Origin of the sequence: Variovorax sucrosi (genome assembly GCF_051216635.1) — a bacterium.
GTDB lineage: Bacteria > Pseudomonadota > Gammaproteobacteria > Burkholderiales > Burkholderiaceae_C > Variovorax.
In genome coordinates, this window is record NZ_JBPJZU010000001.1 from 283,507 (window position 1) to 339,887 (window position 56,381).

General features: G+C 69.0%; 47 protein-coding genes (2 of these 47 only partly in view). 16 read left to right on the plus strand and 31 right to left on the minus strand.

Annotated features, from left to right (window positions below; translation table 11 throughout):
* A protein-coding gene (gene ffh, locus ACSFBE_RS01275; RefSeq protein WP_435488552.1) for a signal recognition particle protein crosses the window boundary here: on the plus strand, window positions 1-1,332 show its 3' portion. It extends 57 nt beyond the left edge of the window; 1,332 of the gene's 1,389 nt are visible here — the last part of the coding sequence; its start codon lies off the left edge, out of view; it ends in the stop codon at window positions 1,330-1,332.
* A 50-nt stretch (window positions 1,333-1,382) separates the two neighbouring features.
* On the opposite strand, the gene ACSFBE_RS01280 is transcribed toward ffh, so the two are convergent.
* Window positions 1,383-1,769, minus strand: coding sequence for a VOC family protein (locus tag ACSFBE_RS01280; RefSeq protein WP_435488553.1), 387 nt, complete (start codon window positions 1,767-1,769; stop codon window positions 1,383-1,385).
* 156 nt (window positions 1,770-1,925) lie between these two features.
* Here ACSFBE_RS01280 and ACSFBE_RS01285 point away from each other — a divergent pair, with 156 nt between their 5' ends.
* Complete coding sequence (locus ACSFBE_RS01285) at window positions 1,926-2,021, plus strand: DUF3024 domain-containing protein (protein WP_435488888.1); 96 nt, start codon at window positions 1,926-1,928, stop codon at window positions 2,019-2,021.
* A 112-nt stretch (window positions 2,022-2,133) separates the two neighbouring features.
* On the opposite strand, the gene mdoH is transcribed toward ACSFBE_RS01285, so the two are convergent.
* The 16 genes from mdoH to ACSFBE_RS01365 form a co-directional block, all read right to left on the minus strand.
* Window positions 2,134-4,146, minus strand: coding sequence for a glucans biosynthesis glucosyltransferase MdoH (gene mdoH / locus ACSFBE_RS01290; protein WP_435488554.1), 2,013 nt, complete (start codon window positions 4,144-4,146; stop codon window positions 2,134-2,136).
* Between the two features lie 395 nt (window positions 4,147-4,541).
* Window positions 4,542-5,966 (minus strand): sigma 54-interacting transcriptional regulator, encoded by a 1,425-nt coding sequence (locus ACSFBE_RS01295; RefSeq protein ID WP_435488555.1) that lies wholly within the window; start codon window positions 5,964-5,966, stop codon window positions 4,542-4,544.
* 21 nt (window positions 5,967-5,987) lie between these two features.
* Complete coding sequence (locus tag ACSFBE_RS01300) at window positions 5,988-6,650, minus strand: hypothetical protein (RefSeq protein ID WP_435488556.1); 663 nt, start codon at window positions 6,648-6,650, stop codon at window positions 5,988-5,990.
* 53 nt (window positions 6,651-6,703) lie between these two features.
* Entirely contained in the window at window positions 6,704-8,131 is a 1,428-nt protein-coding gene (locus ACSFBE_RS01305) for a sensor histidine kinase (RefSeq protein ID WP_435488557.1), read from the minus strand.
* The gene (gene miaB / locus ACSFBE_RS01310; RefSeq protein WP_435488558.1) at window positions 8,131-9,501 is read right to left on the minus strand and encodes a tRNA (N6-isopentenyl adenosine(37)-C2)-methylthiotransferase MiaB; all 1,371 of its coding nucleotides are present in this window, start codon (window positions 9,499-9,501) and stop codon (window positions 8,131-8,133) included. Before miaB ends, ACSFBE_RS01305 begins: the two co-directional genes overlap by 1 nt.
* 111 nt (window positions 9,502-9,612) lie before the next feature.
* Window positions 9,613-10,113 (minus strand): hypothetical protein, encoded by a 501-nt coding sequence (locus tag ACSFBE_RS01315; protein WP_435488559.1) that lies wholly within the window; start codon window positions 10,111-10,113, stop codon window positions 9,613-9,615.
* 106 nt (window positions 10,114-10,219) lie between these two features.
* Entirely contained in the window at window positions 10,220-11,218 is a 999-nt protein-coding gene (locus tag ACSFBE_RS01320) for a serine aminopeptidase domain-containing protein (protein WP_435488560.1), read from the minus strand.
* A complete protein-coding gene (locus tag ACSFBE_RS01325; protein WP_435488561.1) occupies window positions 11,211-12,020 on the minus strand; it encodes a serine aminopeptidase domain-containing protein in 810 nt (269 codons plus the stop codon). Before ACSFBE_RS01325 ends, ACSFBE_RS01320 begins: the two co-directional genes overlap by 8 nt.
* Window positions 12,017-12,748 carry a 4'-phosphopantetheinyl transferase family protein gene (locus ACSFBE_RS01330; protein ID WP_435488562.1) on the minus strand — a complete coding sequence of 244 codons (732 nt, stop codon included), beginning with the start codon at window positions 12,746-12,748 and terminating at the stop codon, window positions 12,017-12,019. Before ACSFBE_RS01330 ends, ACSFBE_RS01325 begins: the two co-directional genes overlap by 4 nt.
* 13 nt (window positions 12,749-12,761) lie before the next feature.
* The gene (locus tag ACSFBE_RS01335) at window positions 12,762-17,768 is read right to left on the minus strand and encodes an amino acid adenylation domain-containing protein (protein ID WP_435488563.1); all 5,007 of its coding nucleotides are present in this window, start codon (window positions 17,766-17,768) and stop codon (window positions 12,762-12,764) included.
* Window positions 17,765-25,045: an amino acid adenylation domain-containing protein gene (locus ACSFBE_RS01340; RefSeq protein WP_435488564.1), complete on the minus strand. Its 7,281-nt coding sequence runs from the start codon at window positions 25,043-25,045 to the stop codon at window positions 17,765-17,767. The genes ACSFBE_RS01335 and ACSFBE_RS01340 overlap by 4 nt, the downstream gene beginning before the upstream one ends.
* A gap of 559 nt (window positions 25,046-25,604) precedes the next feature.
* Window positions 25,605-26,249 carry a histidine phosphatase family protein gene (locus ACSFBE_RS01345; RefSeq protein ID WP_435488565.1) on the minus strand — a complete coding sequence of 215 codons (645 nt, stop codon included), beginning with the start codon at window positions 26,247-26,249 and terminating at the stop codon, window positions 25,605-25,607.
* A 25-nt stretch (window positions 26,250-26,274) separates the two neighbouring features.
* Window positions 26,275-26,928, minus strand: a complete 654-nt coding sequence (locus ACSFBE_RS01350; RefSeq protein WP_435488566.1) for a DUF4136 domain-containing protein — start codon at window positions 26,926-26,928, stop codon at window positions 26,275-26,277.
* Between the two features lie 50 nt (window positions 26,929-26,978).
* Complete coding sequence (gene ttcA / locus ACSFBE_RS01355) at window positions 26,979-27,893, minus strand: tRNA 2-thiocytidine(32) synthetase TtcA (protein WP_435488567.1); 915 nt, start codon at window positions 27,891-27,893, stop codon at window positions 26,979-26,981.
* A 61-nt stretch (window positions 27,894-27,954) separates the two neighbouring features.
* Window positions 27,955-28,326, minus strand: a complete 372-nt coding sequence (locus ACSFBE_RS01360; RefSeq protein ID WP_435488568.1) for a dihydroneopterin aldolase — start codon at window positions 28,324-28,326, stop codon at window positions 27,955-27,957.
* Window positions 28,327-28,333: 7 nt separating this feature from the next.
* On the minus strand, window positions 28,334-29,119 hold the full coding sequence (locus ACSFBE_RS01365; RefSeq protein WP_435488569.1) for an SDR family oxidoreductase: 786 nt from the start codon (window positions 29,117-29,119) through the stop codon (window positions 28,334-28,336).
* Between ACSFBE_RS01365 and ACSFBE_RS01370 the strand changes: the two genes are divergently transcribed.
* Window positions 29,118-30,248, plus strand: coding sequence for a class I SAM-dependent methyltransferase (locus ACSFBE_RS01370; protein ID WP_435488570.1), 1,131 nt, complete (start codon window positions 29,118-29,120; stop codon window positions 30,246-30,248). The two genes, ACSFBE_RS01365 and ACSFBE_RS01370, sit on opposite strands and share 2 nt — an antisense overlap.
* Before the next feature lie 15 nt (window positions 30,249-30,263).
* On the opposite strand, the gene ACSFBE_RS01375 is transcribed toward ACSFBE_RS01370, so the two are convergent.
* On the minus strand, window positions 30,264-30,659 hold the full coding sequence (locus tag ACSFBE_RS01375) for a DUF5329 family protein (protein ID WP_435488571.1): 396 nt from the start codon (window positions 30,657-30,659) through the stop codon (window positions 30,264-30,266).
* A gap of 116 nt (window positions 30,660-30,775) precedes the next feature.
* On the opposite strand from ACSFBE_RS01375, the gene hisN reads away from it, so the two are divergent.
* From hisN to ACSFBE_RS01390, 3 genes are read left to right on the plus strand one after another with little or no spacing between them, the layout of a single operon-like run.
* Window positions 30,776-31,549 (plus strand): histidinol-phosphatase, encoded by a 774-nt coding sequence (gene hisN, locus ACSFBE_RS01380; protein ID WP_435488572.1) that lies wholly within the window; start codon window positions 30,776-30,778, stop codon window positions 31,547-31,549.
* A gap of 29 nt (window positions 31,550-31,578) precedes the next feature.
* Complete coding sequence (locus tag ACSFBE_RS01385) at window positions 31,579-31,773, plus strand: DUF2905 domain-containing protein (RefSeq protein WP_435488573.1); 195 nt, start codon at window positions 31,579-31,581, stop codon at window positions 31,771-31,773.
* Between the two features lie 22 nt (window positions 31,774-31,795).
* On the plus strand, window positions 31,796-32,725 hold the full coding sequence (locus ACSFBE_RS01390) for an ROK family protein (RefSeq protein ID WP_435488574.1): 930 nt from the start codon (window positions 31,796-31,798) through the stop codon (window positions 32,723-32,725).
* A 3-nt stretch (window positions 32,726-32,728) separates the two neighbouring features.
* On the opposite strand, the gene ACSFBE_RS01395 is transcribed toward ACSFBE_RS01390, so the two are convergent.
* Window positions 32,729-33,487, minus strand: coding sequence for an SDR family NAD(P)-dependent oxidoreductase (locus ACSFBE_RS01395; RefSeq protein ID WP_435488575.1), 759 nt, complete (start codon window positions 33,485-33,487; stop codon window positions 32,729-32,731).
* A gap of 110 nt (window positions 33,488-33,597) precedes the next feature.
* On the opposite strand from ACSFBE_RS01395, the gene ACSFBE_RS01400 reads away from it, so the two are divergent.
* A complete protein-coding gene (locus tag ACSFBE_RS01400; RefSeq protein WP_435488576.1) occupies window positions 33,598-34,509 on the plus strand; it encodes a LysR family transcriptional regulator in 912 nt (303 codons plus the stop codon).
* A gap of 9 nt (window positions 34,510-34,518) precedes the next feature.
* On the opposite strand, the gene otsA is transcribed toward ACSFBE_RS01400, so the two are convergent.
* The 3 genes from otsA to ACSFBE_RS01415 form a co-directional block, all read right to left on the minus strand.
* A complete protein-coding gene (gene otsA, locus ACSFBE_RS01405) occupies window positions 34,519-35,907 on the minus strand; it encodes an alpha,alpha-trehalose-phosphate synthase (UDP-forming) (protein ID WP_435488577.1) in 1,389 nt (462 codons plus the stop codon).
* Complete coding sequence (gene otsB / locus ACSFBE_RS01410; protein ID WP_435488578.1) at window positions 35,904-36,659, minus strand: trehalose-phosphatase; 756 nt, start codon at window positions 36,657-36,659, stop codon at window positions 35,904-35,906. The genes otsA and otsB overlap by 4 nt, the downstream gene beginning before the upstream one ends.
* 79 nt (window positions 36,660-36,738) lie before the next feature.
* The gene (locus ACSFBE_RS01415) at window positions 36,739-38,001 is read right to left on the minus strand and encodes a multifunctional CCA addition/repair protein (protein ID WP_435488579.1); all 1,263 of its coding nucleotides are present in this window, start codon (window positions 37,999-38,001) and stop codon (window positions 36,739-36,741) included.
* Between the two features lie 120 nt (window positions 38,002-38,121).
* Between ACSFBE_RS01415 and ACSFBE_RS01420 the strand changes: the two genes are divergently transcribed.
* The gene (locus ACSFBE_RS01420; protein ID WP_435488580.1) at window positions 38,122-38,847 is read left to right on the plus strand and encodes an OmpW/AlkL family protein; all 726 of its coding nucleotides are present in this window, start codon (window positions 38,122-38,124) and stop codon (window positions 38,845-38,847) included.
* A gap of 67 nt (window positions 38,848-38,914) precedes the next feature.
* On the opposite strand, the gene ACSFBE_RS01425 is transcribed toward ACSFBE_RS01420, so the two are convergent.
* The 3 genes from ACSFBE_RS01425 to ACSFBE_RS01435 all read right to left on the minus strand — a co-directional run bounded on the left by ACSFBE_RS01425 (window position 38,915) and on the right by ACSFBE_RS01435 (window position 42,256).
* Entirely contained in the window at window positions 38,915-39,604 is a 690-nt protein-coding gene (locus ACSFBE_RS01425; protein ID WP_435488581.1) for a glutathione S-transferase family protein, read from the minus strand.
* A gap of 85 nt (window positions 39,605-39,689) precedes the next feature.
* Complete coding sequence (locus tag ACSFBE_RS01430) at window positions 39,690-40,259, minus strand: MgtC/SapB family protein (RefSeq protein WP_435488582.1); 570 nt, start codon at window positions 40,257-40,259, stop codon at window positions 39,690-39,692.
* A complete protein-coding gene (locus tag ACSFBE_RS01435; RefSeq protein ID WP_435488583.1) occupies window positions 40,259-42,256 on the minus strand; it encodes a lytic transglycosylase domain-containing protein in 1,998 nt (665 codons plus the stop codon). Before ACSFBE_RS01435 ends, ACSFBE_RS01430 begins: the two co-directional genes overlap by 1 nt.
* Before the next feature lie 10 nt (window positions 42,257-42,266).
* On the opposite strand from ACSFBE_RS01435, the gene ACSFBE_RS01440 reads away from it, so the two are divergent.
* Window positions 42,267-42,896 (plus strand): 5-formyltetrahydrofolate cyclo-ligase, encoded by a 630-nt coding sequence (locus tag ACSFBE_RS01440; protein ID WP_435488584.1) that lies wholly within the window; start codon window positions 42,267-42,269, stop codon window positions 42,894-42,896.
* Here the strand turns inward: ACSFBE_RS01440 and ACSFBE_RS01445 are convergent, their stop codons facing one another.
* Window positions 42,897-43,880 (minus strand): LysR substrate-binding domain-containing protein, encoded by a 984-nt coding sequence (locus ACSFBE_RS01445; protein ID WP_435488585.1) that lies wholly within the window; start codon window positions 43,878-43,880, stop codon window positions 42,897-42,899.
* A 125-nt stretch (window positions 43,881-44,005) separates the two neighbouring features.
* Between ACSFBE_RS01445 and ACSFBE_RS01450 the strand changes: the two genes are divergently transcribed.
* Complete coding sequence (locus ACSFBE_RS01450) at window positions 44,006-44,332, plus strand: DUF2917 domain-containing protein (RefSeq protein WP_435488586.1); 327 nt, start codon at window positions 44,006-44,008, stop codon at window positions 44,330-44,332.
* A gap of 10 nt (window positions 44,333-44,342) precedes the next feature.
* Here ACSFBE_RS01450 and ACSFBE_RS01455 read toward each other — a convergent pair whose 3' ends face one another.
* Window positions 44,343-44,729 (minus strand): BLUF domain-containing protein, encoded by a 387-nt coding sequence (locus ACSFBE_RS01455; protein WP_435488587.1) that lies wholly within the window; start codon window positions 44,727-44,729, stop codon window positions 44,343-44,345.
* A 198-nt stretch (window positions 44,730-44,927) separates the two neighbouring features.
* On the opposite strand from ACSFBE_RS01455, the gene ACSFBE_RS01460 reads away from it, so the two are divergent.
* Both ACSFBE_RS01460 and ACSFBE_RS01465 read left to right on the plus strand, forming a co-directional pair.
* Entirely contained in the window at window positions 44,928-45,602 is a 675-nt protein-coding gene (locus ACSFBE_RS01460) for a Crp/Fnr family transcriptional regulator (protein ID WP_435488889.1), read from the plus strand.
* A gap of 117 nt (window positions 45,603-45,719) precedes the next feature.
* Complete coding sequence (locus ACSFBE_RS01465) at window positions 45,720-47,009, plus strand: hypothetical protein (protein ID WP_435488588.1); 1,290 nt, start codon at window positions 45,720-45,722, stop codon at window positions 47,007-47,009.
* A gap of 9 nt (window positions 47,010-47,018) precedes the next feature.
* Here the strand turns inward: ACSFBE_RS01465 and ACSFBE_RS01470 are convergent, their stop codons facing one another.
* A complete protein-coding gene (locus ACSFBE_RS01470; RefSeq protein WP_435488589.1) occupies window positions 47,019-47,951 on the minus strand; it encodes a hypothetical protein in 933 nt (310 codons plus the stop codon).
* Window positions 47,952-48,125: 174 nt separating this feature from the next.
* Between ACSFBE_RS01470 and glmU the strand changes: the two genes are divergently transcribed.
* Window positions 48,126-49,550, plus strand: coding sequence for a bifunctional UDP-N-acetylglucosamine diphosphorylase/glucosamine-1-phosphate N-acetyltransferase GlmU (gene glmU / locus ACSFBE_RS01475; RefSeq protein ID WP_435488590.1), 1,425 nt, complete (start codon window positions 48,126-48,128; stop codon window positions 49,548-49,550).
* Here the strand turns inward: glmU and ACSFBE_RS01480 are convergent.
* Window positions 49,547-50,044: an Lrp/AsnC family transcriptional regulator gene (locus ACSFBE_RS01480; RefSeq protein ID WP_435488591.1), complete on the minus strand. Its 498-nt coding sequence runs from the start codon at window positions 50,042-50,044 to the stop codon at window positions 49,547-49,549. The two genes, glmU and ACSFBE_RS01480, sit on opposite strands and share 4 nt — an antisense overlap.
* Before the next feature lie 141 nt (window positions 50,045-50,185).
* Between ACSFBE_RS01480 and glmS the strand changes: the two genes are divergently transcribed.
* The 3 genes from glmS to ACSFBE_RS01495 all read left to right on the plus strand — a co-directional run bounded on the left by glmS (window position 50,186) and on the right by ACSFBE_RS01495 (window position 53,391).
* A complete protein-coding gene (gene glmS, locus ACSFBE_RS01485) occupies window positions 50,186-52,066 on the plus strand; it encodes a glutamine--fructose-6-phosphate transaminase (isomerizing) (RefSeq protein WP_435488592.1) in 1,881 nt (626 codons plus the stop codon).
* Between the two features lie 62 nt (window positions 52,067-52,128).
* Window positions 52,129-53,040: a protein NO VEIN domain-containing protein gene (locus tag ACSFBE_RS01490; protein ID WP_435488593.1), complete on the plus strand. Its 912-nt coding sequence runs from the start codon at window positions 52,129-52,131 to the stop codon at window positions 53,038-53,040.
* Window positions 53,041-53,193: 153 nt separating this feature from the next.
* The gene (locus ACSFBE_RS01495) at window positions 53,194-53,391 is read left to right on the plus strand and encodes a hypothetical protein (protein ID WP_435488594.1); all 198 of its coding nucleotides are present in this window, start codon (window positions 53,194-53,196) and stop codon (window positions 53,389-53,391) included.
* Window positions 53,392-53,407: 16 nt separating this feature from the next.
* On the opposite strand, the gene ACSFBE_RS01500 is transcribed toward ACSFBE_RS01495, so the two are convergent.
* Window positions 53,408-53,797 carry a hypothetical protein gene (locus ACSFBE_RS01500; RefSeq protein ID WP_435488595.1) on the minus strand — a complete coding sequence of 130 codons (390 nt, stop codon included), beginning with the start codon at window positions 53,795-53,797 and terminating at the stop codon, window positions 53,408-53,410.
* Between the two features lie 219 nt (window positions 53,798-54,016).
* Window positions 54,017-56,381 carry the 3' portion of a cyanophycin synthetase gene (gene cphA / locus ACSFBE_RS01505; protein ID WP_435488596.1) on the minus strand. Its footprint extends 203 nt past the window's final position, so the window shows 2,365 of its 2,568 coding nt (coding positions 204-2,568); the start codon falls outside the window, past its right edge; its stop codon occupies window positions 54,017-54,019.

Consider the following 56,381-nt stretch of genomic DNA (forward strand, 5'->3'; position numbering starts at 1 on the left):
GCCCGCATCACCGAAGACAACGTGCAGGACATGCTGCGCGAGGTGCGCATGGCGCTGCTCGAGGCCGACGTGGCCCTGCCCGTGGTGCGCGACTTCGTCGCGCGCGTGAAGGAGAAGGCGCTGGGCCAGGAAGTGCTCGGTTCGCTCAAGCCGGGCCAGGCGCTGGTCGGCATCGTGAACCGCGAACTGGCCGCGACCATGGGCGAAGGCGTGTCGGACATCAACCTCGCCGCCCAGCCGCCGGCCGTGATCCTGATGGCCGGCCTGCAGGGTGCCGGCAAGACCACGACCACGGCCAAGCTGGCCAAGCACCTGATCGAGAAGCGCAAGAAGAAGGTGCTGACCGTGTCGGGCGACGTCTACCGCCCCGCCGCCATCGAGCAGCTCAAGACCGTGACCAAGCAGGCCGGTGCCGAGTGGTTCCCGAGCTCGGCCGACCAGAAGCCGATCGACATCGCGCGCGCCGCGATCGACCATGCGCGGCGCCACTTCTTCGACGTGCTGCTGGTCGACACCGCCGGCCGCCTGGCCATCGACGACGTGCTCATGGCCGAGATCAAGGCGCTGCATGCCGAGCTCAACCCCGTCGAAACGCTGTTCGTCGTCGACGCCATGCAGGGCCAGGATGCGATCAACACCGCCAAGGCCTTCAAGGAAGCGCTGCCGCTCACCGGCATCATCCTGACCAAGACCGATGGCGATTCGCGCGGCGGTGCGGCGCTGTCGGTGCGGCAGATCACCGGCGTGCCGATCAAGTTTGCCGGTACGAGCGAGAAGATCGACGGGCTGGAGGTGTTCGACGCCGAACGCCACGCCGGCCGCATCCTGGGCATGGGCGACATCGTCGCGCTGGTCGAGCAGGTCACGGCCGGCGTCGACGTCGCCGCGGCCCAGAAGCTCGCCGCCAAGGTCAAGAGCGGCGCCGGCTTCGACCTCAACGACTTTCTCGGCCAGTTGCAGCAGATGAAGCAGATGGGCGGCCTGTCGAGCCTGATGGACAAGCTGCCGCAGCAGATGGCCGCCAAGGCGACCGAGGCCGACATGACCCGTGCCGAGCGCGACATCCGCCGCAAGGAAGGGATCATCCAGAGCATGACCCCGCTGGAGCGCCGCAAACCCGAACTGCTCAAGGCCACCCGCAAGCGCCGCATCGCCGCCGGCGCTGGCGTGCAGGTTCAGGAGGTCAACCGCATGCTCAACGAGTTCGAGCAGATGCAGACCATGATGAAGAAGATGAAGGGCGGCGGCCTGATGAAGATGATGAAGAAGATGGGTGGCATGAAGGGGATGCCGGGGATGGGTGGGCCGGGGGGGCCGAAGCTGCCGTTCTGAGCTTCGGATGGGTCTTCGTCAAATGGAGTGGCTGCGCCACCCGAGAGCCCTTACGCCTGTGGAATGTCCTCATGAATGCAGAGGTAGTTGCCCTCGGTGTCTTTGAACCAGGCCGCCTTCTCTGCGCCGAGCACACACACATGGTTTACGGTTTTCAGATCAGGGAAGTCGTAGTCCTCGAATACCACCCCAGCGCGCTTCAGCATCTCGATGCTGGCGGCAATGTCCGCGACCCGGAAGCTGATTGCCGTGTGGTCAGCCTTGGTCCCCTCTGGTTTGGGGAACAGCGCCAGAGTGCTACCGCCAACCACGTAGACAAACTTGCCATCAGGGCGCAAGCCACCAGGTTTCAAGCCCAAACACGCTTCGTAGAAGGCACGCGCACGGCCCATGTCCTTGACCGGAAGCAAGGTCGTCACAGACGAGTCGGACAACATAGGAAGTCCTTTCGCTCAATTCCGCCCAGCAGATGCCGCTTGGCGAGCATCCATCCTGCCCGGCCGGAAGCACAGCTTACACGCGCAGTTGCTGCGACGCCAGTACACGTATCCGGACGGTTTTCTTGGCTTTGTCTGGGTCCTGCTCTCGCGTGAATTTGGCATGGCTACGAACCCAACCCAGAGGTGCATTCGCTGGAAGCATTTCTGCACCTGGTTGATCGTGACCATTGCTGCTGCTTCTTTGGCTGAGCGAATGGCCATGCCGGACCTTCGATTTGGCTGGTACGACTCGTCGGCAGCGTTCCAGCCATGAAAAAAGCCGGCGCAATGGCCGGCTTGGTTCGAGAGAGGCGGACGACGCTCAGGCAGTCGCCAGCGCAGGACGCGCCAGCTTCAGCGCATGCATCCAGGCGCGGCGCAGGACGGCCGGCGAACGCGATTCCTCGGGGATCAGCAGGTAGCCGCGGTCGCGCAGCGTGGTGCCCAGCGCGATCTGGCTGGTCAGTACGGTCAGCGGGATCGCCAGCAGCAGCGGCAGGCCCACGGGCATCAGCCAGATCAGCGCGCTCGGGTCGATCAGCGCGATGCCGACGGCCAGGATGGCGATGATCGCGGTCATGGGTGCCAGCTGCGAGAAGGCGATGCGCCACGGCACGGCGGCGGCTTCGCGGGGAGGCGACTTCCAGTTCAGCTTGACGCCGGTGAGGGCGACGACGACGAACAGCGAGTGCGCCAGCATGCGAACCGGGGCTTGCACGATGGCCAGCGCGCTTTCCAGCACCGAGCTCTTGAGCAGGCCACCCAGGCCACCGAACTGGCGCTGCTCGCCGCGCATCAGCACAGCAGCGATGCCCAGCACGCGCGGCAGGAACAGCAGGCTCAGCGTCCAGGCCCACAGGGCGGCCAGCTCGCCCGGCAGCACATGCCAGCTCGAGATCAGGCTCGAACCCGACAGCCACAGGGCGGTGCCCAGCGTCAGGAAGGCCAGCCACAGCGGGGCCGAAACGTAGGCCATGGTGCCGGTCACGAACATCGCGCGGTGCACCGGGTGGATGCCGGGCTCGGCCATCAGGCGGGCGTTCTGCAGGTTGCCCTGGCACCAGCGGCGATCGCGCTGCAGTTCGGACAGCAGGTCCGGCGGTTGCTGCTCGTAGCTGCCGACCAGGTCGGACACCAGCCACACGTGGTAGCCGGCGCGGCGCATCAGCGCGGCTTCGACGAAGTCGTGCGACATGATGCCGCCCGACATGCCGCCGGTGCCGGCGATCGGTGCCAGTGCGCAGTGGTCCATGAAGGGCTTGACGCGGATGATGGCGTTGTGGCCCCAGTAGTGCGATTCGCCCAGTTGCCAGAACTGCATGCCCAGCGTGAACAGGCGGCCCGTCACGCGGGAAGCGAATTGTTGGGCCCGGGCGTGCAGCGTGACGTGGCCGATGGCCTGCGTCGCGGTCTGGATCACGCCGGCCGTCGGGTTGGCTTCCATCAGCTTGACCATGGCGGTCAGGCAGTCGCCGCTCATCACCGAGTCGGCATCGAGCACGACCATGTACTTGTAGTCGTTGCCCCAGCGGCGGCAGAAGTCGGCCACGTTGCCGGCCTTGCGGTGCGTGCGGCGGGTGCGCAGGCGGTAGTACACCTCGACCTGCGGCTGGTTGGGGCTCTCGGCGAGCGCGGCGCGCAGGTCTTCCCAGGCGGCGCGTTCGGCCTTGGCCGTTTCGGCGTCGTAGCTGTCGGACAGCACGAAGACGTCGAACTGCTTCGAATGGCCGGTGGCGGCGACCGATTCGCACGTGGCGCGCAGGCCGGCGAACACCGTGGCCACGTCCTCGTTGCAGATCGGCATGATGATCGCGGTACGCGTTTCCGGGTTCATCGGGTGGTCGGCCACCTGCTTGACGGACAGCGCGTGCTTGTCACCGCGGACGGAAACATAGAAGCCCATCAGCGCGGTCACGAAGCCGGTGACGACCCAGCCGGACAGCAGGCCGTACAGGCCGATCTGGCCGTATTCGAGCCAGACGTTGTCGTAGTCGGGTTGCACGCCGGCGAACAGGATCGACGCGATCACGGTGCTGAACAGGGCCAGCAGCATGAAGGCCAGTCGACGCTGCTTGGCGGCGCGTTGCCACGGCTGTTCCGGGCCGAGTTCGACGGCTTGCTCGCGGGCGGTCTTGCCGCCGGCGCCGAGCTTCACCAGCATGGCCGTGCCGATGCTGTTCCAGAAACCGCGCCAGGGGCGGGGCGCCATGGAGCCGCGGTTGACCGGCGGTGCGGTCACGGCGTTCGGATGACGGTCCTCGCGAAACGCGCTGCGCTTCGGGCCGAGGTCGGCCGGGGTCAGAACCTTCATCTGGGAGAAATCGTTTGGTTTCATGTGCGGCTCACCAACGTTGCTTTTGAAGGGAAGAAGGGGTGTCGCCAATCGCTGGAAAGCGCTTGAAGACGCAGTCGGGGGCGGCGCCGCCCAATCCGTCGGATCCGGCCGCCAACGGGCTGGCGGCACGGGGCCGCGAGAGGGAAACCTGCGCAGAACGCAGGCCATCGCGCCGCGGACGCAGCGTGAAAGAGGGGCTGGAAAGGACGGTCATGCCTCTACAGGGGCAAACCCTGTGCCAGCATGGAAAAGCGCTTTTAAATCAAAGGCTTAGGTGAAATGCAGGCCTGAAAATGCCGGGGAAGCCGATCGGGAAGGCCGAAAACCCCTGATTTTGTCGCCAAAGCCCGACAGCCCTGGCAGCTGCGATGACCAAACCCAATGAAATCAACGGTTTACTTGCGTCGCTCGTCAGCGACAGCTTCGCCAGGTGGCGACGTCGGGCCGTCGGCCTTGAAGTGACCGGGGGTCAGTTCGTGCTTTTGCAGCAGGCGGTAAAACTCGGTCCGATTGCGGTCGGCCAGCCGCGCGGCATCGGCCACATTGCCGTCGGTCAGCTTGAGCAGGCCCACCAGATAGTCGCGTTCGAAACGCTGCTTGGCGTCGGCATAGGTCTGGACCTCCACGGTCGGAACGCGCAGCGCTCGCTGCACCAGCGCCAGCGGGATGAGCGGTGAGCTCGACAGCGCACAGACCTGCTCGACCACGTTGAACAGTTGCCGCACATTGCCCGGCCAGGAGGCCGTGGTGAGCGCCTTGATCGCTTCGGGCGCGAAGCCGGAAAGCCGCTTGCCGTATTTCGTCGACAGGCGCTGCAGGAAGTGGTTGGCCAGCAGCGGGATGTCTTCGCGCCGGGCCGACAGCGGCGGCAGCGTGAGCGTCACCACGTTGAGCCGGTAGTACAGGTCTTCGCGGAACTGGCCCGCCTCCATCGCGGCGTCGAGGTCGCGGTGGGTGGCCGAGACGATGCGCACGTCGACCGCGATCGACTGGGCGGCGCCGACCGGCCGCACCGCGCGCTCCTGCAGCACGCGCAGCAGTTTGACCTGCAGGGCGGGCGGCATGTCGCCGATCTCGTCGAGCAGCAGCGTGCCGCCGTCGGCCTGCTGGAACAGGCCCTTGTGGTTGGCATGGGCGTCGGTGAAGGCGCCCTTCATGTGGCCGAACAGTTCCGATTCGAGCAGCGCCTCGGGGATGGCCCCGCAGTTGACTGCCACGAAGGGCTTCTCGGCCCGCGCGCTGGCCTTGTGGATGGCGCGGGCCAGCAGTTCCTTGCCGGCGCCGCTGTCGCCGCGCAGCAGCACCGACGCGTCGGACTTGGCGACCATGCGCGCCTCGGCCAGCAGTTCGGCCATGCGGTTGCTGCGACTGACGATCTCGGAGCGCCAGCTCTCGTCGCCGCCGGCGCTGGGCGTGGTGGCGGGCGAGCCCATGGCCAGCGCCTGGCTGATCTTCTCGAGCAGCTCGCGCGCGTCGTAGGGCTTGGTCAGGTAGGTGAAGACGCCGCGCGCCGTCGCCTCGACCGCGTCGGGGATGGTGCCGTGCGCGGTGAGTAGGATCACCGGCAGCGTCGGGTGGTCCTTGCGGATCTCGTCGAACAGCGCAAGCCCGTCGCGGCCGGGCAGGCGCACGTCGCTCAGCACCAGCTGCGGATGCTCGATCTCGAGCTGGGTCAGCGCCGATTCCGCCGACGTCACGGCCGTCACCTGGTAGCCGGCGGAATTCAACCGCATCGACAGCAGGCGCAGCATGTCGGGGTCGTCGTCGACCACCAGCAGTCGGGCGCCGGTGGCTTTCGCGGAACTGGGTGCTTCACTCATGGATATTCCTTCGGGCGCCGCTCAGGGCGCGGCGGGCTTGCTGCCGTTGGTCGGCGCCGGTGCATTGGGCCGAGCGAAGCTGCGTTCGATGGCGCGCAGGGCCTCGATCCGATCGTTCAGCTGGTCGATGCGGCGCTGTGCGTCGCGCGCCTGCTGGGCCTGGCGGTCGCGGTCGTCCTCGACCTTGCGCTGTTCGACGAAGCGTGCCGCCAGCAGGCGTGCCAGCGGCTGAAGCGGCTGGGCGTCGGCGGACGGATTGGAAATCACGCGTTGCAGCAGCCCCAACGAGCGCCCCAGATCGGCCGGCACGCGCGTCTGCGCCAGCACCAGGGCCACCTGCATCTGCGCCAACGGCGCATCGCCGGGGTCGCCCAGGCGCGTCAGTTCGGCCGCCAGCTCGTTGGCGCTGAGCGGGCGCAGCCGGTCGGCATAGGTGAGGACGGCTTCGGCCGGGGTGGCGCCGCGCAGCGAGAAGGCCAGTGCCGGCTGGGTCGCCAGAGCGATCGGCTCCGCCTCGACCGGGGTCACGCGGACCACCGGGGGCGGCGGCGGTGCCGGCACGGGGGTCGCAGGCGGGGGCGGCGCCGACGCGGGCGGCGGCGTGGTGCAGGCGCTCAGGAGGGTCAGCGACGACAGGGCGAGCGCCGAGGCAAGGGCCGGACAGCGGGCGAACGAAAAAAACATGGTTCGAAGAAAGCGTGGGAGCGCGAGGTATTCGGGGACAGGAGCGCGGCGGCTCAGGCGGAGCGCGGGAGTTCGATGCGGAATCGCCCCCCGGGGCCGTCGGGCAGCAGCGCGATGTGGCCGCCGTGTGCAGCAATGTACTCCTGCACGATCGACAGGCCGATGCCTGTGCCTTTGACCGCGTGCTCGGGCTGGCGTTCCCCGCGGTAGAAGGGTTCGAAGATGCGGTCGCGGTCGCCCTCGGCGATGCCGGGGCCGGCGTCGCTGATGTCGATGCGCGCGACGTCGGAGGTGCCCGAGACGTCGAAGCGGATGATGCCGCCGCGCTCGGAGAATCGGATCGCGTTCGACAGCAAGTTGGCCAGGGCCGTGCCCAGCTTGGCGGGGTCGACGGTGATCGACAGCGGTTCGCCCTCGACCTGCACCTGCAGCCCGTGCGCCTGCCATTGCAGGCGTTGCGCCTCGACCTGCTCCTCGATCAGCGGCAACAGGGCCGTGCGCTGGCGGTGCAGGTCGCGCGCCTCGAAGGCGGCGGCGTTGAAGCGCAGCAGCGCCTCGATCTGGCTTTGCAGCGAGATGGCGTTCTGTTGCAGGATCTGCGCGACCTCGCGCTGCGCCGGATTGAGCGCCCCGGTCACGCCGTCTTCCAGCAGCGAGATGCCTTCGCGCAGGGCCGCCAGCGGCGTCTTGAGTTCATGCGAGACGTGACGCAGGAAGCGTGCCTTGTCGGCATCGAGTTCCGTCAGACGCAGCCGCAACCATTCGAGCTGCTGCGACACGCGCCGCACGTCGGCCGGGCCTCGGATATCGATCGGCTCGTCGAGCCGGTTCTCGCCCAGCCCCACGATGGCGCGCTGCAGCCGCTTGAAGGGCCGCGCCAGCCAGACGCCGAAGGCCAGCGCCAGTGCCACCGCCAGCGCACTGGCGGCCAGCACCTGGCGCATCAGCCGCGTGCGGGCGTCTTCCAGGCGGGTCGAAAGGGCTGTGTTCTGTGCCTCGATCTGCGTCTGTGCCTGCTGGGCGATGTCGGTGTTCACCGCGTCGAGGTCGCGGAACTGCATGGCGAGCGTGGTTTCGCGGGTGAGGGCGGTGTCGGAGGGCCCGACCAGCAGCCGTTCCATCGCATCGAGCTGCATGCGCCAGGCGTCGATGGACGTGCGCTGCACACCGTTGTCGGCCAGCCGCGTGAGCACGTTTTGCGCGTCGCGCGCGGCGTCGTCGAAACGTCGGCGCAGCACCGCGTCGTTGAGCACCAGCGACTGGCGGCCGGCCCGTTCCATCGCCGCGCTGCGCTCGGCCAGCGACTGCGCCGCGCCCGACAGCGTGAGCGCGCGGGTCGCGGCGTCGCGGCTCTGGGTCATGAGCGCGTCGTACTGGAACACGGCGCGCAGCGCCACGCCCACCAGCAGGGCGGTGATCAGGAGGAAGGCGAAAAGCAGCAGCTGCTGGAAGGAGCCGCGCGCGGTGGTGAGCTTTGTCATCAGACGGCGAGCGAAGCCGTGGCCGGCAGGGCGGCGCCTGCCAGTTCGCGCGTGGGCACTTCACCGCGCAGGGTGTAGGCCAGCGAGCGCGTGATGCGCAGGTCGACCATCTGGCCGACCAGGCGTGCGTCGCCTTCGAAATTGACGACGCGGTTGCAGGCGGTGCGGCCCATCAGTTCGCTCGCGTTCTTGCGCGACGCGCCTTCGACCAGCACGCGCTGCGTGGTGTCGACCAGCGCCTGGCCGAAGTGCTTGACGTTGACGTCGATCGCCGCCTGCACCTGCTGCAGGCGCGCCAGCTTCACCGCGTGCGGCGTGTCGTCGTGCAGCGCCGCGGCGGGCGTGCCGGGGCGCGGGCTGAAGATGAAGCTGAAGCTCGAATCGAAGCGGCAGTCCTCGATGAGCTTCATCATCTTCGCGAAGTCCTCGTCGGTCTCGCCGGGGAAGCCGACGATGAAGTCGCTGCTGAGCGCGAGTTCGGGCCGGATCGCGCGCAGCTTGCGCACCGTGCTCTTGTATTCCATCGCGGTGTAGCCGCGCTTCATCGCCATCAGGATGCGGTCGCTGCCGTGCTGCACCGGCAGGTGCAGGTGGCTCACCAGTTGCGGCACCTTGGCGTAGGCCTCGATCAGCCGCGGCGTGAACTCGTTCGGGTGGCTGGTGGTGTAGCGGATGCGCTCGATGCCGGGGATCTCGGCGATGTACTCGATCAGCAGCGCGAAGTCGGCGATCTCGGCCGTGTCACCCATGCGGCCGCGGTAGGCGTTGACGTTCTGGCCGAGCAGCGTGACCTCGCGCACGCCCTGGTCGGCCAGGCCGGCGACCTCGACCAGCACGTCGTCGAGCGGCCGGTTGACCTCTTCGCCGCGGGTGTAGGGCACGACGCAGTAGCTGCAGTACTTCGAGCAGCCTTCCATGATCGAGACGAAGGCGGTCGCACCCTCGACCCGCGCCGGCGGCAGGTGGTCGAACTTCTCGATCTCGGGAAAACTGATGTCGACCTGCGGGCGGTCTTGCGCCTCGCGTTGGGCCAGCATCTCGGGCAGCCGGTGCAAGGTCTGCGGGCCGAACACCACGTCGACGTACGGTGCACGCGCGAGGATGGCCGCGCCTTCCTGGCTGGCCACGCAGCCGCCCACGCCGATCTTCACGCCCTTGGCCTTCAGATGCTTGATGCGCCCGAGGTCGCTGAAGACCTTCTCCTGCGCCTTCTCGCGCACCGAGCAGGTGTTGAAGAGGATCAGGTCGGCCTCGTCGATGTCCTGCGTCGGCTCGTAGCCCTGCGCGGCGTTCAGCACGTCGGCCATCTTGTCCGAGTCGTACTCGTTCATCTGGCAGCCGAAGGTTTTGATGAAGACTTTTTTGCTCATGGCGTGGGGGGATGGAAAACCATCGGGAGAAATGCCGCAGGCGCCCTGCGAGGCGCCCAAATGGAAGGGGGAAGGGGAAAAAGGGAAATGCGGCGGCGTCGGCCGCCGGCCTCACTGCCCGAAAGCGGGCAACTGGTTGAAGGGCGTCTTGCCGTCGTCGGTCGCGCCGCTGGCCGCCACGAAGGGCCAGAAGTTCAGGAAGGGCCTGCCGGCCGAGACGCGCTTCGCACTCGCCTCGGTGGCGGTGAGGATCCAGACCTCGCGCACCAGGCCGGCCGGGTCGCGCGTGTAGTTGACCAGCAGGTTCTGCCCGGTGACGGCGCCGGTCGTCACGACCATGTTCTCCGCACTGCGGATGCGCGCCCCGGGCGACAGGCGATCGGGCCGGCCGTCGAGCTGGATCTCCGGCGCCGCCAGCACCATCATCTGCCCGCGCAGCGTGCCTTCCGGGAAGTTGCGGCCACCCGCAGTGGCCTCGTTCTGGACCACGGCGTCCGGCGTCTGCGCCCATACGGCGGGCGGGCAGGCGAGCGCCGCCAGCATGACGAGGACGGAGAGGACGGAAAGGGCGGCCGAGGGGCCGGGGGCGGCGGTGCGTTGGCAGCGGTTCATGGGGTATATCCAGAGGCTGTGGAGCGGCCGATTTTAGCGGTCGGGGTCAGCGCACGGGTGTGGTGGCGGTGGACGGCCCCTCCCTGGGGGACGCTGCGCTTGCGGGTCAGGCGGTGGCCGATGCGCTGGTCGAGACCGGGCGCGGGGCCGACGCCGGCGATGACGCCCCTGCGCCGGGCAGGGCTTGGCGCGCGGCGGTGCCGAAGGCCGCGACGCGGGCCCAGTCCTCGACCGCGTCGAGCAATTGGGTCTGCATTGCCCGCGTCGTCGCCGTGTGGTCGATGTCGGGCCAGAAGCGGTATTGCACCCGCTCGAACAGCGGCGAGCCGCGCAGTTGGCTCAGCATCCCGTGGTTGCGGTCGGTCGAGTTGTAGGTCACCGAATACATCAGCGACACGGCTACGCCGCGGTCGGCCAGGGACAGAAGGCGCCGCTCGTGCTCCGCGGCGTCCACCACCGGTGCCTCGGCCCCTCCGAAGATGCTGCCCGCCGCCGCGCGCGGCTGGCGGTTCGGCAGCAGCGACGCCAGCCGCTCCAAGGTGCGCTGGCGCGCGGTGGCGTCGTCCTTGCCGAGCCAGTCGGTCAGGTCGCGCCACCAGAGGTAGCTCGCGCGTACCGCCGGGTTGACCGGGAAAGCAGCCAGCCGGCGCAGCTTGCGCTCGATGCGCACACTGCGCGTCAGGTACATCTCGCCGTCGAAGGCCAGCATGCCCGTCACGCGCGGGTCGGCGAGCGCCAACGCCATGGCGTTCTCGGCACCCGAGCAGATGCCGAACACCAGGAAGCGGCGGATGCCGTGACGCTCGGCCAGGTAGTCCATCGCGGCCTTCATGTCCTCGACGGCTTGCGCGCGGAATGCATGGCGGCTCTGCGCCGCCACGCTGTCGCCGATGCCGGAGAGGTCGAAACGCAGCGTCGGGATGCCGGCGCTCGCGAGTCGGCGCGCCGTCTTGACGTTGATGCGGTGCGGCCCGATACGGTGGTTCACCCCCGTGTTGAGCACCAGGCAGGCCGCGTCGGAGCGGCTCGACTGCGGCTGGCTGAGCAGGCCGAAAAGCCCTTCATCAGGGCCGAACAGAACGGGTGTCTCGGTGTAGTCATTCATGGATTTCTGCCATTACACGTTGCAATGCCTCCGCTGGCACCATCTCATTATTGGGGTGGGGGTTGCTGGTCCATATCATGGTATGCGGCAATGGGACATGGCGTGCGCTTCGACCCTGCGTCTGTGCCGTGACCCACTGCCGGGTGCTCGCATCGTCGGGTTTGGCGATCACCACGAGTTCGGTACCGGTGCTCAACTGGAGCACCTCGGGCGTGAGTCCCGCGATCTGGCGCCGCAGCAGGTCCGAGATGCCGAAGCCAAAGGCCTCGCTGCTGAAGGCGTCCGGATCGTCGCGCAGGCTGCGGCGCCAGGCCGCGTCCGGAATCGAATGGCTGAGTTCCAATTCGGCCACATGCTTTTCGCGCAGATCCTGCAGATAGCTGCGGCCCTCGAGCACCGGCTCCCAGAGCACGAGCCGTGCGATGCGGGGGCTCGCCGAGGCTGCGGCCTGCAGCGCCAGCGTGGCACCGATGCGCGCGCCGAACCACACGAGGCGGGCTGCACCGGAGCGCGAGAGCAGTTCGCGGTGGGCCTCGCCGATGTCGCGGCGCCAGCCCTCCATGTCGCCATCCTCGTCGTCGCCTGGCGAGTCGCCGGTGCCATAGGGGTCGAAGCGCAGCACCGGCACGCCGCGACGCGACAGCCGAAGTGCCAGCAGGCGGTAGAAGCGATGGCTGCGCAGGGCCTCGTGGCCCATCGGCGGGCACAACAGCACGGCGGTGTCGCTGGCGCGCGCGCCCTCCGCCGCATGGAAAAGACCGAAGAGCCGCCGCGATGGCGGGCCGAACATCAAGGGAGTCATGCCGTGAATTCCAGCGGCGCCTCGGCGGATGAGCCCGGCGCCAGCATGCGTCGCCCGCCGTGCCGCAGGCGCAGCGCCAGCGCGCCGATCGCGCTGTCGCCGTCCTCGAAGGACTGCAAACGCAGGTGTTCGACGCCGTCCGGCGTGGCCACGGCCACGTTCTGTGCTTCGGGCGCGATGCCGACTTCGAAGCCGTCGGTGGCCAGATCCAGCCCGATGCCGATCGCCTTCAGGCAGGCTTCCTTGCGGGTCCAGCAGACGAAGAAGGCGCGGTCGCGCAGGGGCTCGGGGCAGGCGGCCAGGGCAGCGTGCTCGGCGGGCGAGAAATAGGCGGCGGCGAGGGCCAGCGCGTCGGGCATCGGACGCACCCACTCGAGATCGACGCCTGGCTCGTCCCCGGTCGACAGGGCGACCAGACCGATGCCCTGGCTGTGGCTCAGATTGAAGTGCAGCCCCGCCGGCGCGAGTGCCGGTTTGCCGAAGCGGCCGGCCATCAGGCGCAGGCCCTCGCCGGAGCGGCCGGTGTGCTGGCCCAGCAGTTGGCGCAGCGCGGCATGGGCGGCGATGAAGCGCTGCCGATCGCGCTCGAAGACGAAGCGGCGCGCCCGCGCCAGCTCGTCGGCCGACAGCTTGGCGAGTGCCGCGGCCGGGACGTGCTGGTCCAGATCGATCCGCCACAGCGTGCAGCCGGGCGCATCGACGGGGAGGGCGAACGGCGAGAGGATCATGCGCACCGCCGCATCAGTCCTTGCGGCTCCAGCCGGAGAACACCCGGCCGAGCAGGCCGCCGCGCGCCGGCGGCGGGGCCGCCGACGTCAGGGGCGCCGGTGCCGAGACCTGCGAGGCCGCTAGCTGCGCCAGGCTTTCGAACATGTAGCGGCGCGCTTCGATGCGTTGGCCGAAGTTCTGTTCGGACTGCTGCACCACGCGCATCGCCAGCAGCGAATCGCCGCCGAGGTCGAAGAAGTTGTCGCCCGCGCGGATGTCGTTGACGTCGATGTTCAGCACGCTGGCCCAGACCTGCGCCAGCTGCGCCTGCTCCGGCTGCAGCAGTGTGGCCGTGCCGTTGCGGGCGACGGCGGCCTGCTCGCGCGCTGCCACCGTCATCGGCGGCGGCTCGGCGCTCGACGAGAGCCGCGACAGCAGGCGCGCGCTCGCCGAATCGGTCGGCGCGACCAGTTCGGACACCGGCATGTCGGGGCGGTCGGCGAGGGTGCGCAGGATCTCGACGAAGCGATCCCGGAAAGCGGTGCCGGTCTCCGGCAGGTAGATGTCCGCGTTGTAGGCGATCGGGCCTTCCAGGCCGTGCGGCTTCTCGAGCAGCCACAGGCCGAGGTCATCGGTGGCGCCGCGTTGCAGCAGATGCACCTGCTTGTGCGTCAGGCCGCCGAAATCGAGCGGCCGCTCGCGCGCGTCCTGGAAGGAGAACAGGGCCTGGTAGAGCCCGGCGCCCTGCGCCAGGTCGACGAATTCGGGCTCGGTGGCCATGCGTTCGAAGGGCACCTGCTGATAGCCCATGACGGCCACCAGTTCGTTCTTCACATAGCGGATGAAGCCCCCGAAGCCAAGCGTCCTGTCGACCTGGAAGGGCAGCGGCAGCACGTTGTTGAAGAAGCCCATCACCGATTCCAGTTCGGGCATCTCGCGCCCGCGCACCGGCGTGGCGATGACCACCGAACGGCTGTCGATCGCGCCGCTCATCATCAGCACATAGGCGCCCAGCGTCAGCATGCTCAGCGTGACGTCGTGCTGACGTGCCACCTCGCGCAGCCGCTGCGTCGTCGGCTGGTCGATGTGGATCCAGTTGACGCCGCCCTTGCCCGACATGCCCGCCTTGCGCGGCATGTCGGTCTTGGCGGCGCGTGGCGCGGGCATGCGCGCGAAACGCTGCTTCCAGAAGTCGAGCTGGCGGCTGAACTCCGGCTGGGCCATCCAGTCGGCGTACCACTGGGCGTAGTCGCCCATCGTCACCGGTGGCGCTGGCAAGGTGTGCTTTTGCTCGCGCACCAGCGCGCCGTAGATCGCCGACAGTTCGGTCTGGTAGATGTCGAAGGACCAGCCGTCCCAGATCAGGTGATGCGGCACGAACATGAAGGCGTGGTCGTCCGGCCCCATCCGGTAGAGCGCCATGCGGAACAGCGGTGCGCAATGGATGTCCAGCGGCTGGTCGGCCAGTTGCTGCATGCGGCCGGCGAGTTCGAGTTCGCGTTCTTCCTCGGGCAAGGCGCTCAGGTCGACCAGCGGAATGTCGAAGTCGATGCGCGGCACGATGACCTGCACAGCCACGCCCTGCGCGTCGGTGCCGATCGCCGTGCGCAGCGCGGCGTGTCGCTGCACCATGGTGTACAGGGCGGCGCGGAACTTGGCCACGTCGAGCGCACCGCGGAAGCGATGGCCCGACGGGGCGTTGTAGACCGGGCGACCCGGATGCAGTTCTTCCAGAAAGCGGATGCGTTCCTGCGCCGGCGTGAGAGGCGCGCTGCGGCGATCGGGCTGGTGCACGATGGGCTGCTGCGCCTGGGCCTGGCCGGACCCGCGCAGGCGCTTGACCGCGTCGGCAATGCGCTCGACCGTGGGCGCTTCGAACAGCGTCGACATCGGCAGCTTGAGCTGCAGCTCGCGGCCGAGCTGCGCCGTGAGGCGTGCCGCCAGCAGCGAATGCCCGCCCAGCGCGAAAAAATCGTCCTGGATGCCGAGCCCCGGCAGGCTGAGCGTCTGCTCCATCACCCCCAGGATCTGCCGATCGAGCTCGTCGCGCGGCGGCACCGCGGCGTCGCGGCGCGTGGCCGCCGCGCTCAACGGTGCCGGCAGCGCCTTGCGGTCGATCTTGCCGTTGGGCAGCAGCGGCAGCGCGTCGAGCGCGACGTAGTGCTGCGGCAGCATGTATTCGGGCAGGAAGCTGGCGAGGTGCTGGCGCAACGCGGCCGCGTCGGGCATCGGCCCGCGCGGCACCACGTAGGCCACGATGCGCACATCGCCCGGCACGTCTTCGCGCGTGACCACCAGGGCGCGGTCGACGGCGCCATGGCGCGCCAGGTTGGATTCGATCTCGCCGAGTTCGATGCGGTAGCCCCGCACCTTCACCTGATGGTCGGCGCGGCCCAGGCATTCGAGCGTGCCGTCGGCCCGCCAGCGACCGAGGTCTCCGGTGCGATACCAGCGTGCGCCGCCGGTGCCGTCGCGTGCGGGAACGAAGCGTTCCTCGGTGAGTTCGGGCCGGTTGAGGTAGCCGAGCGTCACGCCGGCACCGCCGATGTAGAGCTCGCCGGTGACCCCCACCGGCAGCGGCTGCCCCTGGCTGTCGAGTACATGGAACTGGGTGTTGATCACCGGGCGACCGATCGGGATCACGCCGTCGGCACGTATCACCCGGTGCAAGCTCGACCACACCGTGGTCTCGGTCGGGCCGTAGCCGTTCCAGAGTTCGCCGACCATCGGCAGCAGTTGGCGCGCGAGGTCCGCCGGCAGCGGCTCGCCGGTGCAGATCGCCAGCAGGTCGCGCCGGCCGGGCCAGCCGGCGTCGAGCAGGATGCGCCAGGTCGAAGGGGTGGCATCGACGAAGTCGACCTCTTCGGACTCGATCAGCTCGCGCAGGCGGTCGCCTTCCATTGCCTGGGTCTTGTCGGCCACCACGATGCGTGCGCCGACCGTCAAAGGCAGGATGACTTCGGACACCGCGATGTCGAAGGACAGGGTGGTGACGGCCAGTACGCGGCGTTGCGCGTCGATGCCCGGCACCGTGCGCAGGCCGGTCAGCAGGTTGACGACGGTGCGGTGCGGCACCCGCACGCCCTTGGGACGGCCGGTGGAGCCGGAGGTGTAGATCACATAGGCGACGTTGCCGGCATCGCCGCCGTGCGAGGGCTGTTCGGACGTCGGCCGCACGTCGTCGGCGCGTACGCGGGCCAGCGCCTGAAGCGGCGCGGTGGCGTCGGTGTCGGCATCGGTCACGGCGACGCGCAACTGCGCGTCCTCGATCATGAATTCGAGCCGATCGCGCGGGAAGGCAGGGTCGAGCGGCACGTAGCCGGCGCCCGACTTCAGGATGCCGACCAGCGCCACCAGCATGTGCGCATTGCGTGCGCAGCACAGGCCGACCAGGTCCCTGGGGCCGATGCCCTGTGCCTGCAGGCTGGCTGCCAGCCCGTTCGAGCGCTGGTCCAGCTCGCGGTAACTCAGCGACACGCCACCGGCGCGCACCGCCACCGCTTCGGGCGTGGCCTGGGCCTGGCGCGCAATGAGGGTGTCGATGCGAAGCTGCGCGTCGTACGGCGCAGCCGTGGCGTTGAAGGACTGCAGCAGCGCCTGGTCTTCGGCGCTGCAGGCCAGCGCCTGCGCAACGGTCGCATCCGGCTGGCGCGCGAGTTGCGCCAGTGCATCGCCGTACAAGGCCAGCCAGCGCCGCACGGTGGATTCGTCGAACAGCGCCGTGTTGTATTGCAGCTCCAGCTGCAGGCCGTCGGACACCGGCACTGCATTGAGGAACAGTTCGAAGTTCTCGAAGTGGCGCGCATTGCCGCACAGCCGGCTCTGCAGCCCTGGGAAGCTTCCGCCTTGCGAGGTCGCGGCGCGGTCGAGGTTGAACATGACGCTGACCAATGGCGGCCGGCTGGCATCGCGCTTGAGGGGCAGGTGCTTGAGCAGCGTGCCGTAGGTGAGCGTCTGGTGGTCGAAGGCGTCGAGCAGCGTGTCGGCAATCTGCCGCAGCAGTGTGTCGAAGGGCTGCGCCGCATCGACGGCCACCCGTACCGGCAGCAGGTTGACGCAGTGGCCGACCAGCTTGGGCATGCCGCTGGCGGCCTGTCCCGCGGCCGGGACGCCCACGACGATGTCGTCCTGCTGCGAGAGTCGGTGCACCAGCGCCGCGAAGACGCTGAAGAGCGTGGCGAAGAGGCTGATGCCGGCGCGCGCGCCGAGCTGTCGGGCGGCGTCGACCAGCGGCGCGGGCAGCAGCACATCGGTGCGCCGCGCGTCGAAGCTGCGCCGCGCGGCGCGCGGGCGGTCCAGTGGGAGCTCCAGCGTCGGCAGGGTGGCGCCGGGGTATTGCCCCAGCCAGTAGCTCAGCTGCGTCTGCGCCATCGGCGTGACGGCTTCGGCGCGCTCCCATTGGGCATAGTCGGCGTACCGGGGTGCCGGGTCGAGCGCCGCGCCCTGGCCGCATCGTTCGGCGTAGAGCAGGCCCAGGTCTTCGGCGATGACGCCCCAGGACCAACCGTCGCAAACCGAATGGTGCGCCGTCATCATCAGCACGTGCTGCGTCGGCGCGAGCCGGTACAGCGCCGCGCGAAACAGCGGCCCCTGCTCCAGGTCGAAGGGCGTCTCGACGGCTTCGGTGTGCGCCTTGGTCATCGCCTCGGCGCGGGCCTCGGCGTTCAGCGCGCTCAGGTCGTTCAGCGGCAGTGCGATCGGCCCGGGCGCGGCGACGATCAGTTGCTCGCCATCGGGCGAGAAGGTGGCGCGCAGCGCATCGTGCCGCGCCAGCAGAGCGGTGACCGCGGCCGACAGCGCGCCCACGTCGAGCACGCCGTCGAGTTGCAGGTCGACCGACTCGTTGTAGGCCAGCGAGGCCTGGCTTCCGAGCCGGTGGGCCAGCCAGACTTCGCGCTGCGCCTCGGTGGTCGGGACGACGCCCGCGATCGCCCCGAGGGCGAAGGGGTCGAAGTCGTCCGCGACGGCGCCGTCTTTCGGTTCAGTCGTTGGGTTCACGTGGCTGCCGGTCAGGTCGTGGATGGCGGCCCTGGCGTTCACGCGTCCACCTTGCGGAACTTGCCGGGGTTGACGGGATCGGGCACGAACCAGGCGGGCTGCCCGTCCTTGTCGCGGCCCAGGCGTGCATCGGGCACCGGCGGATGCGCGGCGTCGAAGGCACGGCTGGCCGGCGCGCGGCCTGGCAGGAACTCGGCTTCCTGCATCTCGGCGACCGATTCCTTGAAGGCCGACTTGATGGTCGCGATGTCGGCACGCGTGTGCGCGGTCGTCATGAAGCAGGGGAAATTGTCGAGGATGTGCACGCTGCGGCTGCGCATCATCGCGAACAGCAGGTCCTGCAGCGGGTGGTCTTCCAGCCAGCTCACGCGCCAGAGCGAGGCGAAGTAGCGAATCTCCAGCGGCGCGCCGACTTCGCGGCAGAAAGCGGTCAGCTCGTCGGCCATGGCGGCGGTGTGCAGGTTGAGCTGCGTCTGAAGCGCGCCGCCCGATGCCTTCAGGTGGTCGAGCGACGCCTTGGCTGCGGCCAGCGTGAGCGGATGCCGCACGAAGGTGCCGGCGAAGTAGGTCACGCCCACAGTGGGGATCGAGTCGTCGCCGTAGTTCCAGGCGCCGCCGTCGAGCGCGTCCATGTACTCGCGCTTGCCGGCGATGGCGCCGATCGGCATGCCGCCGCCGATCACCTTGCCGTAGGTGGCGAGGTCGCCGCGGATGCCGAACAGCGCCTGCGCGCCGCCAGGATGCGCGCGGAACCCGGTGATGACCTCGTCGAAGATCATGCAGGTGCCGCTCTGCGCCGTGATGGCGCGCACTTCCTGCAAGAATTCCTTCGGCTGGAAGTCCGGGCGGCGGCTCTGCACCGGCTCGATCACCACCGCCGCCAGTTCATTGGCGTTCTTGCGGATGAACGCGAGCGATTCGGGCGTGCCGTAGTCGAGCACGCGCACGTCGCCGAACATGCCGCTCATCACGCCCGGCGTGGCCGGGATGCCGCGGGCGCCGCGGCCGGCGCGCACCAGCACCTCGTCGAAGGTGCCGTGGTACGAGCCGCTGAACAGCACGATGGTGCTGCGGCCGGTGTGGGTGCGGGCGATGCGAATGGCCGCCATCACCGCTTCGGAGCCGGTGTTGCACAGCGCCGCGCGGTCGAAGCCGGTCAGCTCGCAGATACGTTGCGTCACCTCGGCGGCCAGCGGGTGCTGCGGGCCGATCTCGTAGCCGAGGTCGAGCTGCTTGCGGATGGCGTCGTTCAGAAAATCGGGCTGCCAGCCGAACATGTTCATGCCGAAGCCGTTGAGGGTGTCGACGTACTCGTTGCCGTCGATGTCCCACACGCGCGAGCCCTTGGAGCGGTCGACCACCAGTTGGTAGGTGATTTCCTTGGTCGCAGGGCGGAAACCGTTGACCACGCGCGGATCGGCCATGTGCGGCCGGTTGGCGGCGGTGAATTCCTTGCTCTTGCGGCTGCGTTCGACATAGCGCCGCACGAAGGCATCGAGCCGGGCCTGCTGGCGCGGCGTGATCTCGCGGTTCGGCGTGGTGTGGATGCGGGCGATGGCGCCGAAGGCCTTCTTGACGTCATAGGGGACGCCACCGGTGGTCGGCATCTCGGCGGCCACCGGGGCCGCCGCGACCAGGGCGGGTGCCGGCGCTGGCATCTCGATGGCCGACGGCACGGCGCCGCCCGTGCCGGTGCCGGCCAGCAACGCGAGCTGCTGCTGCATCAGCTGCATCTGCTGGGCGATGACCTGCTGGATCAACGGCGTGCCGGCTTGCGGCTGCATCACCGCGATGCTGGCGGGTGCGGCCAGCACCGGCAGTGCCGCGACGGCAGCGGCCGGCAGCGGGTGGGCCGGGGCAGCGGCCGTACGCATCGGCGCCGGTGCCGGGGTCAGAGCGCTCGCCGGCTCGGGTGGCAGGCTCTTGTCGAGGTGGTCGACCAGCAGGTCGAAGCTGCGGCAGCCTTCCATGAGCTGGCGGAAGCTGATGTTGATCTTGAAGTGCTTCTTGACCTGGAGCGCGGCCTGCGTGAGCACCAGCGAGTCCATGCCCTGGTCGATGAAGGCGCTGGCGCCGTCGGCATCGGCCATCGGCGTGCCCGAGATGTCTTCGAAAAGCTCGCGCACCTTGGCGTGCAGCGTGGCATGGCGGGCGGTCAGGACGTCGGTGGACATGGCGGGCTCCGGAGGCGGATCGATGGGGGTGACGGAAGTGGCGAGCGCCGGCAAAGGCGTCGAGACGGCAGCCGGCGTGGCCGGTGCTGCGATGTCGACCCAATGGCGCTTGCGTTCGAAGGGGTAGGTGGGCAGGCGCACCCGCGACTTGCGGCTGCGCGTGTCGAGCTGGTGCAGGTCGGGCGTCGTGCCCAGCGTCCAGAGCCGGCCGAGCGCCAGGCGATGGGCGACGAGTTCATCCACCGGCGTGGCGCCGAGCATGGGCAGGGCGACCGGCGCGGGCTTCTCGCGCGTCGCATGCTGGCGCACCAGCGTGCTCAGGCTGTTGCGCGGACCCAGTTCGACGAAGAGCGGCTCGGCGAACTGGCCCAGCGCCGCGATCAGGGCGGGCGAGAAGCGCACCGTTTCGCGCAGGTGGCGCGCCCAGTAGGCGGGGTCGGTCGCTTCGTCGGCGGTGAGCACGCGGCCGGTCAGGGTCGAGACGATGGTGCGTTGCGGCGGGGACAGGGTGAGTTCGCGCACCAGGGTCTCGAAGGGCGCCACCGCCGGCGCCATCATGGCGGAGTGGAAGGCGTGCGAGGTCTGCAGCAGGCGCGTGGCGACGCCATCGGCCTCGAGCCGCGCCTGCAGTCGAACGATGGCCTCGGTCGGGCCGGCGGCGACGCAGGCGCTGGGCCCGTTCTCGGCAGCCAGCGACAGATCGTCGCCGAGGAAGGGCGCGAGCTGGGCGGCGGCAAGGCGCACCGACAGCATCTGGCCGGCCGGCAGGGCCTGCATCAGCGCGCCGCGCTGCGCCACCAGGCGCGCGGCGTCGGCCAGCGACATGACGTTGGCGATCACCGCCGCGGCGAATTCGCCCACGCTGTGGCCGATCATGGCGGCGGGGCGCAGGCCGAAGGCCAGCGCGCGGCGCGCCAGCGCCACTTCGAGCGCGAAGGTGGCCGGTTGCGTGACCGCCGTCGGCAGCAGTGCATTGGCATCGTCCGAGAACATGCGTTCGCGCAGGCTGAAAGGCAGCACGGCGTCGAAGGCCGCGAAGCATTCGTCGAGTGCGGCGCGGAAGATCTCGTCGTGCACATACAGCGTGCGACCCATGCCGGCGTACTGCGCGCCCTGGCCGGGGAACAGCAGCACCAGATCGTGGCTGCGCGGCGCGACCGTACCGCTCACCTTGTACGGCGAACTCGGGGCCCGCAGCATGGCGACCGTTTCGGCGGAGCCGTCGGCCACCAGCGCCAGCCGTTGCGCGAAGGCCTTGCGGCCGACGCGCAGCGTGTGGGCCACATCACCGAGGTTGAGCGAGGGCTCGGCTTCCAGATGGTCGGCCAGTTGCGCCGCCATGCGGGCCAGCGCCGTGGGCGTGCGGGCCGACAGCGTGAACAGCTGCGGGCCGGCGACCGGTTCGGACGGCTGGGCGAGCGGCGCTTCTTCGAGGATGACGTGCGCGTTGGTGCCGCCCACACCGAAGGAACTGACGCCCGCGCGGCGCGGCACGCCGGCCTCGCGTGGCCAAGCCGAGAGCTGCGCGTTGACGCGGAAGGGCGTGCCGTCGAAATCGATCGACGGGTTGGCCGCATCGAAGTGCAGCGAGGCCGGCAGGCGCTGCGCGTGCAGGGCCAGCGCGGTCTTGATGACGCCGGTGGCGCCGGCGGCCATCAGCGTATGGCCGACATTGCTCTTGACGGAGCCGATGGCACAGAAGCCGCTGTCAGCCGTGTGGCGTGCGTAGGCGCGTGCCAGGGCGGCCACTTCGACCGGGTCGCCCATCGGCGTGGCGGTGCCGTGCGCTTCGACGTACGAAATGCTGCGTGCATCGACGCCGGCCGAGGCGAGGGCCATCGACACCACGGCGGCCTGGCCGTCGACGCTGGGCGCCGTGAAGCTGGCCTTGACCGCGCCGTCGTTGTTCACACCGACGCCGCGCAGCACCGCATAGATGGTGTCGCCGTCGGCCTGCGCGTCGGACAGGCGCTTGAGCATCACGACCGCGGCACCGTCGCTGAACACCGTGCCCTGGGCCTTGGCGTCGAAGCTGCGCGTGTGGCCGTCGGGCGAGTACATCGCGCCCTCTTGATAGAGATAGCCGCTGTTCGGCGGGCAGTGGATGGCGACGCCGCCGGCCAGCGCCATGTCGCACTGGCCCGAGCGCAGCGCGTGGAAGGCCTGCGCCATGGCGACCAGCGAGGTCGAGCAGGCCGTGTTCAGGCTGATGGCCGGGCCGGTGAGGTTGAGCCGGTTGGCCACGCGGGTGGCGAGGTAGTCCTTCTCGTTGCCGAGCATCACGGCGAACTCGCCGACCGCTTCGATCAGATCGTCGCGCGGCATCACGTGGCGCTGGAAGTAGGTCGCGTTGTGCATGCCGGCGTACACGCCGACCGGGCGCTGCTGCTGGTCGGGCGCGTAGCCGGCGCGTTCCATGCATTCCCAGCAGATCTCCAGGAAGAGGCGCTGCTGCGGGTCCATCAGCGTCGCTTCCTTGGGGTTGATGCCGAAGAAAGCGGCGTCGAACTGGTCGACGTCGTCGAGCACGCCGCGGGCGCGCACATAGGCCGGGTCGGCCCGCAGCGCGGCGCTGACGCCAGCGTCGAGCGTCGCATCGTCGAAGAAGCGGATCGTGTCGCGGCCGGCGACCAGGTTGTCCCAGAACTGTTCCACGTCGGCGGCGCCGGGGAAGCGGCCGGCCATGCCGACCAGCGCGATGGGCTCTTGCACATCACCGCCGATGGGCGCGGCGCGTGCCGCCGCCGGCGCGGTGACGACGCCATCGAGTTCGCGGGCGATCGCCTGGGCGGTCGGATTCTGGAAAAACAGGTTGGTCGACAGGCGCTGGCTGCTGCTGGCCTGCAGGTCGGCCAGCACCTTGAGCACGCGCAGCGAGTCGCCGCCCAGGTCGAAGAAGTTGTCGGCGCGGCCCACCGGGTCGATGCCCAGCGCGCGCGCAAAGGCGGCGCACACCAGGCGTTCGGTGTCGGTGCGGCCTTCTTCGTACGGCTCGGCCATCTCGGGGCGCTGGGCCAGCGGTTCGGGCAGCGCGCGGCGGTCGATCTTGCCGTTGGGCGAGCGCGGCAGCGCGTCGAGGGTCACGAAGATGCCGGGCACCATGTACGGTGCCAGCGTGGTTTGTAGATGGGTGCGGAAATCGTCAGCGCTGGGGGAGGCGTCCGGCTGCGTGGTGACATAGGCCACCAGGCGCGCGTCGCCGCCGCCATCGTGGCGCGCCAGCACCGCGGCCTCGCGCACGGCGGGGTGCGCGAGCAGCGCGCTTTCGATTTCGCCGAGTTCGACGCGGAAGCCGCGCACCTTGACCTGATGGTCGTTGCGGCCGATGTAGTCGATCTCGCCATCGGCGCGCCAGCGGCCGATGTCGCCGGTCTTGTAGAGGCGCGCCTGCGGATCGTCGCTGAACGGGTCGGCAACGAAGCGCTCGGCCGTCAGCTCGGGCCGGTGCAGGTAGCCGCGGGCCACGCCGACGCCGCCGATGTGGATTTCACCGGCCACGCCGACGGGGGCGACCTGGCCGTGGCGGTCGAGCACATGGATGCGGCTGTTGGCGATCGGCTGGCCGATCGAGGGCAGGGCCGCCCACTCGGACGGATCGGCACCGAGTTGCAGTGCGGTCACGACATGGCTTTCGGTCGGCCCGTACTGGTTGTGCAGCCGGCTGCCCGGGTGGCGCGCGAAGAAGGTGCGCACGGCGGGGCTGGCGTGCAGTTGCTCGCCGGCCGTCATCACGTCCTGCAGGTCGGGCAGCGACTCGCCGGCCGCCACGGCGTATTCGGCGAGGTTCTGCAACGCGATGAAGGGCAGGAACAGGCGTTCGACCCGTTGTTCGCGCATCACCGCCACCAGCGCCTGCGGATCCCGCCGCACCGACTCGTCGATCAGCACCAGCGTGCCGCCGGTGCCGAGGGTCGCGAAGATCTCCTGGAAGGCGACATCGAAGCCCAGGGCGGCGAACTGCAGGGTGCGCTGCGGCTTTGCGACCGGCGGGTGCGCCTGCTGCCAGTGCAGCAGGTTGACCAGTCCGCGGTGCGGCATGGCGACGCCCTTGGGGGTGCCGGTGGATCCGGAGGTGTAGATGACGTAGGCGAGCTGCTGCGGCGACATCGGCGGCAGGCTGGCCGGCAGCGGCGCTGCGCTATCGTCGCCGGCGGGTTGGGCGCGCGACAGCAGCGTGTCGATCAGCAGCACGTCGGCGCCGCCGGTCGGCAGCGCGCTGTGCAGCGCCTCCTGCGAAAGGATCACCGCCGGGCGGGCGCCCGCAAGGATCACGGCGGTGCGCTCGGTGGGATGGCTCGGATCGAGCGGCACATACGCACCGCCGGCCTTGAGCACGGCCAGCAGGCCGACCACCATCTCGAGGCTGCGTTCCAGGTACAAGGCCACCGGCACGTCGGGCCCGACCCCGCGAGCGCGCAACTGACGGGCCAGGCGGTTGGCGTGGCGATCGAGTTCCGCGTAGCGCAGGGACCGATGGCCGTGTCGCACGGCCTCGGCCTCGGGCGTGCGTGCGGTCTGCGCTTCCACCAGTTCATGAACCAGCCGGTCGGTCGGCCAGGCGGCGCTCGTGGCATTGAAGCGCTCGAGCAGCGACTGTTCGTCCGCGCCCATCAGGGGGAGCGCGTGCCAGGGGGTGTCGAGGTGGTCCGGGAGCGCGGCCAGCACGGTCTGCACATGGCCGGCCCAGCGGGCCGCCGTGGACGTGTCCACGCGCGCCGTGTGGTGCAGCGCGCCGTCGAACCCGCCGTCCGGGCGCACGGCCAAGGCCAGCGTGAGGTCGAAGGGCGTGTCGCTGACGGGCCCGATGGTGGCCCCGACCTGCAGCGCGGCCTGGGTGCGCGACGGATGCATCAGGGCGTCGTCGCTCGCTCCGCGCGACGGCGCGGTGCCGCGCAACGTCGCTTCAAGGCGGGGCAGCAGCATCGCCAGCGTCGGCTCGCCACGCAGGTCGGCATGCAACGGCTGCAGTGCATCGGAGGGACCGAAGCGACTGGGCAGCAGGAACTCGTCCTGGGTGCTCAGGCGCGCCAGCACCACGGACCAGGCGGCGAAGGCCAGTGCTTCGAGAGTGGTCTGCTGCGTGCGCGCCAACAGGGCGAGGCGTGTGCCGGCCGAGGGGCAGACGGCGAAAGCAACGGTTTGCACGGTGCCGGAGGGAAGATCCGAGGCGGCGCCAGACAGCGGAAGTTCAACCAGGCCCGGAAGAGCCGTCCAGGCCATGCTCGCATCGACGCCGGCCGGCTGCGCGCCCTCGAACGCCAGCGCAGCACACGGGGCTGCGGATGGAGCGGACGGTGCGGACTCGGGTCTCTGGTTCATGGCAGCCTTTCTGACACGCCGCCCCCAATTTCAAGGGGCCTGCGCGCTCACTTCTCACTTCCTCGTCGCGCCTGCTTCATTGTCAGATTTAATAACAAAGCGCTCGTTTTGCTGCAGATCTTCCACCCTGCGGCGGGCGCTTGCCCATCTGCCGAAAGCCAAGCAAACGGCCTATGCCATTCCGGGGAATGTGACATGGGACGCAATTGGTTGCGATTCACGGCTTGACAGCTGCCAGCGTGACAAGGCGTTACGCACCCGCATTGTGCGCCGATTCGTATAAAAAATGAATACTAAACACTGCAGGCCAACCATTGTTGACCTCGCTTGAACGGCGAATGTGTGAGGAATTGCCGCGGATCGCCGTCAAGCCCGAAGGACAGCGTCAGTCGATGGCTTCGTCGCGCACGTCGTCGACCAGGTGGCCCACGTCGCCCCAGCCGATCAGGCTGAGGCCTTGCGGCGTCCAGAGCAGCCGGTTGATGGCTGCGTTGCCCAGATGCCAGGTGCGCGGCGCCTGCAGTTCCTGGTGGGTGGACGCGCGGTAGAGCACGTCCATGACGCCGCCGTGCGCCACCAGCACGACGAGTTCGCCGGCGTGGCGCGCCGACAGTTCCTCGGCCACCCCGGTGACGCGCGCGCGGAATTCGAGCAGCGACTCCCCGTGGCCGCCGGGGCGGAATTCGGGATCGCGGGTACGCCAGCGATGCGCTTGGTCCGGCGTCTCGGCTTCGATCTCGGCAAAGGTGCGGCCCTCGAAGCTGCCGAAGGCGCGCTCGCGCAGCCGCGGCTCCGGCTGCACCGTCAAGCCACGGGCGCCGCCGATCGCCGCCGCGGTCTGCCAGGCGCGGGCCAGGTCGCTGGCATAGATGGCCGAAATCGGCTCCTCGCCCAGGGCTCGGCCGAGCTGCCGCGCCTGGCGCTGCCCGGTGTCGTTCAGGCCGATGTCCAACTGGCCCTGGATGCGGGTGTCCACATTCCAGGCGGTTTCGCCATGGCGCACCGCGATCAGGCGGGTGGCCTCCATCATGGGCAGCGGCACCGCGGTGGCCGCGTCACGGCGCCGCCTTCGGAATCTCGATGTCGACGCGCCGTTCGCCGGACGGCGGATTCGGAAAGCCCTGCAGCGCCGCCTGGAACATCACCGGCAGGACGGCGGCGTCGGTGCTGTAGGGGCCATCGTTGCGCGCCCGGGTCTCGTAGACGACCTGGTTCGACGGCAATTCGCGCAGCACGATGCTGACCTCGCGCAGGTACCAGGGGGTCGAGGCCGGGGGGAATCCCGGGCCGTACCAGCCTGCGCCGTACCAACCCGCGCCGCCCCAGCCGCGGCCATAGCCCAGACCGAAGCGCGATCCGGGACCCCAGCCGGGATGGAACCATGGATCGGTCCAGGGCGAGAAGGTCGGCGTGACGCGGGCGCCGAGCTGGACGCTGTAGCGGGCCGCGGTGTCGTCGCGCCTCAGGCCGGCGCGCTCGAGCGCCGGACCGGCCATGGCCTCGAGGGCCGCGGCACCGCGCGCCGCGTCACCCTCCTGCTGCGAGGGGAGCCGCTCGAAGCGGTAGCTGGCACCGGCGGCCACGCCGCTCGCGGGCAGTTGCGAGAAGCTGCGGACTTCGCTGTCGACCACCCATCGCGTGGCGCAGCCGCTCAGCGCGGCGAGCAGGGCGAGCGCGCTGAGGGCGAGGAAAGCACGTCGTAGCGTCATGTCGAAAATCTCCAGGGTCGCAGGCCGGCGGTCGGGCCGTGGCGCAGCGCTCAGAGCTGAACGATGCGCAAGGGCGAAGCCGCGGCCGGGAAGTCCGGCGCGTCGAAGGCCTTGTCGCCCTCCGGATCGGGCACGCCGGTCGCCTTGAGACCCTTGAAGTCGAAGGATGTTCCGTCCAGCAGGTGCGACGGCACGATGCTCTGCAGTGCGCCGAACATGTTCTCGATGCGGCCGGGGTGCTTCTTCTCCCACTCGCGCAGCATCTCGCCGACCTGCTGGCGCTGCAGGTTTTCCTGGCTGCCGCACAGCGTGCACGGAATGATGGGGAATTCGCGGTGCTGCGCCCAGCGGATCAGGTCCTTCTCGGCGACGTAGGCCAGCGGGCGGATCACCACATGGCGGCCGTCGTCGCTCACCAGCTTCGGCGGCATCGACTTGAGCTTGGCCGCGAAGAACATGTTGAGGAAGAAGGTCTGCAGCATGTCGTCGCGGTGGTGGCCCAGCGCGACCTTGGTGGCGCCGAGCTCGTCCGCCACGCGGTACAGGATGCCGCGGCGCAGCCGGCTGCACAGGCCGCAGGTCGTCTTGCCCTCGGGAATCACGCGCTTGACGATGCTGTAGGTGTCCTGCTCCTCGATGTGGAAGGGCACGCCCAGCGCCTTCAGGTAGGTCGGCAGCACGTCTTCGGGGAAGCCCGGCTGCTTCTGGTCGAGGTTGACCGCCACGATGTCGAAGTGGATCGGCGCCCGGGCGCGCAGCTTGAGCAGGATGTCGAGCAGCGCATAGCTGTCTTTCCCGCCCGAAACGCACACCATGACCTTGTCGCCCTCTTCGATCATGTTGTAGTCGACGATGGCCTTGCCCACCTCGCGGCACAGGCGCTTCTCGAGCTTGTGCGTCTCGCGCTCGATCTTCAGGACCTTGTCCTGCGATACGGCTTCATCGTCTGTCCAAACAGCGCTCATCGATAAACCTCCGTGCTGCGCACTGCGGTGCGAGCTTGCTTGGGGCGGCCCGGCGCGACGCTCATGACCATTGCCCCGTTTCCACGCGAATCGCCACTTCGCAGTCGTCGAAGATCTTCAGCTTGGCGATCTTCACCCGCACGCCCAGCACCCCGGGCAGCTGCATCAGCCGATGCGCCAGCTTGCCGATGAGGCTTTCCAGCAGGTTCATGTGCACCTCGGTGCACTCCTCGATGATGATGCGGCGCACCTTGCGGTAGTCGAGCACATGCGTGATGTCGTCGTCGGCCGGCAGCAGCGGCTGGCTGCCGAGGTTGAGTTCGGCGTCGACCTGGATCTGCTGCGGCGCGTCGTGTTCCTGCGCGAGGATGCCGAGGCTCGCGTCGAAGCGCAGGCTGGTCAGCGTGAGGATCTGGGTGCCCTTGGTCAGCATCGGTGGCTCACATCAGCGAAAAATCGCGTTCGAATTTCATCAGGTGCTGGCCGCCATCCACCAGCAGCGTCGTGCCGGTGATGGACTGGTTCTCCAGCGCGAATTTCACGGTGGCCGCCACGTCGGCAGCCGTCGAGGAGCGGCCCAGCGGGCTGGCCGAATGCAGGCTGCGGAATTTCTCCTCGCTCAGCAGGTGGCTCGTGAGCGTGAGGCCCGGCGCGACGCCCACCACGCGCAGCTGCGGCGCGAGCGCCAGGGCCAGCATGGTGTTGGCGGCTTCCAACGCGGCCTTCGATAGCGTGTAGCTCAGGAAGTCGGGGTTCTGGTTCCAGAGCTTCTGGTCGAGCAGGTTCACCACGGCGCCTTGCGCCTCGGCACCGCGCGACAGCAGGTGCGTGTGCAGGGCCTGCGCGAGCAGGATCGGCGCCGCGGTGTTGGTGCGCAGATGCGCCTCCAGCGACGCGAAGCCCAGGCTCGCGGCGTCGTCGTGTTCGAACAGCGACGCGCTGTTGACCACTGCGTCGAGCCGCCCGAACTGCGCGACCACCTGCGGCAGCAGTTCGCGCACCTGAGCCTCGTCGGCCAAGTCGGCGCTGACCATGGCCGAGGGCATGCCCGAGCGCGCGGCGCAGTCGGCTGCGGTCTGCCGCGCCTCGTCGGCCGAGTGCCGGTAGTGCACCGCCACCTGCCAGCCGCCGTCGGCCAGCGCGAGCGCGATCTCGCGGCCGAGCCGCTTGGCGGCGCCGGTGACGAGAACGGTGCGCACGGGGCGCGCGGACGAGGGCTGGGGCATGGGAGAAGAAGTGAAGAGAGACAATCGTGGCGTGACCACGACCCCCCCAATTTTAACGACCGCGCTCGACCGGCTCCTCGGTCAGGCCATTCAGCGTGCCGGCGGCTGGATCGGCTTCGACCGCTTCATGGCGCTCGCGCTCTACGCGCCGGGGCTCGGCTACTACGCCAACGCCAGCCGCAAGTTCGGCCACCTGCCGTCCTCCGGCAGCGACTTCGTCACTGCACCCGAGCTCACGCCCCTGTTCGGCCAGGCGCTGGCCGCGCAGGTCGGCGAGGCGCTGGCGCACAGCGGCACCGACGAGGTCTGGGAATTCGGTGCCGGCTCCGGGGCGCTGGCGCTGCAGCTGCTCGACACCCTGGGCGAGCGCATCTCGCGCTACCGCATCGTCGACCTGTCGGGCACGCTGCGCGCGCGCCAGCAGGAAACGCTGGCGGCCCATGCGGCCAAGGTCGAATGGCTCGACGCGCTGCCCGAATCGATGCAGGGCGTGGTGGTCGGCAACGAGGTGCTCGATGCCATGCCGGTGCAGTTGCTGGCACGCATCGGCGGCCGCTGGTTCGAGCGCGGCGTGGTCGCAGGGGCGCACGGCGGCTGGGCCTGGGAAGACCGGCCGACGACGTTGCGGCCACCGGTGGCGATCGAGGGCGAGAACGACTACCTCACCGAGATCCATCCGCAGGCCGAGGCCTTCATCGCCACGCTGGCCGACCGGCTCACGCGCGGTGCCGCCTTCTTCATCGACTACGGCTTTCCGGAGGCGGAGTACTACCACCCGCAGCGCCACATGGGCACCGTGATGTGCCACCAGGCGCACCGTGCCGACGACGATCCGCTGATCGACGTCGGCGCCAAGGACATCACGGCGCATGTGAACTTCACCGGCGTGGCGCTGGCTGCGCAGGACGCCGGGCTGCACGTGCTGGGCTACACCAGCCAGGGGCGCTTCCTCATCAACTGCGGGTTGCTCGGCCTGTCTGACCAGGCCAGCGTGGCACAGCGCGCGCTGGCGGGCCACCTGGTGCACGAGCACGAGATGGGAGAGCTCTTCAAGGTGATCGGCCTGGCCGCCGGCGAACCCTGGGAACCGATGGGCTTTGCCGAGGGCGACCGCAGCCACACGCTGTAGCGCGGGGGCTTGCGCTCAGGGCGGCGGGCGCTTGCGCAGCGCGCGGAGTTCGTCCTTCAGGAAGGCGTTGGCTTCGACCGGCGCCGCGTCGCCCATCTTCACCATGTAGGGCTTGCCCGTCATTTCCGAGCGCGAAGCGCACAGGTCGATGAAGTCCTCGGCGGTGACGATCTTCTCCTTGAAGTACGCGTATTTCGCCTGCATGTGCTGCGCCGCCTCGGCCGCCGTGTGGCTCGATCCGTTGCGCAGGAAGTTCATCGTGGGCATCTTCTCCACCCGCTGGATCAGCGCCTGGATGAGCGCATGCTCCTCGGGCGGCGGTGTGGCCGCGCCCAGCGACCCCCACGCCAGCAGCAGCACGGGCAGGAGTTGCCGGAGCCATCGATGAAACGCCATGCCTTTGTCTTTCATGAACGGATCGGCCATGCTTGCAGCCCTGGCACGCCGTGTCAAACCCCACTCGGGTCTAATTCCGGTCTTGTCTTGATCCCGGTCACCCTTAGCCCACTTCCGCCGAACACCGCCCGATGAGCCTTTCGCCCGATCTCCTTCGCACCGCCCATGCCCTGGCCGACGCCGCAGCCGCCCAGTCGATGGCGTACTTCCGCACGTCGCTCGACATCATCACCAAGGCCGATGAAAGCCCGGTGACCCTGGCCGACCGCGCCGCCGAGACGGCGATGCGCGCGGTGCTGGCCGCCGGGTGGCCCGACGACGGCATCTACGGTGAAGAGCATGGGTCGGAGCGCGTCGACGCCGCACGCGTGTGGGTGCTCGACCCGATCGACGGCACGCGCAGTTTCATCACCGCGTCGCCGCTGTGGGGCACGCTGATCGGTGTGCTCGAAGGCGGGCGCGTGGTGCTCGGGCTGGTCGACATGCCGGTGCTGGGCGAGCGCTGGGTCGGCCAGGCCGGCGTCGGGGCGCATCGCAACGGCGTGGCCGTGCGCGCAAGTGCCTGCCGCGAGATCGCCCAGGCCCGCATCGTGACCACCTCGCCCGACATCTTCAACGCCGCCGATTGGCAGGCCTTCGACGCGCTGAGCCGGCGCTGCGCGATGCGCCGTTTTGGCGGCGACTGCTACGGCTACGCGCAACTGGCCGGCGGCACGGTCGACCTGGTTGTCGAGACCGGGCTGCAACCCTATGACTACCTCGGCCCCGCCGGCCTGATCGAGGCCGCTGGCGGCGTGATCACCGACTGGGAAGGCCGCCCGCTCGGCCTGCAGTCCGACGGCCGGGTGGTGGCGGCAGCCACCCCCGAACTCCACCGACACGCCCTGGCTGCGCTCGCCGCGTAGGGCCTGTTAACAGGCCCTAGACTCTGCCGATGATTCGCTGGCTGATCGTCGTGGTGCTCGCGCTGCTGCTCATGAGCGGGCTGACGGCGTGGCTGCGGCGCTTCGGTTTCGGCCGGCTGCCCGGCGACTTCGCGTTCCGCGCCTTCGGCCGCGAATGGCAGTTGCCGATCGGCAGCACGGTGGTGCTGAGCACCCTTGCCGCGCTGGTCGCCAAACTGATCTGAACCCACAGGAGAAGCGGTAGACATGAGAGCCTGCGTCGACATCGGCGGCACCAAAGTCGCGGTCAGCCTGGCCTTGCCGGGCAGCGATACGCTGATGGCGCGCCAGAGCGAACCCACCGCCAAGACCGGTGACAACGATGCAGTTGCGCAGCAGGTGCTGCGGCTGATCGACGCGGCCTGCGCCGCGACCGGGGTGTCGTCGTCGGCGATCGCGTCGGTCGGCGTCTCGTCGGCCGGGCCGTTCGTGGTCAACGACGGCTGCGTCGAGCTGGCCACGCCCAACATCTGCGGCGGCCTGGCCGGGCCCGCGCGTGGCCTGCCGAACGACTGGATGACGGCCTTGATCGAGGCCCCGCTGCGCCAGCGCTTCGCCCGCGTGCGGGTCGAGAACGATGCGGTGGCCGCACTCGAGGCCGAGCGCCGCTGGGGTGCGCTGCAAGGCCTGGACCACTGCGCCTACGTCACCTGGAGCACCGGCGTGGGCGTCGGCCTGTGCGTCGACGGCCGCCCGCTGCGCGGCAAGAACGGCAACGCCGGCCATGCCGGCCACACCTTCGTGTCGGACGACGACAACCGCGACGCGCTGTGCGGCTGCGGCAATGTAGGCGACGTTGAAGGCCTCGTCGCCGGCAATGCCGTGGCCCGGCGTTTCGACCAGCCGGCCGAACACCTCTTCGCCGCCGCGGTCGCCGGCGATGCCGAAGCGATTCGCAAGGCCGACGCGCTGTGCCGCGTGATGGGCCGCATGCTGTACAACCTCGTCGCCACGCTCGACCTGCAAGCCATCAGCCTCGGCGGCAGCGTGTTCTGGCACAACCGCGACTTCCTGCTGCCGCGGCTGCAGGCGCAGATCGACGGCCATCTGGCGCCGCTGACCACCGGTGTGCAACTGCACGCCGCGGGCCTGGGCGACAAGGTCGGCGACTACGCCGCGCTGGCCTTGGTGGATTGAGACTTAAAGGAACATCCCGCCCGAGGCTTCGATGCGCTGGCCGGTGATCCAGCGGTTGCCCGGCTGCAGCAGCATCGAGAGCGCGCCACCGATGTCGTCGGGCAGGCCGACGCGGCCGAGCGCGGTCTGCGAGGCGATCATGGCGTTCAACTGCGCGTTGTCGCGCACGGCACCGCCGCCGAAATCGGTTTCGATCGCGCCGGGCGCCAGCACGTTCACCGAGATGCCGCGCGGGCCCAGTTCCTTGGCGAGGTAGCGCGTGAGGACCTCGATGCCGCCTTTCATCGACGCGTAGGCGGCGTAGCCGGGCAGGGTGAATCGCGCCAGGCCGGTCGAGACGTTGACGATGCGGCCCCCGTCGACGATCAGCGGCAGCAGCGCCTGCGTGAGGAAGAACGGGCCCTTGAGCTGAATGTCGACCAGCGTGTCGAACTGCGCTTCGGTCGTCTCGGCGAAAGCCGCATGGATGCCGATGCCGGCGTTGTTCACCAGATGGTCGAAGCGGTCGCGCTGCCAGACGCGAGCCAGTGCCGCCTTCACCTCGGCAGCGAAGGTGGGGAAGCTGCCGCTCTTCGCCACGTCCAGCGGCAAGGCGACGGCGCGGCGGCCGAGCGCCTCGACCTCGCGCACCAGGGCCTGCGCTTCCTCGGCGCCGCTGCGGTAGGTCAGGATCAGGTCGGAGCCCTGGCGAGCGAGGTGCTCGGCGGCGTTCTTGCCGAGGCCGCGGCTGGCGCCGGTGATGAGGGCGATGGGTGCGTTCATGGTCTTCCTTCGGGTTGAGATGCGATGGAATGAACTTTAGGGAAAGACAATTGGCGGATAAACCCGCTGAATTCAGTCAAACTGTTCGGCCATGGAGAACAATGGCGGCCATGACCATGGAACTCGGTGCGCTGCGCATCTTCGTCACGGTCGCCGAGCTGGCGAGCTTCACCCGCGCGGCCGAACGGCTCGGCCTGCCCAAGGCGCGGGTGTCGACCTCCGTTCAGCAGCTCGAGAGCGAACTCGGCACGCGGCTGCTGCATCGCACCACCCGCACCGTGCGCCTCACGCCCGACGGCGAGCAATTCCGGGAACGCGCGCTGTTGCTGCTGGCCGATGCCGACGAGCTGCAGGCGTGGTTCCAGCAGGCGCCCAGTGCGTTGCGCGGCCGTTTGCGGATCGATCTGCCGATCGGGCTGGCGCGCGCCGCGGTCATCCCTCGGCTGCCGGAATTCCTGGCGCTGCATCCGCAGCTCGACGTCGAGCTGAGCACGACCGACCGCCGCGTCGATCTGGTCCACGAAGGCTTCGACTGCGTGCTGCGCATCGGCACGCTGGAGGACTCGGGCCTGGTGGCGCGCCGCCTCGGCGAACTGGCGCAGATCAATGTCGCCAGCGCGGCGTATCTGGCCGCGCACGGCATGCCGCAGACGCTTGGCGATCTGGCGACCCACCGACTGGTGCGCTATGCGCCGGGCCTCGGCGGCGCCCCGGCGCTGTGGGAATACGACGTGGGCGAGGGCCTCGCGACGCTGCCGATGGGCCACATCGTCACCGTGACCAGCACCGACGCCTACCAGGACGCCTGTATCGCCGGGCTCGGCATCATCCAGGCGCCGTCCTTCTGGTTGCGGTCGTTGATCGATACGGGCCGTCTGGTCGAGGTGTTGCCGGCATTCCGTGCACCGCCGATGCCGGTATCGCTGCTCTACCCGCACCGTCGCCATCTGTCCAAGCGGGTGCAGGCGCTGATGGACTGGATCGACGGCGTGTTGCGCCCGTTCCTGCAGAGGCCAGCCTGAGCAGGGGTCTCAGTCGCGCTTGTTCGGCATCTCGCGCAGTGCGTCGAGGAAGGTCCGCCGCCACCAGTGCACGTCCTGGTCGCGGATGCGCTGCAGCAGCTTCTGATGCCGCGCGCGCCGTTCGTTCAGGGGCATCTGCAGCGCCTGCTGCACCGTCTCGGCGGTGCCGTGCACGTCGTAGGGGTTGACCAGCAGCGCTTCCTTCATCTGCTCGGCCGCGCCGGCGAAGCGCGACAGCACCAGCACCCCCGGGTCGGCCGGATCCTGCGCCGCGACGTACTCCTTCGCGACCAGGTTCATGCCGTCGCGCAGCGGCGTCACCAAGCCGACGGCGGCGGCGCGGCACAGGCCGGGCACTCGCTTGCGCGCCACCATGCGGTGGATGTAGCGCACCGGCATCCAGTCGAGCTCGCCGTAATCGCCGTTGATGGCGCCGCACAGCGATTCGAGTTCGCGCCGGATGTCGCCGTACGCGTCGACGCTCTCGCGTGTCGGCGACGCGATCTGGATCAGCGTCGCGCTGCGCCGGTTCTCCGGGTAGTTGGCGAGCAACTCGCGGAAGGCGCGCACCCGGTGCGGAATGCCCTTGGAGTAGTCGAGCCGGTCGATGCCCAGCAACAGGCGGCGCTGCGAGTACTCGCGCTTCATCGTCTCGTACATGTCGTGCGCTTCCTTGGCGTGCGTGAGCGCCAGGAACTCGTCGACATCGATGCCGATGGGGAAAGCGCTGCAGCGCACCGTCTGGCCGTAGGCGCGGTACATGTCGTCGCCCAGCGCTTCGCCGTTCGCCTCGTTGATCACGTAGCGCTCGAAGTGCTGCACGTCCTGGTTGGCCTGGAAGCCGATCAGGTCGTAGGCGAACAGCGAACGCGCCAGCCACTCGTGCTGCGGAATGGCCGCCATGATGATCTGCGGCGGCAGCGGAATGTGCAGGAAGAAACCGATGCGCTGCCGGCAACCCATCGCACGCAGCTCGGCGGCCAGCGGGATCAGGTGGTAGTCGTGCACCCAGATGACGTCGTCTTCCTTCAGGAGCGGCATCAGCTTGCGGGCAAAGAGCTGGTTCACCCGGCGGTAGCCGCCGATGAAGCCGGCGTCGAAGTTCGCCAGGTCGAGTCGGTTGTGAAACACCGGCCACAGCACGTCGTTGCTGTAGCCCGCGTAGTAGCTGTCGTGGTCTTCGCGGCTCAGGTCGAGGGTGGCGAGCGTGACCTTGCCGGCCTGCTGCTTGTGCATCTCGCCCTCGCCGGTGGGGCCCTCCTCCACGATGGTGCCGCTCCAGCCGAACCAGAGGCCACCGGTCTGCTGCAGCGATTCGCCCAGGGCCACGGCCAAGCCGCCCGCTGCGGGCTTGCGCGGGTCGGCGACCCGATTCGAGACCACGACGAGGCGGCTCATCGGAGCGGCTCCGGGTGCGGCCCACCGCCCAGCAGATCGCGCGCCTCCAGCAGCCATTCGTAGACGGCCAGTGTCGAATCGAGGCGGTGCAGCGCCTGCGTCGGCCCGGAGCCGACCTTGATCGCGATGCCGCCGCGCGGCTGCACGACCGCAAAGCCGCTTTCGTCGGTGGTGTCGTCGCCCGCGAACACTGGCACCCGGCCGGCGAACGGTGCTTCGTGCATGAAGGCCTCGATCGCGATGCCCTTGTTCACGCCCGAGGGCTTCACCTCGAAGACGAACTTGCCGTGCAGCAGCTCGAGCTGCGGCTGGCCGTCGAGAAGGCGGGTCAGCGTGTCGCGGCAGATCGCTTCATGCTCGGGCGCCATGCGGTAGTGCAGGGCGATGGCCGCGTGCTTGCGTTCCACCAGCAGGCCCTGATGGGCGCCGGCGAGTTCGTTGCAGGCATCCAGGATGAAGCCCAGGTCGGGCGGGCGCTGCTCGCGCATGTCGCCGGCGGCGTCGCGGCGCTGCACGCCGTGTTCACCGGCAGCCGGCAGCCGCAAGGGGGCGAGAAAGCGATCGAGCACATCGATCTGTCGGCCCGACACCACCGCCAGCGCCCCGCCGAGCAGGCCGTGCAGGTCGGTGAGCAGGGCCACCAGCGCGGGCGGCACCTCGATGGCCTCGGGCGTCTCGGCCAGGGCCACCAGCGTGCCGTCGAAGTCGAGAAAGAGGGCGGCGTCGGGGGTGAGTCGAGGAGGCTTCTGCATCGCGACAGACCTTAACAGCCGGGTCCGCGGCGCCGCGTCGGCCAAAGCCGCGACCGCCCATCGGCCGGCCGGGTGGGGCTCAGCCGCCCGCGGCGAGCAGGGCAGCCACCGCTTCGGCGCGGGCACGGGCGACCGCCTCGCCGATCTTCGGGCCGGCGGCGCCCCGCTGGGCCGCCGCTTCGGCGATCGGGCGCGTGGGCACGGCGAGCGCGGCATCGAGCACCCGCTGCAGGCGTTCGCGCTGAGGGTACGGCCGGTCTTCCAGGCCGAGCCGCCCGCGGGCGTCGCACTCGCAGGCCCACAGGGCCTGGGCGAAGCGCTGCGGCTTGCGCAGGGCATCGCAGCGCTCCAGCAGGCGCATCAGCGCGGCCGCACCCAACTCGCCGCTGCGGTGGATGTTGCCGTGCTCGCGCGCCACCACGTCGGCCAGTTCGCGCAGTTCGATCGGCACGCGCCAGCGTTCGCACACCGCCTGCAGCAGCTTGGCGCTGCGTTGCTCGTGGCCGATGTGACGCGGCAGTTCGTCGGGCCGGGTCGTGCCTTTGCCGAGGTCGTGCACCAGGCAGGCGAAGCGCACCGGGAGCGGTGCCTCCAGGCGTGCGGCCAGGTCGAGCACCATCATCAGATGGACGCCGGTGTCGATCTCGGGATGGTGCGCCGCCGGTTGCGGCACGCCCCAGAGGCGGTCGACCTCGGGCAGCAGCACTTTCAGGGCGCCGCAGCCGCGCAGCACCTCGAGCATGCGCGAGGGCCGTGCCTCCATCAGGCCGCGGGACAGTTCCTGCCAGACGCGCTCGGGCACCAGGGCATCGACTTCCCCGTCGGCCACCATCGCCTGCATGAGCGTCTGGGTCTCCGGCGCGACCGTGAAGTCGGCGAAGCGCGCCGCGAAGCGCGCCAACCGCAGGATGCGCACCGGGTCTTCGCCAAACGCTGCCGTGACATGGCGCAGCACCTTCTGCTGCAGGTCGCGCTGGCCGCCGAAGGGATCGATCAGCGCGGCGGCGTCGATCGCCAGCGCGTCGGCCACGCGCTCGACGGGCAGGGCGATGGCGTTGATCGTCAGGTCGCGACGGGCCAGGTCCTGTTCGAGCGTCACGTCGGGCGCGGCGTGCACGACGAAGCCGCGGTAGCCGGGGGCGCTCTTGCGTTCGGTGCGCGCCAGCGCGTATTCCTCGCGGGTTTGGGGATGCAGGAAGACCGGGAAATCACGCCCGACCGGCAGATAGCCGACCGCCGTCATCTGTTCGGGCGTGGCGCCGACGACCACCCAGTCGCGGTCGCTGCCGGGCCGACCGCGCAAGGCATCACGGATCGCGCCGCCGACGAGAAAGATGTTCATGCGGACGAGTGTAGGGATAGTCCCGAGGGTAAAAAAGCACGACCGTTCGTAATATTCCGTTCGACAGCAGGCAAGCCTGCGGATGTCGGCATTTCATCTTTCCACGGAGGCAGATTCGTCATGAGAAAACATTTCGTCGCACTGGCAGCCGTCGCGGCCCTCGGGTCCGGCAGCGCCATGGCGCAGAACGCAGGGGACTGGGTGCTCGGCACCGGCTGGCTGCACTTCGCACCGCAGGATTCCAGCAAGCCCCTGACCTTCACCTCGCCGGTGAACGCCGTCGTGCCGGGCTCCGGATCCGGCGTCGGCAGTGCCGACACGCTCGGCCTGAGCGCGATCTATTTCGTCGACAGCAGCTGGGCGGTCGAAGGCGTCTTCGGCATGCCGCCCACCTTCAAGCTCGAAGGCGAGGGCTCGCTGGGCCCGATTGGTCGGCTGGGCGAGGCGAAGCAGTGGAGCCCCACCTTCCTGGCCAAGTACTACTTCGGCAACGGCAACGATGCCTTCCGTCCGTCCGTGGGTCTGGGTGCCACCTATGTCTGGTACAGCGACGTCCAGCTGACGAACGACCTGCAGACGGCCCTCGGCGCGCGCCTGCGCCGTCCGCCGGGCAGCACCAGCACGCGGGCCAAGCTCGACGACTCCTTCGCGCCGGTCTTCAACGTCGGCGCCTCCTACCAGATCGACAAGCACTGGGGCATCTCGTTCTCGGTGTCGTACATCCCGTTGAAGACGACCGCCAAGCTCACCACGCGCAATGCGGCCGGCGCAACCGTCGGCACCAGCGAGGCCAAGCTGAAGCTCGATCCGATCGTGACCTATCTGGCGGCCACCTACCGCTTCTGAGCGCGCCCTCGTCCCCATGAAAAACGCCGCGCAGTGCGCGGCGTTTTTCATGGCGCATCGAAGCGCGTCAGTCGTTCAGCCGATAGGGCTCGTCCTCGACAACGAATTCATGCTCCGCGAGTGCCGCCGCGGTCCAGGCCCGGACCGCGGGCAGCGCGTGCAGGCGCTCGACATAGCCGGCGATGGCAGGCGGCACCGGCAGCGCGTAGGTCTTCAGGCGCGACGCCATCGGCGCGAAATAGGCGTCGGCGATGCCGAAGTCGCCGAACAGCATCGGGCCGCCGTGCTGCGCCAGCAGGCCGCCCCACAGCTGAACCAGCCGGGCCAGCTCATCGCGCACGTCGCTTCGGTCGCGCATCAGCAACCGGCCCTGCAACGCGAGGTCGGCTTCGACGTTCATGCCGCAATGTCCGCGGATCGCGCGGAAGCCGGCGTGCATCTCGGCGCAGGCGCTGCGCGCCTGCGCGCGGCTCGCCTTGTCGGCCGGCCACAGCAGCTTGTCGGGAAAGGACTCGGCCAGGTACTCGGCGATGGCCAGCGTATCGGACACGACGATCTCGCCGTCGACCAGAAAGGGCACGGTGCCGGCCGGGTTGAGCGGCCGAACGGTCTTCTTGAAGGCCGAGTCGGGGCTGGAAAAGTCCGCCCCGAAGCGCACCATGACTTCCTCGAACGGAATGCCGGCCTGCGTCATGAGCACCCACGGGCGCATGGACCAGGACGAGTAGTTCTTGTTGCCGATGTAGAGCTTGAGCATGCGCGATCCCCTGGGATGGAAAGCCCTGGATGCTAGCGCCGAGCGACGGGTCGATTGATGCCGAAGCGCGCCGGGACTGATGCGCTCAGCGCGGCGGCGGCAGATCGTCGGGCGAGGGCACGGTGCGCTGCCCGCGGCCGGCGCTTTCCGGTGGCGCCTGGCCCGGACCGACGACGCGTTCCAGCAGCGCCACCGCGCGTGGCACCAGCATCAGCACAGCCAGCGCCAGCAGCGTGCTCAGGATGGCCGTCGTTTCCCGGCCGAGTCCGCAGGCCATGCCGATGGCGGCCGTCATCCACAGGCCGGCGGCGGTGGTCAGGCCCTGCACCTGCTGCTCGTCGCGGCCGTGCTTGAGGATGGTGCCTGCGCAGAGGAAGCCGACGCCGGCCACCAGCCCCTGGATCACGCGGCTCATGTCGGCCGGCACGATGCCGGTCTGTTGCGGGATCAGGACGAACATCGCCGAGCCGATCGCCACCAGCATGTGGGTGCGCACGCCGGCCGCCTTGCCCTGCTGCTCGCGCTCGAAGCCGAGCGCGAAGCCCAGCACGCTCGCGAGCGTGAGGCGCACCACGATGCGGGTGAACTGGGCCACGTCGCCGGCGTCCGAGAACTCGGCCGCGACGGTGTCGAGCACCGTGTCCACCCAGGCCATCAGGGCAGGTCCTTGTTGGGCTCGGGTTCGCGGGCATCGCGCGGGCCGATGCGGCCGAGCCGGCTCTTGAGCGACTGCGGCTGTCCGCTGATGATGGCGGCGTAGTTGGTGGTGTTGGCCAGCACCTTCTTCACATAGTCGCGCGTCTCGTTGAAGGGCACGTTCTCGGCCCAGATGGCGGCGTCGAGCACCGGCCCGTTGCGCCAGCTGCGCGGCCGGCCCGGGCCGGCGTTGTAGGCGGCGGCGGCCAGCGCCATCGAGCCGTCGAAGTCGTCGAGCGCCAGCTTCAGGTAGTTGGTGCCGATCGTGATGTTGGTTTCGCGGTCGTTGATCTGGTTGGCCGTGAAGCCGGCGAGGCCGATCTTGTTGGCGGTCCACTTCGCCGTGGCCGGCATCACCTGCATCAGGCCGGAGGCGCCGACGCCCGAGCGCGCGTCCATGATGAAGCGGCTTTCCTGGCGGATCAGGCCGTAGACGTAGGCCGGGTCGAGCCCGATGTCCTGGCTCTTGCGCAGCACCGTGTCGTGAAAGGGCATCGGGAAGCGCTGCTCGATGTCGATCGCGCCCTTGGTGCGCTCGCTGGTGTTGATGCAGCGGTCCCACACCTCGCGCTGACAGGCGAGGTCGGCGGCGGCGAGCAGCTCGCGGTCCCCCATGCCGCCCTTGTCGTGCAGGTTGGTGGCGTAGTTCCACTCGCGCACGCCCTCGGGCCGCAGCCCGATCGAAATGGCGTAGAGCCCGCGTGCCAGCGACGGGTTGTTGCGGGCCGCTTGCTTCTCTTCGAGCGTGAGCGGGTCGGGCTTGGTCGGCACCACGGCGCGCTGGCCCAGGTCTTCCAGCGCCAGCAGTTCATAGAAGCCGCGCGTGCCGGCAATGGTCTCGAGCAGTGTGCGCGCCTGCGCCTTGCGCTCGTCGCCGCCCATGGCGCTGAGGGCGCGGGCACGCCAGTAGACCCAGGTCGGGTCGTCCTGCGCGGTCTCGCTCATGGCCAGGACGGAGGCGTTCACGTCCTTCCACTGGCCGGCGCGCAGCGCGGCGCGCACTTTCCAGCCGAGCATGTCATCGGACAGGTCGCTGTTTTTCGTGACGTTGGCGAAATAGACATTGGCTTGCGGCGAGAGCTTGGTCGCGGCTTGTCGACCGATGGTGCCCCACAGCCAGTTGCGCTCCTCGGCGCTGAGCATCGGCGCCCATTTGCCCTCCAACTGGCCGGCGGCCTGGTCAGGGTCGGCCATGGCGACCTTGATGAGGGCCAGCACCACCATTTCCTTGCGGGCACGCGACGCCGCGATGATCGCGCCGCCCAGAAACTTCGCGGCGCTGGCGTTGACCTGGTCGAAGGTGGGCAGCGCATCCGGTGCGGCCAGCGTGATGGCGGCGCGCGCGGCCTGCGGCCGGTTGGCCTCGATCGCCAGGCGCGCCTTCTTCCAGGCCGTGTCGGGCGTCAGCAGGCGGGAGGCGATCAGCCGGTCGGCCGCGGTCAGGCAGCCGTCGTCGGCATCGCGCTGGCGCAGCCAGGTGTCGCGCACCGACTCGACCTGCGCCTTGGTGGCTGCGCCGGTCTTCAGGACGTCGACCAGCGTCGCGTAACACTGCACCTGCGCGTCGTCGCGCATGCGGTAGCCCGCGTGGATGGCGGCGAAGCCTTCCCAGTCGCGGCGCTGGCCGAGCAGCAGCAGCCAGTCGTTGCGCAGCCGGTCTTCCTGGTAGGTGCCGGCATAGCGCGCGAGGAAATCCTGCACCTCGAGCGGGCTGGCCTCGTTGAGTCGCGCCTTCAGCTCCCAGTAGGCCGCCCAGGGCTCGAGCGCGTGGCCGCGCGCCTGTGGCAGCAGGGCCGCCAGGCGCGCCTTGTCGCCGCGCTGGAAGGCCTGTTTCATCTGAACGATCACGTCGTCGTTCATGTTCTGCGCGCAGGCCGGCTGCAGCAGCGCAGCGAGCGTGAGGGCGATTGCGCCGAGGAGGTGGCGCCGGGGTGCCAAAATGCCAGGAACTTGCATCGGGGGGATTATGGACAAGGCACAGGACGGAAACGCGGCCGAAGGCCGCAAGGAGACGGCTGCTTTTCTGAAGGCTCAGCTGCGGGCAGCGCTCATCGAGCAACGCCTGGCGATGCCCGACCGAGGACAGCGTGCCGATCTTTTGCAGCGCGTGATGCGGATCTGGCTGGTGGGCCGGCCCGACACCGTCATCGGCGCCTACTGGCCGATCAAGGGCGAGTTCGACCCCCTGCCGGCGCTGCACCGCTGGAAGGAAGACGGCGAACTGCTCGACGAGCCGCATCGCCGGCGCATCGGCCTCCCGGTGGTGAACCGCGTCCACAAGACCCTGACTTTCCACTCGTGGTACCCGGGCTGCCCGATGGAGAACGACGCCTACGACATCCCGAAGCCCAAGGACACCGAGCTGATCGTGCCGACGCTCCTGTTCGTGCCCTGCCTGGGCTACAGCGCCGGCGGTTATCGGCTGGGCTACGGCGGCGGCTTCTACGACCGCACGCTGGCCGCTCTCGAGCCGCGGCCCTTCACCGTGGGCCTGGGCTTCACCAACGGCTTCCTCGACGACCTGGAGACCGAGGCCCACGACATGCCGCTGGACGCGATCCTGAACGACAACGGTGTGGTCTGGCCGGTGGGCTGATCAGTCCAGATGGTCGACGGTATCCGGGTCCGGCACTTCGCCGATGGTCTGGCGGGTGGTGGCCGCCTGTTCGCGCAGCCAGTCGCAGAAGGCACGGATCTCCGGTCGCAGACCGCTGCGCGGACCGACCAGCAGCCAATACGCCATCGGTGAGTCGAGTCGGTGCTGCGGCAGCACCTCGACCAGGTCGCCGTTGGCCAGACTCTCGGCGATCAGCGAACTGCGCGCCAGCACGACCCCTTGTCCCGTGAGCGCCGCCTGCACCATCTGGTAGGCATAGTTGAAATAGAGCCAGCGCTTGGGCTGGGCGCGGCTCTGGCCGTGGTCCTCGAACCAGCGGCGCCAGGTCAGCCACTCGAGGTGGGTGCGGTGCGCATCGCCGGCCTCGATCAGCGTGAAGCGGGCGATGTCCGCCGGCGACTGGATGGGCGGGTTGCTCTTGATCAGCCAAGGGCTGGCGACTGGCGTCAGCGTCTCCCCGAACAGGCGCACCGCGTCCGGCGGCATGCTCTCCCGCGGTGCGTAGCGCAGCGCCATGTCGACATCGGCCACGTCGAGATCGACCGCGGTGTCGCTGGCATCGATCCGGATGTCAATGTCCGGGTTGTCGCGCTGGAAGGCTTCGAGCCTTGGAATGAGCCACATCGACGCGAAGGAGGCGAACGTGGTGAGCGACACGCTCTTGCGGCCCGCACTCTGACGGATCTGCCGCACCGCGCCATCGATGCGCGGCAGCGACTGCTGCACTGCCAGCAGCAGCAGCGCGCCGGCGCTGGTCAGTTCGACCGCGCGGGTGTGGCGCAGGAACAGCGGCCCGCCGACCTCCTCTTCGAGCGATTGGATCTGCCGGCTGACGGCCGACTGGGTGAGCGCCATCTCCTCGGCCGCGGCCCTGAAATTGAGGTGGCGCGCCACCGCCTCGAAGGCACGCAGGTGCCCGGCGGAGATCGGCCGGGTGCGCAGATGGGTTTGGGAGTGCTGCATGGATTGATGCGAGAACGGAATCAGTAGCGTACTTCCATTTCATTGGACCGCCAATGGCAAGACGCCGATCATTCATTCCCAAGGCGCGCCATTGCGCCTTGGAGAATCAGCCCGAGGAGTCCCCCATGTCCGTCGCATTCAGCCCATCGTCCGCCCTGTCGCCCCTTGCCCGTCCCGGTGCAGCCACCGTTCCGCCCGCGGTGCGGCGCGGCGCCTGGCAGATCGCCGCCGGACAGGCCCTGACGCTCAAGGCGCGCGGCGAGAGCGTGCTGCGGGTGCGTCAGGGGCGGCTCTGGGTCACACGCGATGCGAACGCGCAGCACGGCAGCGAAGACCTGGTGCTGGCGCCTGGCGAATCGCTGGTGGTCGCTGCCGGCCAACGCCTGGTGATGGAACCCTGGGACAGCTTCGGCGCGACCTACAGCTGGGACGCCGCGGCCGACCCGGCCTGAGCCTGCCGGCTCAGCCGTTGACGTCGAAACCCGGTCGCAGCGCCAGGAAGCGCTCGAGCGCGGCTTCACCGTCGAGCGCCTGGATCCCGGCCATGTCGTCCGGGTCGTCGCCCTGCGCGAAACCCAGGTCGAAGCGGCGATAGCGGCGCTCGTCCCGCCCGCCCTGGTACACGACGCGAACGCGCTCGTGCCGAGGGTCCTGCCGGATGCGCTCCATCAACGGCTTCAGCGCCTCCGCCGGCCCCTCGATGTGCTGGCAGAAATGGATGCCGTCGAATACGAGCAGGCCGGTGATGCCGTGCCGGGCATTGTGTGCGCGCGCCTGCGCCACGATTCGCCCGACCACGGTGGGCTGCTGGTGGGGGGCGAGGACGCTGAAATAAAGGAGTTCGAGCAACGCGGTTCGGTCATGACAACGGGAAGAAGTCGGAGTGTAGGCAGCGCATGCACTTCCTGAAATGTCAAAAGACACTCGCCGCGGGCCTATAGTCCGGGCGTGAAATTGGAAGAACACGCCTTACCCGTCCCGCTGCCGCCGCATTGCGACCGGCCGTGCGAGGGCTGTGTGCTGCGTGCCAACCCGGCCTTCCTGCCCATGGACGACGGCGAAGTGCAGGTCATCGAGTCCTTCCGCATCGCGACCCGGCGGGTCGAGGCCGGGGGCACGATCATCGAAGAGCATGCGCGCAGCGCGCAGCTGTTCACGCTCTATGCCGGCTGGGCCTTCCGCTACAAGACACTGAGCGACGGGCGGCGCCAGATTCTCAGCTTCCTGCTGCCAGGTGATTTCATCGGGCTGCAGGACGAGTTCGCCGAAGGCCAGACCCATGGCGTCGAGGCGGCCTCGGAGGCCACGTTCTGTGTGTTCGAACGCGGTCGGCTCTGGGACATGTTCCGTGCCCAGCCCAAGCTGGGCTACGACATCACCTGGCTGGCCGCGCGCGAGGAAAAGATGATCGACGACAACCTGGTCACCACCGGCCGACGCAATGCCGGCGAACGGGTGGCCATGCTGCTGATGCATCTCTATCGCCGAGCCGAACGGGTGGGCATGGTGCGCGATGGCTGGGCCGAGTTCCCGTTCAACCAGCAGCACATCGCCGACGCCCTCGGGCTGTCGCTGGTCCACACCAACAAGACGCTGCGGCGGCTCCAGCGCATGGGGCTGCACAAGCTCGACGGTGGCTGGCTGCGCATCCTGGAGCCGCACGCGCTGGAGGCACTGGGCGACTATTTCGAGCGGCCGCTGCGACGTGTGCCACTGATTTGAGTCCTTTCCTACGGCGAAGGGCTGCGCCTTCGCGTATCTTCGGGACTCCGCACACGGGGCCGCTTTCGCGCGCTTCCGTTCTTCCCCTTCCTTTCGCGTTCTGCGCCCCTCCATTCCGTGAAGTTGCTGTCCCGCGAGCGCCTGCGCCAGGTTGTCATGGTCGGCGGCATCGAGTCGCTCGGTGTCGTCCTGAGCGGCATTGCCGGCCTGCTCATCGTCAACGTGCTGCCGAAGGACCAGTACGCCGCCTACACCTTCCTGGTCGCCTGCTCGATGCTGATGATCGGCGTCACCGACCTGGGCCTGACACATTGCTGCCTGCCGGTGGTGGGGCAGCGCACCAGGGAGGTGCCCTGGGTCGTCGCCGCTTGCCGGCACATCTTCCACAAGCGCTGGCTGCTGCTGTCCGCCGGCCTTCTGATCATCGGGCCGTACTGGTACCTGACGTCGAGGGAGCACCACTGGACCGGCCCCGGCTATTGGCTGGCCTCGGCGCTGGTGCTGGCGGTGGTGCTGGTGCAGTTGCGTGAGCATTTCTCCAATACGGTGCTGCTCATCCTGGGCCAGATCTCGACGCTGAACCGCGTGGCGGTCGCCTCTCAGACCGTGCGCATTGGCTTCGTCGGGCTCGTGCTCCTGCTGCCGATGACGGTGTATTCGACGGCAGGCCTCATCGGTGCCGCCGCCGTCGCCAGTGTGGTCTCGCTGACGCTCTACCTGCGCGCGTTCCGGCTGCAGTCCATTGGCGAGCATCGGCTCGAGGCCGACGAGGCCCGCCAGGTCGACGCGCAGATCCTGCGCATCGCCAAGCCGCTGGTGCTGCCGGCGATCTTCTACCAGCTGCAGGGCGTGATCACGGTCTTCGTGGTGTCGCTCTTCGGCACCTCCAACATGGTGGCCGAGGTCGGCGCCTTCGGCCGCTTGGCCATGGCGCTGGTGGTGGTCGACCGAGTGGCGAACGTGCTGCTGTTTCCGGCCATCGCCCGCGCACCGACCGGGCCGCGCTTCGTGCGTGTGCTGGCGCAAATCCACGGCTGGTATCTGCTGACGATGGCCCTGACCTTCGCCACCTCGCTGCTCTTTCCGCAGTACTGGATCCTGTTGCTGGGCGAGCAGTACCGCAGCATGACGCCGCTGGTCTGGATGATGTTCCTGACGGCGCTGCTGGCCAACGGCAGCGGCTTCGCATTCCGGACGCTGACGGTTCGCGGCGCCACGGCGCGTCAGAGTTTCAGCATCGTCGCGACGCTGATCACCCAGGTGCTCTATCTGTGGCTGGTCGGCATCAGCGACCTGAAGTCGGTGTTGGGCTTCGGTCTGGCGAGCAGCGTGTCGAACTTCCTGTTCCAGTACGGGCTGCTGCTGACGCGCTGGCGCGAGTGGCGCACCGAGAGCGCCGCGCCCTGAAACCGCCGCTCAGCGGCGCTGGTAGACGCGCCCGATCACCGAGGCCAGTCGCAACGCGAAACGATGGCGTTTGAGTTCGGCGTTCGAGAAGATCCGGATCGGTGCTTCCACATGTTCGAAGTACGCCTTGGTCGCCACCGAGGGCGAATGGCCGCCCAGCGCCTTGCGGATGTGCGGTGTGTTCCAGGGTTTGGGCGAGCCGATGGCGTGCGACAGGTAGTAGCCGCCGGCGATGAAGTCCATCGCATCCGGCCCGGCGGTATTGAGCGTCGCCCCGTGGGCGGTCAGCGTGAAGTTCAGCGCGTCCTGATCGGTCGAGTGGAAGAGCGCGGCCGAACCGCCGGCCTTGAGCTTCTTGGCCCCCTGGTTGTAGGCCAGCACCAACTCGCACGCCTGCTCCCACAGCAGGAGGAAGTCCAGGTGGTGGCGCGGCACGCCGATGAAGCCCGCGTTGTAATAGCGATCGATCGGACGGATCGCCTGGATGCCGTGCTCGGAGAAATAGGCGTTCCAGAGCAGCCGCTTCGGATGGCGAGCGGGAAAGGACCAGTTCACGTCTTCCGCAAGGGACAGGCCGTCGGCGGTGAACCAACCGCAGAACGAGGGCCAGTCGCACTTCACCACGATGTCCGGATCGATGTAGGCGACCAGGTCGGTATCGGGTGCGTACTTCTCGAGCACATCGCGCAGGAAGGTCGGCTTGTAGTAGGTGAAGTGCAGCGGCGTGTCGAGCAGCACCATGCGCAACTGGAAGGCCGGGTTCACCTGGAAGGTGCCCGTCACCCGGTCGTACGAGGGTGAGTCGGTGAGCCATGCCGGGAGCGTGCCCCGGTAGCCGGCCCACATCACCCCCGAGAAGCCCGCTTTCACCAGTGAGTTGGACAGCGCGGCAACCCCGAGGTGGTAGTTCCCTTCGAACAGCGTGCAGAGAGAAATTTTCATGAAGCTTGAGCGGGCGGGGGGCAGCGTGCGAATTGTAATTAAAAGTTTCAGATTTCGGGGGTGTTTCCGAAGGCAGCGCGCGATTGTTGCAGTTTGACGACCGGGCGCTTCCCGATGGCACGCGGCCGAGGCGCCGATAATTCCGCCCCAATCGACAGAATCAGGGAAAAAAGCATGACTCAGGCGGAAATCGACACGGACGCGGGCCGGGTCGATGTCGTGGTGATGGCCGGCGGCAAGGGGACGCGCATGAAGAGCGCGCGTCCGAAAGTGCTGCACCGGTTGGGCGGTCGGGCGCTGGTGGCGCGCGTGCTCGACACCGCGGCGCGCATCGGCGCGCGCCATGTCGTGGTGGTCACCGGACACGGCGCGGACGAGGTCGAGGCCGCGGTGCGCGCCGACTTCGCCGACATGGTGCCGCGCTTTGCACGCCAGATGCCGCAACTGGGGACCGGCCACGCCGTCCAGCAGGCGGCGCCGCTGTTGCCTGACGACGGCACGGTGCTGGTGCTGTCCGGCGATGTGCCGCTCATCGGCGAAGCCGCCCTGCGCGCGCTGGTCGCGGCGAGTGCCGGCCGGCGACTGGCGCTGCTCACCATCGCGTTCGATGACCCGACCGGTTACGGCCGTGTGTTGCGCGATCCGTCGAGCGGTGAGGTGCAGGCGATCGTCGAGCAGAAAGACGCGAGCGAGGCGCAGCGCGCCGTTCGCGAGGTCTACAGCGGCGTGATGGCGGTGCCGGCGCTGCAGCTCAAGGCCTGGCTGGCGCGGCTGGACAACCGCAACGCGCAGGGCGAGTACTACCTGACGGACATCGTCGGCTTCGCCACCGCCGACGGCCTGCCGGTGGTCGCCCACCGCATCGACGACCCGGTTCAGGTGGCCGGCGTGAACAGCCCGTCGCAATTGGCCGCCCTGGAGCGGGCACTGCAGCGGCGCGAGGCCGAGCGCCTCATGGCCGACGGCGTGCGGCTGGCCGACCCGTCGCGCTTCGATCTGCGCGGCACGCTCGACTGCGGTGCCGACGTCGAGATCGACGTCAACTGCGTCTTCGAGGGTGCGGTGAGCCTCGGCGAGGGCGTGCGCATCGGCGCCCACTGCGTGATCGCCAATGCGCGCATCGAGGCCGGCGCGGTGATCCATCCCTTCACCCACATCGACGGCGAAAAAGCAGGCGTCGCGGTGGGTGCCGGCGCGCGCGTCGGCCCGTTCGCGCGGCTGCGCCCGGGCGCCCAACTCGGTGCCGAGGTGCACATCGGCAACTTCGTCGAGGTGAAGAATTCGACGCTGGCTGACGGCGCCAAGGCCAACCACCTGGCCTACCTCGGCGACGCCACCGTGGGTGCGCGTGTCAACTACGGCGCCGGCAGCATCACGGCCAACTACGACGGCGCGAACAAGCACCGCACGGTGATCGAGGACGATGTGCACGTCGGCAGCAACTGCGTGCTGGTCGCGCCGGTGACGATCGGCGCCGGCGGCACCGTGGGCGGTGGCTCGGTCGTGAGCAAGAGCACGGCGCCCGGCGCGCTGACCGTGGCCCGGGCGCGGCAAACCAGTTTTCCGAACTGGCCGCGGCCGCAGAAGAAGCAAGGCTAAGGCGCCGCGGCCGGCAGGATCGGCAGACGGGTGTCGAACTTCGCCCGCTTGACGGCGAAGAAGGCCTTGACGTTGCGTACGTTCGCATCGGCGGTGAACAGGCGCTGGGCCAGGGCCTGGTAATCCGGCATGTCGCGCGCGATCGCCACCAGCATGAAGTCCGGGCCGGGCGAGACGCGCCAGCACTGCTGGACCGCGTCGTCTTCAATGACGCGCGCTTCGAAGGCGTCGAGCGCCGCGGCGTCCTGCCGGTCGAGCGAGACCTCCACCAGCGCCTGCAACCCGTGGCCGAGCAGCGGCGCCAGCCGGTCGGGCGACAGGATGGCGACTTGCCGCTCGATCAGCCCGGCGGCGCGCAGCCGCTGCACCCGGCGCAGGCAGGTGGGCGGCGAGATGTGGTGGTCGGCGGCCAGCTGCTGATTGGTTTTCGATGCGTCTCGCTGCAGGGCATCGAGCAGCTGCAGATCGGTGGCGTCGAGCGTCATGGATTCCACAAGATGTCAAAAAATGAAATAAAAATCCGAAATCTCCATTGCGTGGAATTTTATTCCTTAAGAGCAATAAAAAGGAACGCATCATTCATCTTTGCCGGCCTACGATAACCTGTATCGCAAGCTTCAAAAAAGAAGGTCCCCATGTGCGGCATCGTCGGCGCAGCCTCCCATCGCAACATCGTTCCCGTCCTCGTCCAGGGCTTGCAGCGGCTGGAATACCGTGGCTATGACTCCTGCGGCGTCGCGGTTCACGCCAACGGCCTCACCCGCACTCGCACCACCTCGCGTGTCGCCGACCTGGTGGCGCAGGTGCGTGACGACCATGTCGAGGGCCTGACCGGCATCGCCCACACACGCTGGGCCACGCACGGCGCGCCGGCAGTGCACAACGCGCATCCGCACTTCAGCTACGGCCCCGGCGAAGAGCCGGACAGTGCCCGGCCGCCGCGCGTGGCGCTGGTGCACAACGGCATCATCGAGAACCACGAGACGCTGCGTGCGTCGCTGCAGGCACGCGGGTACGTGTTCTCCAGCCAGACCGACACCGAGGTCATCGCCCACCTGATCGACAGCCACTATGACGGCGACCTGTTCGAGGCGGTCAAGGCGGCGGTGCAGCAGCTGCACGGCGCCTACGCCATCGCGGTGATCTGCCGCGACGAGCCGCACCGCGTGGTCGGTGCGCGCGCCGGCTCGCCGCTGATCGTCGGCCTCGGCGCCGACGGCACCGAGCGCTTCCTGGCCAGCGACGCCATGGCGCTGGCCGGCGTGACCGATCAGATCGTCTACCTGGAAGAGGGCGACGTGGTCGACCTGCAGCCGGGCAAGCACTGGATCGTCGACCGCGCCCACAAGCCGGTCAGCCGCACCGTGCGCACGGTGCAGGCGCACACCGGCGCGGCCGAGCTTGGCCCCTACCGCCACTACATGCAGAAGGAAATCTTCGAGCAGCCACGCGCCATTGCCGACACGCTCGAGGGCGTCGAAGGCATCGTGCCCGAGCTGTTCGACGGCATCGGCCAGGACGGTGCCATCGGCGCCGGCGCGCACCGCGTCTTTCAGGCCATCGACAAGGTGCTCATCCTCGCCTGCGGTACCAGCTACTACAGCGGCTGCGCAGCCAAGTACTGGCTGGAAGGCATCGCGAAGATTCCGACGCAGGTCGAAATCGCCAGTGAGTACCGCTACCGCGACTCGGTGCCCGACCCGAAGACGCTGGTCGTCACCATCACCCAGTCGGGCGAAACGGCCGACACGCTGGCCGCCCTGAAGCATGCTCGCTCGCTCGGCATGGCGCAAACGCTGACCATCTGCAACGTCGCCACCAGCGCGATGGTGCGCGAATGCAAGCTCGCCTACATCACGCGCGCCGGCGTGGAGATCGGCGTGGCGTCCACCAAGGCCTTCACCACGCAGTTGGCGGGCCTGTTCCTGCTGACGCTGGCGCTTGCGCAGGCCAAGGGGCGCCTGAGCGACGAGGCCGAAGCCGGCTACCTGAAAGCGATGCGGCATCTGCCCGTCGCGCTGCAGTCGGTGCTGGCGCTGGAGCCGCAGATCATCGGCTGGGCCGAGGACTTCGCCCGCAAGGAGAACGCGCTGTTCCTCGGCCGCGGGCTGCACTACCCGATCGCCCTGGAAGGCGCGCTGAAGCTCAAGGAAGTGACCTACATCCACGCCGAGGCCTACGCCGCCGGCGAACTCAAGCACGGGCCGCTGGCGCTGGTGACCAGCGAGATGCCGGTGGTGGCCGTGGCGCCGAACGACGCGCTGCTCGAAAAGCTCAAGAGCAACCTGCAGGAAGTGCGTGCGCGCGGTGGCGTGCTCTACGTGCTGGCCGACGGCGACACGCGCATCGAGAACAGCGAAGGCATCCACGTCATCCGCATGCCGGAGCACTACGGCGCGCTCTCGCCGCTGCTGCACGTGGTGCCGCTGCAACTGCTGGCCTACCACACCGCCTGCGCACGCGGCACCGACGTCGACAAGCCGCGCAATCTTGCCAAGAGTGTCACCGTGGAGTGAGAAGGCGCCCGGGCTGCGGCATACTGCCGAGCCCCTCAACGCACCAGCAAGCAGCCCACGGAATGGAAAAGGAAGTCGACCCGCAGGTCCTCAAGGTCATCGATGAAAAGCGTCTGTCGGGCCCGCGTCTGACGCCGGTCGAGATCGTTGCAAAAATGGGCGTGTTCGACGCGCGGGAAAAGCCTTTCGACTACGCCTGGCTGGCCACGGGCGACATCGTCATCACGACCGTCTGGGCCGAGTACCTCAGCGTCGGCGCTGGGGGGCGCTGGTTCATGCTCGAGTCGCTCGACACCCAGCGCCGTGCTGGCGGCGGCGCGCGCAATGCGAACCAGACGCAGCGTGCCAAGGACCGTCTGGACCTGCTCAAGCGAACCTTCGATGCTGGGCAGGGCTTTCGCGCGGTATTGCAGACCAACCGCATCGCCATCGCCGAAGTGGAAAGCAGCAAGAACTCCAAGGTGTCCACCCGGGTGCGCGATGACGACGAATGGCACGTTGCCCTGTGGGAGCCTGACCACAAGCTGGCGGTCCTCGTCCGTGGTCCGCGCGGATGGGTCCCGACCGATGAGGAACTGGCCGCCGCGAGAACCCGCGGCAGCCTGCCCGACGATGGGGTACCGGCAACGGCGCTCTCGGAGCAAGCCTCCCCGGATGACGTCCATGCCGCTGCGCTTGGCTACGTCACGCGGCACTTCGGCGGCTATGGCTACCAGACCAAGCCATTGAATGCGCAAGACGTGGGCTGCGATCTGGAGGTGCTGGACAAGAAGGGCGCCACGCTGTTGAAGGTGGCCGTCAAGGGCACCTCCGGCAAAGTGACGCGCTTCCGTCTCACCGACGAAGAGCGCACGGCGTCGGCGCGCGAGCCGCTCTGGCGCATGCTGGTGGTTTCCGACGCGCTCACGGCTGCGCCGCAGCACAAGATCTACAAACCGACCGAAGTAGCGAACGCACCCGGATTCGAAGGCTGATCGCCATCGCTGCAGGCGTGTCGCACGCGGTTGCCGTCTCGCAACCGCTGCGGTTACAGCTTCTCATGGCCTTCCGTGACAAACTGGGATCCGGGCCGGTCTAGGCCGCTTGGCCGATGTTCTTTCCCGCGGATTGCCCACTACGATTCGTCCATGTCTTTTCCACGTCCCGACACTTCCGAATTCGCCGCCTTGCTGGACTTCGTTGCCACCAGCGGTCGCTCGCGGGAGCAACTCAAGCCCAGCCAGAACGCCGACGCGCTGGCCGCGCAGATGCTGGCGCCGCGTGCACGTGCGATGACCACGGCACTGCTGACGATCGCCAAGGCCGTACTCGGCCGCGCGAGCTGAAGGGCGCCACGCCCCCTCAGCGTGCAGGCGCCGGAATCGGCGTGACGGTTTCGCGAATCACACCCCCGCCCAGCACGCTTCCTTCGGTCGACGACAGTCCTGAACCCCTGACGCGCGCCTCGCAATCGGCGCGGTCGGCCACCGGCTGCAATTCGCAGCGCGCCAGCGCGTTCTGGTCGTAGGTGACCGGCGACGCACTGGTCAGGCCATTGCGTTGCGCCTCCTGCTTGGCCGCTCCTGCTTCACGCAGGCAGGCTGCGCGGTCCTGCAGCACGCCATTGCAAGGCAGGGTCGTGGGCGCAGCGCCGCCAGTGGTGGTTGTGCCTTGTGCGAAGACGGCCGGCGCCCCGGCCAGCGCACCGGCGGCGCAGAGGGTGAAACCGAGGGTTCGAATCGAACGGATCATGGATGGCTCCTGTAGCTCGTGAGGACCGCCATCGGCAAGCGCTGTCGTTCGGGCAGCACGCCCTCGCCGATGGCACGAAGAGCAGAGGGTCCCCGGCGTGGCGAGCCATTGCTGCGGGACGCCAGAGCGAGGTGCGCGCGCGTGGGGCGTCAATCCATGTGGGACAGGTCTTTCATGCGACCGGGGCGCGCCGGAAACTGAAACGCCCGGCGGGCGGACTCAGGCCGCCGCGATGCGCTGCGCCAGGTGCGCCAGCGCTTCGTCGACCTGGTCGACCAGGATCAGCGACAGGTCGCCCGGTTGCAGGCGCTCGAGCGCCCGGTCGATGGCGGTGAATTCGCCCCGGATCTCCTCAACGTGCCGGGTGCGCCCCGCGCCCTGCAGGCCCTGCCGCAGCAAGGCCATCACCTCGCCGTCGGCACGGCCGCGCTGGGCCGCATCCTGGTACAGGATCACGTCGTCGAAGGCTTCGCCCAGGATCGCCGTCTGGTCGCGGATGTCGCAGTCGCGCCGGTCGCCGGCGCCGCTGATCACCACCGACCGCCGCGTCGCCGGCAGCGTGTCGACGGCGGCCACCAGTGCCTTCATCGCGTCGGTGTTGTGGCCGTAGTCGGCGATCACCGTCGCGCCGCGGTATTCCATCATGTTGAAGCGCCCCGGCACGCCGGCCGCGTCGTTCTTGAAGCTCAGCAGGCCGCTGCGGATGGTGTCCCAGTCCAGGCCCACCGCCCAGGCCGCCGCAGTGGCGGCCATGACGTTCTCGAGCTGGAAAGGCAGCGTGCCGTTGCGGGTGATCGGCACATCGCGCAGCGGCACGCGTTCGCGCCACGAGCCTTCGGCGGCGATCAGCGCATCGCGATCGATGTAGACGGTGCGCTTGCCCTGGGCGCGGTGCGTCGCCATCACCGGATGCTGGCGGTCGGCGGTGAAGAAGATGATGTGGCCGGGGCAACTGGCGGCCATCGCCGCGACATTCGGGTCGGCAGCGTTCAGCACCGCATAGCCGTTGCTGGCGACGTTGCGCACGATCACGCGCTTGAGCACCGCCAGGTCTTCGACCGTGGTGATGTAGTTCAGCCCCAGGTGGTCACCGCTGCCGATGTTGGTGACCACCGCCACCTGGCAGCGGTCGAAGCCCAGGCCTTCGCGCAGCACGCCGCCGCGCGCCACCTCGAACACCGCGGCATCCACTTCGGGGTGCAGCAGCACGTTGCGCGCGCTCTTGGGGCCGCTGCAGTCGCCGCTGTCGGTCTGCCGGCCGTCGACCCACACGCCGTCGGTGTTGGTCATGCCGGTGCGCAGGCCGCTGGAGGCGAGCAGGTGGTTCACCAGCCGCGCTGTGGTGGTCTTGCCGTTGGTGCCGGTGATGGCCACGACCGGGATGCGGCCGTCGTCGCCGGGCGCATACAGCGTGTCCATCACCGCTTCTCCGACCGCGCGGCCGCGGCCGAAGGAGGGCGAGATGTGCATGCGCAGGCCGGGGGCGGCGTTGACCTCGACCACCCCGCCGTGCTGTTCTTCGAGCGGGCGCAGCACGTTCTCGCAGACCATGTCGACGCCGCAGATGTGCAGGCCGACCATTTGCGCTGCATCCACCGCGCGCGCGGCGACGTCCGGGTGCACCGTGTCGGTCACATCCGTCGCCGTGCCGCCGGTCGACAGGTTGGCGTTGTTGCGCAGCACCACGCGCTGGCCCAGCGCGGGCACGCTGTCGGGCGTAAGGCCCTGTGCTTCGAGCCGGCCGACGGCGATGTCGTCGAGCCGGATCTTGGTGAGGGAGGTGGCATGGCCCTCGCCGCGGCGCGGGTCGAGGTTGACCGCCTCGACCAGCTGGCGCACGGTGCTGGTGCCGTCGCCGATCACCTGCGGCGGATCGCGGCGGGCCGCGGCCACCAGCCGGTCGCCCACCACCAGCAGGCGGTAGTCGAAGCCCGGCAGGAATTTCTCGACCATGACTTCGCCGTAGACCGCCGCGGAATCGAAGGCGGCGTCGAGCTGCTCGCGCGTCACGATGTTGACCGTCACGCCCTTGCCCTGGTTGCCGTCCTGCGGCTTCACCACCACCGGCAGGCCGATCTCCATCGCGGCGGCCCAGGCGTCGGCGGCGTCGCTCACCGGGCGTCCGAGCGGCACCGGCACGCCGGCGGCGTTGAGCAGTTGCTTGGTCAGTTCCTTGTCCTGCGCGATGGCCTCGGCCACGCCGCTGGTGCTGTCGACCTCGGCCGCCTGGATGCGGCGCTGGCGCGAACCCCAGCCGAACTGCACCAGGCTGCCGCGCGTGAGGCGGCGGTAGGGAATGCCGCGCGCCACGGCCGCGTCGACGATCGAGCCGGTGCTGGGGCCGAGCCGCTCGGATTCGTCCAGATCGCGCAGCTCGGCGATGGCGGCTTGCGCGTCGAAGGCGCCGTCGTTCAGGGCCGCGTCGATGAGCGCCTTGGCCATTTCCACGGCGCGGCGGCCGACCGCTTCCTCGCAGTGCTGCACCACGACCTGGTACACGTCTTCTTCCAGCGTGCGGGTGGTGCGCCCGAAGATCACGCTGCAGCCGCTCTGCGACTGCAAGGCCAGCGCGGCGTTCTCCAGC

Coding starts and splice junctions, on each gene's coding strand:
- ACSFBE_RS01280 (WP_435488553.1), bottom strand. CDS start 1,769: ATGTTGTCCGACTCGTCTGTGACGACCTTGCTTCCGGTCAAGGACATG.
- mdoH (WP_435488554.1), bottom strand. CDS start 4,146: ATGAAACCAAACGATTTCTCCCAGATGAAGGTTCTGACCCCGGCCGAC.
- ACSFBE_RS01295 (WP_435488555.1), bottom strand. CDS start 5,966: ATGAGTGAAGCACCCAGTTCCGCGAAAGCCACCGGCGCCCGACTGCTG.
- ACSFBE_RS01300 (WP_435488556.1), bottom strand. CDS start 6,650: ATGTTTTTTTCGTTCGCCCGCTGTCCGGCCCTTGCCTCGGCGCTCGCC.
- ACSFBE_RS01305 (WP_435488557.1), bottom strand. CDS start 8,131: ATGACAAAGCTCACCACCGCGCGCGGCTCCTTCCAGCAGCTGCTGCTT.
- miaB (WP_435488558.1), bottom strand. CDS start 9,501: ATGAGCAAAAAAGTCTTCATCAAAACCTTCGGCTGCCAGATGAACGAG.
- ACSFBE_RS01315 (WP_435488559.1), bottom strand. CDS start 10,113: ATGAACCGCTGCCAACGCACCGCCGCCCCCGGCCCCTCGGCCGCCCTT.
- ACSFBE_RS01320 (WP_435488560.1), bottom strand. CDS start 11,218: ATGAATGACTACACCGAGACACCCGTTCTGTTCGGCCCTGATGAAGGG.
- ACSFBE_RS01325 (WP_435488561.1), bottom strand. CDS start 12,020: ATGACTCCCTTGATGTTCGGCCCGCCATCGCGGCGGCTCTTCGGTCTT.
- ACSFBE_RS01330 (WP_435488562.1), bottom strand. CDS start 12,748: ATGATCCTCTCGCCGTTCGCCCTCCCCGTCGATGCGCCCGGCTGCACG.
- ACSFBE_RS01345 (WP_435488565.1), bottom strand. CDS start 26,249: ATGATGGAGGCCACCCGCCTGATCGCGGTGCGCCATGGCGAAACCGCC.
- ACSFBE_RS01350 (WP_435488566.1), bottom strand. CDS start 26,928: ATGACGCTACGACGTGCTTTCCTCGCCCTCAGCGCGCTCGCCCTGCTC.
- ttcA (WP_435488567.1), bottom strand. CDS start 27,893: ATGAGCGCTGTTTGGACAGACGATGAAGCCGTATCGCAGGACAAGGTC.
- ACSFBE_RS01360 (WP_435488568.1), bottom strand. CDS start 28,326: ATGCTGACCAAGGGCACCCAGATCCTCACGCTGACCAGCCTGCGCTTC.
- ACSFBE_RS01370 (WP_435488570.1), top strand. CDS start 29,118: ATGGGAGAAGAAGTGAAGAGAGACAATCGTGGCGTGACCACGACCCCC.
- ACSFBE_RS01365 (WP_435488569.1), bottom strand. CDS start 29,119: ATGCCCCAGCCCTCGTCCGCGCGCCCCGTGCGCACCGTTCTCGTCACC.
- ACSFBE_RS01375 (WP_435488571.1), bottom strand. CDS start 30,659: ATGAAAGACAAAGGCATGGCGTTTCATCGATGGCTCCGGCAACTCCTG.
- hisN (WP_435488572.1), top strand. CDS start 30,776: ATGAGCCTTTCGCCCGATCTCCTTCGCACCGCCCATGCCCTGGCCGAC.
- ACSFBE_RS01385 (WP_435488573.1), top strand. CDS start 31,579: ATGATTCGCTGGCTGATCGTCGTGGTGCTCGCGCTGCTGCTCATGAGC.
- ACSFBE_RS01390 (WP_435488574.1), top strand. CDS start 31,796: ATGAGAGCCTGCGTCGACATCGGCGGCACCAAAGTCGCGGTCAGCCTG.
- ACSFBE_RS01395 (WP_435488575.1), bottom strand. CDS start 33,487: ATGAACGCACCCATCGCCCTCATCACCGGCGCCAGCCGCGGCCTCGGC.
- ACSFBE_RS01400 (WP_435488576.1), top strand. CDS start 33,598: ATGACCATGGAACTCGGTGCGCTGCGCATCTTCGTCACGGTCGCCGAG.
- otsA (WP_435488577.1), bottom strand. CDS start 35,907: ATGAGCCGCCTCGTCGTGGTCTCGAATCGGGTCGCCGACCCGCGCAAG.
- otsB (WP_435488578.1), bottom strand. CDS start 36,659: ATGCAGAAGCCTCCTCGACTCACCCCCGACGCCGCCCTCTTTCTCGAC.
- ACSFBE_RS01415 (WP_435488579.1), bottom strand. CDS start 38,001: ATGAACATCTTTCTCGTCGGCGGCGCGATCCGTGATGCCTTGCGCGGT.
- ACSFBE_RS01420 (WP_435488580.1), top strand. CDS start 38,122: ATGAGAAAACATTTCGTCGCACTGGCAGCCGTCGCGGCCCTCGGGTCC.
- ACSFBE_RS01425 (WP_435488581.1), bottom strand. CDS start 39,604: ATGCTCAAGCTCTACATCGGCAACAAGAACTACTCGTCCTGGTCCATG.
- ACSFBE_RS01430 (WP_435488582.1), bottom strand. CDS start 40,259: ATGGCCTGGGTGGACACGGTGCTCGACACCGTCGCGGCCGAGTTCTCG.
- ACSFBE_RS01435 (WP_435488583.1), bottom strand. CDS start 42,256: ATGCAAGTTCCTGGCATTTTGGCACCCCGGCGCCACCTCCTCGGCGCA.
- ACSFBE_RS01440 (WP_435488584.1), top strand. CDS start 42,267: ATGGACAAGGCACAGGACGGAAACGCGGCCGAAGGCCGCAAGGAGACG.
- ACSFBE_RS01445 (WP_435488585.1), bottom strand. CDS start 43,880: ATGCAGCACTCCCAAACCCATCTGCGCACCCGGCCGATCTCCGCCGGG.
- ACSFBE_RS01450 (WP_435488586.1), top strand. CDS start 44,006: ATGTCCGTCGCATTCAGCCCATCGTCCGCCCTGTCGCCCCTTGCCCGT.
- ACSFBE_RS01460 (WP_435488889.1), top strand. CDS start 44,928: ATGGACGACGGCGAAGTGCAGGTCATCGAGTCCTTCCGCATCGCGACC.
- ACSFBE_RS01470 (WP_435488589.1), bottom strand. CDS start 47,951: ATGAAAATTTCTCTCTGCACGCTGTTCGAAGGGAACTACCACCTCGGG.
- glmU (WP_435488590.1), top strand. CDS start 48,126: ATGACTCAGGCGGAAATCGACACGGACGCGGGCCGGGTCGATGTCGTG.
- glmS (WP_435488592.1), top strand. CDS start 50,186: ATGTGCGGCATCGTCGGCGCAGCCTCCCATCGCAACATCGTTCCCGTC.
- ACSFBE_RS01490 (WP_435488593.1), top strand. CDS start 52,129: ATGGAAAAGGAAGTCGACCCGCAGGTCCTCAAGGTCATCGATGAAAAG.
- ACSFBE_RS01495 (WP_435488594.1), top strand. CDS start 53,194: ATGTCTTTTCCACGTCCCGACACTTCCGAATTCGCCGCCTTGCTGGAC.
- ACSFBE_RS01500 (WP_435488595.1), bottom strand. CDS start 53,797: ATGATCCGTTCGATTCGAACCCTCGGTTTCACCCTCTGCGCCGCCGGT.